42 protein-coding genes and 2 pseudogenes (2 of these 44 only partly in view) are annotated in these 57,671 nt (G+C 58.1%); 22 read left to right on the top strand and 22 right to left on the bottom strand.

The features are described from left to right. The 6 genes and pseudogenes from C7123_RS13375 to aroQ all read right to left on the bottom strand — a co-directional run. Positions 1-464 (bottom strand): annotated as a pseudogene (locus C7123_RS13375) (metal ABC transporter solute-binding protein, Zn/Mn family) (its annotated part extends 298 nt beyond the left edge of the window); the annotation flags it as partial. Positions 465-587: 123 nt separating this feature from the next. After that, positions 588-1,799, bottom strand: a pseudogene (locus tag C7123_RS13370) (FtsX-like permease family protein); the annotation flags it as partial. Between the two features lie 517 nt (positions 1,800-2,316). Further along, the gene (rbfA, locus tag C7123_RS10445; RefSeq protein WP_037979866.1) at positions 2,317-2,652 is read right to left on the bottom strand and encodes a 30S ribosome-binding factor RbfA; all 336 of its coding nucleotides are present in this window, start codon (positions 2,650-2,652) and stop codon (positions 2,317-2,319) included. 327 nt (positions 2,653-2,979) lie between these two features. After that, positions 2,980-3,642: an O-methyltransferase gene (locus C7123_RS10440; protein ID WP_037997979.1), complete on the bottom strand. Its 663-nt coding sequence runs from the start codon at positions 3,640-3,642 to the stop codon at positions 2,980-2,982. 22 nt (positions 3,643-3,664) lie between these two features. Then, the gene (gene pyk, locus C7123_RS10435; protein WP_069174986.1) at positions 3,665-5,107 is read right to left on the bottom strand and encodes a pyruvate kinase; all 1,443 of its coding nucleotides are present in this window, start codon (positions 5,105-5,107) and stop codon (positions 3,665-3,667) included. 92 nt (positions 5,108-5,199) lie between these two features. Next, the gene (gene aroQ, locus C7123_RS10430; protein ID WP_037986746.1) at positions 5,200-5,616 is read right to left on the bottom strand and encodes a type II 3-dehydroquinate dehydratase; all 417 of its coding nucleotides are present in this window, start codon (positions 5,614-5,616) and stop codon (positions 5,200-5,202) included. A 140-nt stretch (positions 5,617-5,756) separates the two neighbouring features. Here aroQ and xerD point away from each other — a divergent pair, with 140 nt between their 5' ends. Next, positions 5,757-6,689, top strand: a complete 933-nt coding sequence (xerD, locus tag C7123_RS10425; protein WP_069174985.1) for a site-specific tyrosine recombinase XerD — start codon at positions 5,757-5,759, stop codon at positions 6,687-6,689. Positions 6,690-6,710: 21 nt separating this feature from the next. On the opposite strand, the gene C7123_RS10420 is transcribed toward xerD, so the two are convergent. Genes C7123_RS10420 through C7123_RS10405 form a run of 4 tightly spaced genes read right to left on the bottom strand, consistent with a single transcriptional unit; the run spans position 6,711 to position 11,156 of the window. Further along, positions 6,711-8,105, bottom strand: coding sequence for an MATE family efflux transporter (locus tag C7123_RS10420; protein WP_069174984.1), 1,395 nt, complete (start codon positions 8,103-8,105; stop codon positions 6,711-6,713). Positions 8,106-8,146: 41 nt separating this feature from the next. Continuing rightward, a complete protein-coding gene (locus tag C7123_RS10415) occupies positions 8,147-9,418 on the bottom strand; it encodes a lipopolysaccharide biosynthesis protein (RefSeq protein ID WP_069174983.1) in 1,272 nt (423 codons plus the stop codon). Continuing rightward, the gene (ribF, locus tag C7123_RS10410) at positions 9,412-10,353 is read right to left on the bottom strand and encodes a riboflavin biosynthesis protein RibF (RefSeq protein ID WP_107490700.1); all 942 of its coding nucleotides are present in this window, start codon (positions 10,351-10,353) and stop codon (positions 9,412-9,414) included. The genes C7123_RS10415 and ribF overlap by 7 nt, the downstream gene beginning before the upstream one ends. A gap of 5 nt (positions 10,354-10,358) precedes the next feature. Next, positions 10,359-11,156: a DUF6261 family protein gene (locus tag C7123_RS10405; protein WP_069174981.1), complete on the bottom strand. Its 798-nt coding sequence runs from the start codon at positions 11,154-11,156 to the stop codon at positions 10,359-10,361. A gap of 790 nt (positions 11,157-11,946) precedes the next feature. Here C7123_RS10405 and C7123_RS10400 point away from each other — a divergent pair. Continuing rightward, positions 11,947-12,849 (top strand): hypothetical protein, encoded by a 903-nt coding sequence (locus C7123_RS10400; protein ID WP_216820855.1) that lies wholly within the window; start codon positions 11,947-11,949, stop codon positions 12,847-12,849. A gap of 64 nt (positions 12,850-12,913) precedes the next feature. Continuing rightward, positions 12,914-13,177, top strand: a complete 264-nt coding sequence (locus C7123_RS10395) for a tetratricopeptide repeat protein (protein ID WP_038010691.1) — start codon at positions 12,914-12,916, stop codon at positions 13,175-13,177. A gap of 64 nt (positions 13,178-13,241) precedes the next feature. Here C7123_RS10395 and C7123_RS10390 read toward each other — a convergent pair whose 3' ends face one another. Beyond that, complete coding sequence (locus C7123_RS10390) at positions 13,242-13,958, bottom strand: response regulator transcription factor (protein WP_069174980.1); 717 nt, start codon at positions 13,956-13,958, stop codon at positions 13,242-13,244. A 20-nt stretch (positions 13,959-13,978) separates the two neighbouring features. Continuing rightward, a complete protein-coding gene (locus C7123_RS10385) occupies positions 13,979-15,391 on the bottom strand; it encodes a sensor histidine kinase (protein ID WP_069174979.1) in 1,413 nt (470 codons plus the stop codon). A 718-nt stretch (positions 15,392-16,109) separates the two neighbouring features. Between C7123_RS10385 and C7123_RS10380 the strand changes: the two genes are divergently transcribed. Next, positions 16,110-18,425: an outer membrane beta-barrel protein gene (locus tag C7123_RS10380; RefSeq protein ID WP_069174978.1), complete on the top strand. Its 2,316-nt coding sequence runs from the start codon at positions 16,110-16,112 to the stop codon at positions 18,423-18,425. A 163-nt stretch (positions 18,426-18,588) separates the two neighbouring features. Here C7123_RS10380 and C7123_RS10375 read toward each other — a convergent pair whose 3' ends face one another. Continuing rightward, a complete protein-coding gene (locus tag C7123_RS10375) occupies positions 18,589-19,020 on the bottom strand; it encodes a PepSY-like domain-containing protein (RefSeq protein WP_037985353.1) in 432 nt (143 codons plus the stop codon). Positions 19,021-19,926: 906 nt separating this feature from the next. Between C7123_RS10375 and C7123_RS10370 the strand changes: the two genes are divergently transcribed. The 10 genes from C7123_RS10370 (at position 19,927) to der (ending at position 31,153) form a co-directional block, all read left to right on the top strand. Beyond that, positions 19,927-22,128: a sodium-translocating pyrophosphatase gene (locus tag C7123_RS10370; protein WP_038009648.1), complete on the top strand. Its 2,202-nt coding sequence runs from the start codon at positions 19,927-19,929 to the stop codon at positions 22,126-22,128. Positions 22,129-22,856: 728 nt separating this feature from the next. After that, the gene (locus C7123_RS10360) at positions 22,857-23,390 is read left to right on the top strand and encodes an RNA polymerase sigma factor (protein ID WP_037985328.1); all 534 of its coding nucleotides are present in this window, start codon (positions 22,857-22,859) and stop codon (positions 23,388-23,390) included. Then, positions 23,390-24,679, top strand: coding sequence for a porin family protein (locus C7123_RS10355; RefSeq protein ID WP_083206832.1), 1,290 nt, complete (start codon positions 23,390-23,392; stop codon positions 24,677-24,679). Before C7123_RS10360 ends, C7123_RS10355 begins: the two co-directional genes overlap by 1 nt. A 167-nt stretch (positions 24,680-24,846) precedes the next feature. Next, positions 24,847-25,638 carry a BFO_2992 family lipoprotein gene (locus C7123_RS10350; protein ID WP_107490651.1) on the top strand — a complete coding sequence of 264 codons (792 nt, stop codon included), beginning with the start codon at positions 24,847-24,849 and terminating at the stop codon, positions 25,636-25,638. A gap of 256 nt (positions 25,639-25,894) precedes the next feature. Then, positions 25,895-26,602 (top strand): ComF family protein, encoded by a 708-nt coding sequence (locus tag C7123_RS10345; protein WP_069174975.1) that lies wholly within the window; start codon positions 25,895-25,897, stop codon positions 26,600-26,602. 179 nt (positions 26,603-26,781) lie between these two features. After that, positions 26,782-27,354, top strand: a complete 573-nt coding sequence (locus tag C7123_RS10340) for a YceD family protein (protein ID WP_069174974.1) — start codon at positions 26,782-26,784, stop codon at positions 27,352-27,354. Positions 27,355-27,382: 28 nt separating this feature from the next. Continuing rightward, positions 27,383-27,568, top strand: coding sequence for a 50S ribosomal protein L32 (gene rpmF / locus C7123_RS10335; protein ID WP_083206831.1), 186 nt, complete (start codon positions 27,383-27,385; stop codon positions 27,566-27,568). Between the two features lie 156 nt (positions 27,569-27,724). Beyond that, positions 27,725-28,729: a beta-ketoacyl-ACP synthase III gene (locus tag C7123_RS10330; RefSeq protein ID WP_037998919.1), complete on the top strand. Its 1,005-nt coding sequence runs from the start codon at positions 27,725-27,727 to the stop codon at positions 28,727-28,729. After that, entirely contained in the window at positions 28,710-29,603 is an 894-nt protein-coding gene (gene era / locus C7123_RS10325) for a GTPase Era (protein WP_037985311.1), read from the top strand. Before C7123_RS10330 ends, era begins: the two co-directional genes overlap by 20 nt. A 236-nt stretch (positions 29,604-29,839) precedes the next feature. Beyond that, the gene (gene der / locus C7123_RS10320) at positions 29,840-31,153 is read left to right on the top strand and encodes a ribosome biogenesis GTPase Der (RefSeq protein WP_037985309.1); all 1,314 of its coding nucleotides are present in this window, start codon (positions 29,840-29,842) and stop codon (positions 31,151-31,153) included. Between the two features lie 977 nt (positions 31,154-32,130). On the opposite strand, the gene C7123_RS10310 is transcribed toward der, so the two are convergent. Further along, entirely contained in the window at positions 32,131-32,628 is a 498-nt protein-coding gene (locus tag C7123_RS10310) for a regulatory protein RecX (RefSeq protein ID WP_069174972.1), read from the bottom strand. Between the two features lie 215 nt (positions 32,629-32,843). Then, on the bottom strand, positions 32,844-33,701 hold the full coding sequence (gene prmC, locus C7123_RS10305) for a peptide chain release factor N(5)-glutamine methyltransferase (protein WP_069174971.1): 858 nt from the start codon (positions 33,699-33,701) through the stop codon (positions 32,844-32,846). Between the two features lie 471 nt (positions 33,702-34,172). On the opposite strand from prmC, the gene ribD reads away from it, so the two are divergent. Continuing rightward, positions 34,173-35,258 carry a bifunctional diaminohydroxyphosphoribosylaminopyrimidine deaminase/5-amino-6-(5-phosphoribosylamino)uracil reductase RibD gene (gene ribD, locus C7123_RS10300; RefSeq protein WP_069174970.1) on the top strand — a complete coding sequence of 362 codons (1,086 nt, stop codon included), beginning with the start codon at positions 34,173-34,175 and terminating at the stop codon, positions 35,256-35,258. Between the two features lie 156 nt (positions 35,259-35,414). On the opposite strand, the gene C7123_RS10295 is transcribed toward ribD, so the two are convergent. Continuing rightward, positions 35,415-38,075, bottom strand: coding sequence for a putative LPS assembly protein LptD (locus C7123_RS10295; RefSeq protein WP_216820854.1), 2,661 nt, complete (start codon positions 38,073-38,075; stop codon positions 35,415-35,417). A 410-nt stretch (positions 38,076-38,485) separates the two neighbouring features. Beyond that, positions 38,486-39,022, bottom strand: coding sequence for an HDIG domain-containing metalloprotein (locus tag C7123_RS10285; protein ID WP_038012589.1), 537 nt, complete (start codon positions 39,020-39,022; stop codon positions 38,486-38,488). Between the two features lie 215 nt (positions 39,023-39,237). Here C7123_RS10285 and C7123_RS10280 point away from each other — a divergent pair, with 215 nt between their 5' ends. Further along, positions 39,238-40,494 carry an exo-beta-N-acetylmuramidase NamZ family protein gene (locus tag C7123_RS10280; protein WP_083206830.1) on the top strand — a complete coding sequence of 419 codons (1,257 nt, stop codon included), beginning with the start codon at positions 39,238-39,240 and terminating at the stop codon, positions 40,492-40,494. Positions 40,495-40,877: 383 nt separating this feature from the next. Here the strand turns inward: C7123_RS10280 and C7123_RS10275 are convergent, their stop codons facing one another. From C7123_RS10275 to C7123_RS10260, 4 genes are read right to left on the bottom strand one after another with little or no spacing between them, the layout of a single operon-like run. Further along, positions 40,878-42,479: a PepSY domain-containing protein gene (locus tag C7123_RS10275; RefSeq protein ID WP_069174969.1), complete on the bottom strand. Its 1,602-nt coding sequence runs from the start codon at positions 42,477-42,479 to the stop codon at positions 40,878-40,880. A 14-nt stretch (positions 42,480-42,493) separates the two neighbouring features. Then, positions 42,494-43,165 (bottom strand): HmuY family protein, encoded by a 672-nt coding sequence (locus C7123_RS10270; RefSeq protein WP_069174968.1) that lies wholly within the window; start codon positions 43,163-43,165, stop codon positions 42,494-42,496. Between the two features lie 33 nt (positions 43,166-43,198). Next, entirely contained in the window at positions 43,199-43,981 is a 783-nt protein-coding gene (locus C7123_RS10265; RefSeq protein WP_069174967.1) for a class I SAM-dependent methyltransferase, read from the bottom strand. A gap of 43 nt (positions 43,982-44,024) precedes the next feature. Next, complete coding sequence (locus tag C7123_RS10260) at positions 44,025-46,055, bottom strand: TonB-dependent receptor plug domain-containing protein (RefSeq protein WP_069174966.1); 2,031 nt, start codon at positions 46,053-46,055, stop codon at positions 44,025-44,027. Between the two features lie 728 nt (positions 46,056-46,783). On the opposite strand from C7123_RS10260, the gene C7123_RS10255 reads away from it, so the two are divergent. The 5 genes from C7123_RS10255 to uvrA all read left to right on the top strand — a co-directional run bounded on the left by C7123_RS10255 (position 46,784) and on the right by uvrA (position 56,926). Then, positions 46,784-49,657 (top strand): M16 family metallopeptidase, encoded by a 2,874-nt coding sequence (locus C7123_RS10255; protein ID WP_069176338.1) that lies wholly within the window; start codon positions 46,784-46,786, stop codon positions 49,655-49,657. 195 nt (positions 49,658-49,852) lie between these two features. Then, complete coding sequence (brnQ, locus tag C7123_RS10250; protein ID WP_069174965.1) at positions 49,853-51,187, top strand: branched-chain amino acid transport system II carrier protein; 1,335 nt, start codon at positions 49,853-49,855, stop codon at positions 51,185-51,187. Positions 51,188-51,675: 488 nt separating this feature from the next. Then, positions 51,676-53,058 carry a T9SS type B sorting domain-containing protein gene (locus tag C7123_RS10240; RefSeq protein WP_069174963.1) on the top strand — a complete coding sequence of 461 codons (1,383 nt, stop codon included), beginning with the start codon at positions 51,676-51,678 and terminating at the stop codon, positions 53,056-53,058. A gap of 14 nt (positions 53,059-53,072) precedes the next feature. Next, complete coding sequence (locus C7123_RS10235) at positions 53,073-54,029, top strand: lytic transglycosylase domain-containing protein (protein WP_037998948.1); 957 nt, start codon at positions 53,073-53,075, stop codon at positions 54,027-54,029. Between the two features lie 11 nt (positions 54,030-54,040). Beyond that, positions 54,041-56,926: an excinuclease ABC subunit UvrA gene (uvrA, locus tag C7123_RS10230; RefSeq protein WP_083206827.1), complete on the top strand. Its 2,886-nt coding sequence runs from the start codon at positions 54,041-54,043 to the stop codon at positions 56,924-56,926. Positions 56,927-56,965: 39 nt separating this feature from the next. Here the strand turns inward: uvrA and C7123_RS10225 are convergent, their stop codons facing one another. Beyond that, positions 56,966-57,328, bottom strand: coding sequence for a hypothetical protein (locus tag C7123_RS10225; RefSeq protein WP_069174962.1), 363 nt, complete (start codon positions 57,326-57,328; stop codon positions 56,966-56,968). A gap of 216 nt (positions 57,329-57,544) precedes the next feature. Between C7123_RS10225 and C7123_RS10220 the strand changes: the two genes are divergently transcribed. Next, positions 57,545-57,671, top strand: partial view of a hypothetical protein gene (locus tag C7123_RS10220; RefSeq protein WP_037985282.1) — the 5' portion only. 92 nt of this gene lie beyond the right edge of the window; the window shows 127 of its 219 coding nt (coding positions 1-127); it begins with the start codon at positions 57,545-57,547; its stop codon lies off the right edge, out of view.

The following is a 57,671-nucleotide window of genomic DNA, read 5'->3' as shown; positions in this document are numbered from 1 at the left end:
AGTGTGTCCAGCATCGCGTGCAGGGCGGCGTCGGTGGAGTCGATTTCGGCCACGAGCGAGGCGTGGGCCGCTCGGTAGACAGCGGTGTGCGCCGTGTCGAGGAGGCAAAAGGCGCGGAGGGTGTTTTCGGCCATCTGACGTGCGGTGGCAGGCGCGTTCCAGATGTGCGGGTCGCCCCCGCCGTGTGCGTGCTGGTCGTGCGCGGAGGGATCGCTATCGATCCAACGAATGCCTTGGGAGAGGTCGAAGACTTGCAAATGCGGGTTTTGCTCCACAATGGTCGGCATCCAGACCTGCTCAAACCCGATGCGTCCGACACGCAGATAGGCGCGGCTACGGGCCACGGCCATCATTTCCTGAGGCGTGGGGTCGAACGTTTCCGGACTTTGCCCGGGCGGCACTACGGTGTGGATCGTGAAATGCGCGCCTCCGATGCGCTCGGCAAAGTAGCGCTGCGCCTCTATCGTTACGGACACGCGATGGCTATCGTCGGCCGACTGTCCTCCGCCGCCCGAGCAGCTCGCCGTAGCCAGCAGCCCGAACAACAGCAGACTCGCCGCGGCGGCCTTGGGCATGGTCACGGCCCACCGTCGAGCGGCCGAGCGAACGGGGTACCACGACGTGAGCCCACCGATCGCAACCACGGTGACGAAGATGGCCAGCAGATCCCAGGGCGACACGCGCACGGGATACTGGTCGCTGACAAAGGCCCCCGTCTCCCCGAGCCGGATGAGACCAAACGTCTGCTGCACAAGGCAAAGCGCGACGCCGATAGCTATGCCCACGACGGCGCCCAAGAGCGGAATCATGCATCCTTCGTAGAGGAAGATGCGGCGAATCAAACGCTGGCTGGCGCCCATACTGCGCAGCATCTGCACATCGTCTTCCTTCTCGATGATGAGCATGGAGAGCGAGCTGACTACGTTAAACAGAGCGATGGTAAGGATGAAGGCGAGGATGAGAAAGGTCATCCATTTCTCGATTTGCATCATGCGGAACGACGCTTCCTGCTGCTCGAAACGGTCTTCAATGCGGAAGCCTTGGCCCAGCCTCTGCTGGATCTGCTGCTTGAGGTCGCCGACCCGGGCCCCGGGTTTCAGCTTAAGTTCGAGAGCCGACACCTCGCCCGCATCGTAGTGCAACATGTTGCGCACTAAGTCGATAGGCAGGATCAGGTAATTCGCGTCGTACTCCGGACGGTCGATGCAGAAGACTCCGCTGACGTAGGCGTATTCGATCTGGAATGAGGTCGCAGCCTGGGACGCGCTGACGCGTCCTTCACGCTTGGGGGCATAGATCTCGATCGGATCGGTGAAGGACGCATTGACGCCCAGGGTGGACGCCAGTCCAATGCCGGGAATGGCATAGTCCGTCCCGCCCTCATTCAGCGCATAACGCCCGTCGATAAGCACCGATCCAAGGTCTACGGTGCGCTCGAAGGCGCTGTCTACGCCCTTGGCCACGGCTATCTGTTGACGACCGCCGTAGCGGAGGAGCACGTTCTCTTGCAACACCTCCGTGGCGGCTTCCACCTGGGGCAAGGCACGCACCGAGCGCATCGCGTCGGTGTTGGGAATGAACACCTTACCCTCTACGGCCGTAATCTTAAGATCAGGATCAAAGTGGCCAAACATGGAGGCCACGAGATCGTGAAATCCATTGAAGACGGACAGCACACAGACCAGCGCGACGGTGGCCACAGCCACGCTGCAAACAGAAATCATAGAAATGATGTTGATGGCGTTGTGCGACTTCTTAGCCAACAGATAGCGCCTGGCGATGAAGAGAGGTAGGTTCACGGGTTTCGAAAAACTAAAAATGAAAAGTAAGTCTGGGGGTAATGGTCACTAAAAATGAGTAAGGACAGGTCGCAAAAATATCCGCCTCTCGCTCTCCTCGCCAAGGGCGGGAAAGCCCAAGGATGGTTCTTTCTTCCTTCCAGCAAGGTAGGGGCGTATTGCATACGCCCCCTAATCCTCCCCACCAAGGACGGGAAAGCCCAAGGGTCGCTCTTTCCGATTCGTGTCGGCTAAGGGTTTGCGGGTACATTTTTGAATCCCATCCTTTTTGGGGATGAGAAAGCCAAAGAGGTGATCTTTCCGATTCGTGTCGGCTAAGGGTTAGGGGGTACATTTTTAAGTCCCATCCTTTTCGAGGACGGGAAAGCGGGGCGGATCGGCCGTCCATAAACCAGCGAGAATATCGAGGGGTAACCACACACGAAGGGCGAACCGATGGGTCCGCCCACTGCACGCCGATCCGCGATCGGTACACGCTGAGGGGTAGACGCATGGGTTCGCCCTTGTCTAATCAATGCTATTTGTTCAACAGTTGGTCGATGTTTTCGACATAGTCCAACGAGTCGTCGCGATAGAAGATCAGCTCGGGTATTCTCCTGAGCTGGAGGCGAACGCGTTGGCCGAGGTCGTATCGAATGGTCTTCTTGTTGGTTTCGATAGCGCCCATCAGCTCGTCCGCCTTTTCGGTGGGGAAAATACTGAGGTAGACCTTGGCCACACTCAAATCCGGACTGACGCGCACGGCACTCACCGAGACGAGTGTCCCAGGCAGCGCTTTGGTCTGTCGGAGGAAGAGGTCGCCTAACTCTTTCTGTAGCAGTCTTCCTATCTTATTCAATCGGGTTCCTTCCATCTTATCTAAAATCTAAAAGTGAGAAACTAAGGCGAGGACATTCTGGGTGGGGACGAGATTCATCATCACGAGAACTTCCTCCGCCTGATCTAAATTCTAAAAGTGAAACGCTAAGGCGAGGACATTCTGGGTGGGGATGGGATTTATCATCACGAGAACTTCCTCCGCCTGATCTAAAATCTAAAAGTGAAACGCTAAAACTGAGATGCACTGGGTGAGGACGTCAATCGTCCCCCCTCAGGGATAGCCCAACGGGACTACGAACGGATTCGCCGCCACAGGGACATCTTCTTTCTTGACAGATCTGCCCATCGTGGCACCTCCGCCCTACTTTTTCCAGATCACGGTCAGACCGTCGCGTAGGGGGAGCAACACTTTTTCGACACGGTTGTCATTCCGTATCAGCTCGTTAAAGGCCATAATACCACGCGTTTGAGTGTCCGTATGGGTGGCATCCTCCTTCACGACCTTTCCAGACCAGAGCGTGTTGTCGGCCAGGATCAACCCGCCGGGGCGGACAAGGGGGAAGACGAGGTCATAGTAGGCGCAGTAGTCGCGCTTATCCGCGTCGATGTAGACCAAGTCAAACGGCTCGGGCCCAAGCTGGGGGAGCACCCTCCGTATGTCGTCCCAATGGGGGTGGATCTTCATGCGGTCAGGGTGCTCCTGCCAATAGGTGCGGAAGAATGGCTCCATCTCGTCGTTAATCTCCACCGTGTGGATTTCGGCGTCCGGGTCCGTGCCCTCTGCCAAACAGAACGTGGCGTAGCCGGTATAGGTGCCGATCTCCAGCAAACGCTTCGGGCGCATCATGCGGCAGCACATCTTCAATGCCCGCCCTTGTAAGTGACCGGCAATCATGCGCGGCCGCAACAGTTTCACGTGCGCGTCTCGGTTGAGGCGAGCCAGCAGCGGAGGTTCTGCGTCCGAGTGATCGAGAGCGTAGGCCTCGATCTCTTCAGCAATGGGCACGTAGGTGTCGGTGAGCATGAAGGCGAATCCGCTCCGTGGCTCAGAAGGTGGGCAACTGGTACTCGTCTTTGGCGCGCAGGACACGTTTCACGTCGTTGATCTCGAGGAAGGTCGTGCCCCCGCCCTCGCCGAAACTGCCGCTGAGGTAGGCCACCTTGTCCTCCTCGGTGATCAGTTGGCGGTCGATGAGTTGCTTCAGCGCATCGTGATAGTATTCGCGGCGGCTGACCTGCCACGGCTGAAACACGGCCCAAATGCCAAACGAGAGGGAGAGCATTCTCATGACCTCGGGGCGATAGCAGATGGCGAAGACCGTGGCCTCCCCGCGGAAGGCGGCTAAGTAACGCGCCGTGCGGCCGGAATAGCTGTCGGAGATGATGGCACGTACGCCGAGCTTGGAGGACGACTTAACCGCTTGCTTGGCCAGGAAGGACGTCACGTCGAGATCGTCGCCCTTGATGGGAACGCGAATGTCGTTGGCTAAGAGCTTCGTCTGCTCGGTCTCGTAGGCTACGCGTGCCATCATCTGCACCGCCTCGAGGGGGTATTTGCCATAGGCCGTCTCACCGCTCAGCATTAACGCGTCGGTGCGGTAATAGATGGCGTTGGCGATATCGGTCACCTCGGCGCGGGTCGGGCGGGGATTGTTGATCATCGAGTGCAACATTTGTGTGGCTACGATGACCGGCTTCTTGGCTTCCACGCACTTGCGGATCAGCATACGCTGGATGCCGGGGATCTTCTCCGCCGGGACCTCGATACCGAGGTCGCCACGGGCCACCATCACGCCATAGGTGGCTTTGAGAATCTCGTCGATGTTGTCCACGCCCTCCTGGTTCTCGATCTTAGCAATGATCTTGATGGGACTCTTGTGCGCGTCGAGGATCTCTTGGACGTCCAGCACGTCCTCCTTGCTACGGACGAAGGAGTGAGCAATGAAGTCCAGCCGATTGGCAACGGCCCATTCGATGTTGCGCCGATCCTTTTCGGTTAGCGACGGCAGATTGATCCGTACGCCGGGCACGTTGACACTCTTGCGACTGCCGAGAGTGGCGTTGTTCTGCACCTCGCAAATCAATTGCTCGGCCTGTTTTTCGATCACCTTCAGCTCCAGATCGCCATCATCGATGAGAATGTCGCTGTCGGCCGAGAGATCTTTGACAAAATCGGGATAGGAGACACAGATGCACTCATGGGTGGTCTCTCCGTCGGGACGGCCCTGCATGATGACGCGATCGCCCGTCCGAAACTCGATCGGGGCGGCACAGGGGGTGGTACGTATTTCGGGGCCCTTGGTGTCGATGAGGATGCCGATGCGTCCGGACACCATGCGCACGTTCGATACGACGCGGTGCAGACCTTCCTCATTCATGTGCGCCGTGTTGAGACGCACGACATTCATACCCGCTTCGTAAAGCGAGCGGATAAAATCGACCTCGCAACGCTGGTCCGAGATCGTGGCTACTATTTTGGTATGCTTCATTGTTTGGGGAGTGTATTTAGGGGCAAACCGCAGAGTGTCCGCCCGATGGTGAATGATAATTGGAGAGGATTTGCGTATCCGTTTGAAGAGAACTATTTGAATGCTTCCAAGGCCAACCTGTACGACGCCAACCCGAATCCTGCAATCACCCCGCGACAGGCAGCGGCTATGCAGGAGTGATGGCGAAAGGCTTCTCGGGTGTATACATTAGATATATGCACTTCGATCACCGGTGTAGTGACGGCGCGGATGGCGTCGTGCAATGCGATCGAGGTGTGGGTATAGGCGCCGGCGTTGAGCACGATCCCGTCGCTCGAAAAGCCTGCCTCGTGGATCTTGTTGATCAGTTCGCCTTCGATGTTGCTTTGGTAGGAGGTGATTTCGTACTGCGGAAAATCTGCTCGGATTTGGTCGAGGTAAGCCTCAAACGAAGTATTTCCGTACACGTCTGGTTCGCGCCGCCCCAAGAGGTTTAGGTTTGGCCCGTTGATGATCAGTATCTTCTTCATTTCCTTCTAATATTTGTCGCTTTTTGGAGACGCGCAAAAGTAAGGAGACGTTGGAACATGGCGGCCGGGGCACCCCGTGTCGCTGACCACGCACGCCTTGCCACGTTTCCCAGTCATGGACTTATCGCAATACGTAAAATATGCAAGTAAAAGAGTGGCCGACAGACGATCCGGTCAAAATGTATGAGATCTATCTCCGCCTCGAGCGCGGACTGTCAAAAAATACCGTGGAGGCCTATGTCAGCGACCTGGACAAGCTCTTCCGCTTCGTGGCTGTCGAGGGGCGGTCGGTGCGGGAGGTTACTTACGCCGATTTGCAGCAGTTCGTTGCCCAACTCTACGACGCCGGTATCTCGGCACGCTCGCAGGCACGGATCATCTCTGGCATCCGGTCCTTTTATCGCTATCTCGTTCTCGAGGGCTATCTCCAAAACGATCCGACGCAGCTGCTCGAATCGCCCAAGATTGGTCGACGGCTGCCCGAAGTCTTGGCCGTCGGCGAGATCGATCGTATCCTCGCCACGATCGACGTGTCCACGCCCTCCGGCCGACGAAACCGTGCCATGATCGAGGTGCTCTATAGCTGCGGCCTACGTGTATCGGAATTGACCGGCTTGCGTTACCCGGACGTTCACTTCGACGAGGGCTATATCCGTGTCCTCGGCAAGGGCAACAAGGAGCGCTTGGTGCCGATCTCGCGGACGGCTCTCAATGAGATCCGCAACTACCTGCCCGACCGACTCGCCATCGCCTCGGCCAACGGTTTCGAGGACATTCTCTTTGTCAATCCGCACGGCCGATCGCTCTCACGCGTCATGGTCTTTAAGATCGTCAAGGAGTACGCCGCATTGGCCGGTATCACGAAGACCATCAGCCCCCACACCTTTCGCCATTCCTTCGCGACACACTTGCTCGAGGGCGGCGCCAACCTGCGCGGTATCCAGATGATGTTGGGCCACGAGACGATCACCGCCACCGAGATCTATACCCACCTTGACCGCGAGGCGCTCCGCCGTGAAATCATCGAGCATCACCCGCGCAACATTTCTTGGCGCCGCGAACACGGCGAATAAAGGACGGTGGAGATGTCGCTCTCATTCCTCCGGCAACGCGTCGACCGTCTTCGCCTCCGTGCCCTCAAGCAACTTCCAACGACTGATGATCAGCACTACCGCAACACCAACTGCGGCCATGTCACTGACAGGTAGGCTCCACCATACGCCGTCGAGGCCGAGGAAGCGCGGCAGGATCAGCAGCGCGGGGGCAAGGAAAATGAGCTGGCGCGTCAGGCTGAGGAAGATGGCCAACCGACTGAAGCCGATGCTTTGGAAGAGTTGCGTGGTAGTGATCTGGAATCCGATGAGCGAAACGCCCATGATACCGATGCGCAGGGCTGTCGTGCAGAGTGCGATCAAGGGTTCGCTGGTGGTGAAGAGGCTGACGATGGCCCGCGGATAGAGCATGGCTACGGCAAAGCCGACGAAGCTGAAGAAGAGGTTCGTGCCCGCACTGTAAGCGTAGGCCATGCGCACGCGGTGCATGTGGCGCGCACCGTAATTGAAGCCCACGATGGGCTGCATGCCCTGCGCCACACCAAGGATCAGCATGACGATCAGCATGGCATAACTACTGATGATGCCAAAGGCGCCGATGGCCAGATCGGACTCCTCGGGAGTCGTGCCATATGCCACGAACGAGCGATTCATGAGCACGTTCACCGCGCTACCCGTCAGCTGCATGGCGAAGGGGGCGATGCCGATGGCCGTGATGGCCCGCACGATGGCCCACGACGGACGGAAGGCTGCCCGACGAAACCGCACGACACTACCCGGCAGGAAGAAGTGCGCCAAGACGTAGACGGCACAGATCACCATTGCTATAGCTGTGGCGATGGCCGCGCCGCGGATGCCCATGCCCATCGGATAGATAAAGACATAGTCCAGCACCACATTGATCAGCGCGCTGAGGAGCATCGTTGTCATGGCTTTGCGCGGGTAGCCCGAGGCGCGCATGATGGCGTTGTAACCGAAGCTGAAGGCGGCGAAGAAGTTGGCCGGGATGACGATCCGCAGATACTCCACGGCGTAGGGCAACGTGCGGTCGCTGGCACCGAAGAGTCGCAGCAGCGGCTCCATATAGATGTAGCACGGGATGATGGTAAGGATCTGTGTGACGAGCGTGAGATAGACGGCGTTGGCGAGTGTCTGCTCTGCCCGAGGGGTATTGCGCTGCCCAAGCAGGATGGATACCCGCACCGATGCACCGGCGCCAACCAGCATACCGAAGGCTTGCAGGAAGAGGAGGATCGGGAACGTGATCGCCAGTCCCGAGAGCGCATATTCGCTCACGCCCTGACCGATGAAGATCCGATCCACGATGTTGTACAACGAGTTGACCACCGTTCCAACCACTGCGGGCAGGGCATAATTGAATAGCAGGCGAGGTATGCGCTCCTGCTCCAGCGCTTGAATTTGTTTGGCTTCAGCCATAAGCAATTGAATAACTAAAGATGAAAAACAGTCGGGCGAGGTTAGCCTTGGCGACGCGCTCGGATCCGCCGGACGATCGACACCGGATCGGGCAGCAACTCCATCACTTTCGTTCCCGTGATCCGAAGGAACACCACGATCGAAAACGTCAGCATACCGACATACGCTACACTCGACGCTACCGCCGCGCCCGTCACGCCCCACCGTGGCACCAGTACCGCAGCCGCCACGCACAGTAGCACCAATCCCACCAACGAGCACGCCGCGCTCACTCGCACCCGCCCCGTGCCGATGAAATAATGGCTCAGGATCCGGTTCCCCCCGAAGGCCACGATGCCCACCGACAGCCCCGTGATGACGTCGCGTATGCCCGCAAACTCCTGCGTGAACAGCACCTCGGTGTACACCCACTCCGGGATACACAACACCGCGCCCATCGCCACCGCCAGCACGGCCACCGTCGGTCCCAGCAGTCGCACGGCCGTCAGCCGACGGCGTTCTGCCTCTGTGGCCCGCGTGATCTCGCTGTAGGCAATGAAGCTCACCCCATGGCTGACGTGCCAGAGGCTCTCCGAGACGCGTGTCCCCACGTCCAGCAGGCCCACGCTGCCGTAGCCGCCGAAGTGTTGCAGAAAGAAGTAGTTCAGCCGCGCGGAAAGATTCTCTGCCAAATTGTCCACGCTACTCCACAGGCCGTAGCGGAACATCTCGCTCGTGTCGCGCAGCCACGCCTTGACGGATAGTCCGCCCTTCGGCCGCGTCACACCGCGTAGCAAGAGCACAAGACTCACCGCCCACGCGGCCAAGTTTGTCAGGAAAAGCCCCCGCATATATCCCCCCAGATTTTTCAGCCCTGCCACGTAATAGAGTCCGAGTAACACGAATAACAGTCCCGCGCCCTGAACGAGAAACACGGCATTGAAAGCTCGGATCCGATCCCAGCCGAGTAGTACGCGCAGATGGACATTGACCAACGAAAGCAGCACCGCCAGCCCGAAGACGACCCCGCCAAGCCCCGTCGGAAGCATCCCCACGGCCGCCATTGTGCCGCAGGCTACACCCGATCCCACCAGCGCCCACACGTAGGCCGCACTGACGACTACGCTGAGCCGTTTCGAACGCATGAAGTACACGATCGTGTTCCCACATAGCACACTGGCCAACATTACTGCCACATTGGCCGAGGCGAACACTACGCCCGCCACGCCCATGTCGTGACGCCCCAGCACGCGACTGTTGATGAGCATCAGCGCCAAGTTCAGCGCCGCGATCACGTACCGCGTGCCGACTGTTGCTAAGATCTTTCTCAGCACCTCTCGGCCTCCCCGACGCCGTCGATCGGCAGGCCGGCCACTGTTTCGCGGTCGCGCTCCAGCTGTTCGCGCAGTGCGTCTAAACTGTCAAAGCGGCGATTGTTCCGCAGGTGGCGGATGAACTCCACCTCGATCGTCTCGCCATACACGTCGCCCGAGAAACCGAGTAGGTGTACCTCCACTGCTGTCGGCCGGTTGCCGATCGTCGGCCGGTTGCCGATCGAGAGCATCCCCCGATAGGCCGTGCCACGCAGCCACGCCCGAACGGCATACACGCCATCGCCCGGAAGCACCTTCAGCGGTTCGTCGACTGACAGGTTGGCAGTCGGGAAGCCCATCGTTCGCCCGATCTGCTGCCCGCCGACCACATGCCCACGCAACCGATAGGGCACGGTCAGCATTCGCGCGGCCTCCTCCACCCGACATTCCGTGAGCAGCGCCCGAATCCGTGACGAACTGACCGCCGTCCTATCCTCGAGTAGATAAGGTACGCCTCGTACGACTTCCATACCCACCGTGCGCCCATGCGCCACATACGCCTCAAACCCCTCCGCGCGATCGCGCCCAAAGCGGTGATCGTAGCCCACGACCAGCGTGCTGACGCCCCACTCCGCCGCTAATCGTTCGATGAACTCGCGCGCCGTCAGCCGTGCCAGCACAGGCGTGAAGTCCAGCACAGCGCAATAATCCACGCCCGTCTCCCCGATCCGCGCCAGCTTTTCCTCGAAAGTATCTAGCAGCTGCGGCCGATAATCCGCCTGCAACACGCGCCGCGGATGCACCGGAAAGGTGAACACCGCCGACGCCAATCCGCGCTCCGCAGCCGCCTCCCGAAGCTGCGCGATGAGCGACCGATGGCCCGCGTGCACACCGTCAAAAAAGCCCACCGTGGCGGCCAACTTGCGCCCATCGACCCGCTCGGCCGCGTCGTAAATCGTCCTCACGCCTGCCCCTCCGTCGCTGTCTTTTGGCGCTCCAACCGGGCCTGCCGCCGCTTCGTCTGGCTCTCCCGGAATCCCGCACGGCGCTCAGACGTCACGCGATTCATCGTCATAACCAGCTGGTAGATTTTGGCCCGATCCGCATCCGTTTTCGCGAAGAGATAACTGGCTTCCACATACCGGCGCACCATAGCGAAGATCTCGTCCGTCAGCGGGCGCAGCTCAGTCATGGGCCGCCGTTTTTGTGCCAGCGCCTCGTCGGTTCGTTGCCTCGTCATCACCTGGTAACGCTCGTTCAACTCATGCAGTCGATCGGCCGTCTTCTTGAGCCCGAGCGTCTCCACGTCAGCCGCCAATTCGTTGAGGTGAAGCTCGATGCTTTCAATGTCTACCGACCGCAGCGGCCCTGACATCGACCGTCGTGTGCGCCTAAATCGCCCCAGTTTCAGGGTCAGCCGTTCGGACGCCTTCCGTTGCGCCTCGATCGGCGAATGGCGATTTCCACGGATCATGTCGAACAGGTTGACAAGCATTTTCACCCGCTCGCGATCCAGCTCCCTCAGCTGTTTTGTCAGTTCCGACCCCCGCCTGCCTTTCACATGCCCCATCTCCGCTTTGATGGCCGCCTCCCACCGTGCCATCAATTCCTTAGGCAGTAGCAACAATTCCTCCCCTGCCTTCGCCACCAGTATGAACAATTCGTCATTCATCCCGGCGTGCTCGTTCGAGCTGAAATGTGAGATGCCATCCACATCAATCTGTACGGCATCCGGCAAAAAGATTTTCTCATCGTCCATGAGTTACCTCCCAATAGTTTTACGGCGCAAAGATAGAACAAGGTATAGCCTTTCTCTCCTTCATAGGCCAGATATATACACTTTATGAGACAATAAGATCCGTCCAATTTCTCATATAGTCACCATGTATGCTTGTACAATCCTTTGCCTAACAGACTCCTACATTATGCAAGCTCATACATTCGTGCGTCATACTGGCTTATACACCCTGTCTAAGTTTTCCATCCGTCGTCGTTTTATCATACACATACTGTATGAGTGTATTTTCCGCCGTATTTTATACTCATACACCATGCCTAAGTATAATATCCGTCGTATATAATACATATCCACTGTGTATAAGTAAAGATGAGAGCATAATGTATACAAATACACACTGTCTATGAATAGATTCCTGCGTATTGTTTTCGTAGACACTTCGTATAAGCTAGATTTATATAAGGCGTATAGCCTATGCACTAAGCCTAAGAGACGATGATGTATAAAATAAGGGCCATACATCTTGCTGAAGAGGTTTTTCTATCGGCTACAAAACCTCACCATACCGTATAAGCGACACCGCTTCCGCCGTCTATAGCGATACCTTCATCCAAGCCGGCTCCGTTCGACTGATGACGGCCCTCCCTTCGTCGATGCCTTACCACTCGATCCGGCGACACCCCGCCGCTCGTCCATCCCCTAACAGCCGCCCCGCCGCGCCCCACCAGGCCACAGATGCCGTAACCGCAAAAAAAACCCAAACAGCTTCTGGCATATTCCTTTTCTTTGCGCCCGTTTTTATGGTAACGAAATGAATAGATGGATTACTGTCAGCGTGATCACTTGGATGATGATCATTACGACGCACTTCGCCGCAATGGCACAGTCCGACCCCTCCGGAATAGAAGAGGATGGCGTCTGGATGGATTGGCGGGAGCGCATGAAGCTCCTGAACTACACGCCTCGATATTTTGGCCCGAACGCTTTCCCTCTTTCAGAGCTCACTGACGGGCGTATCGGTAAGCGATGGGAGCTGGAGCTGCGCGGCGAGTATCACGAAGCAGCCGGCGATCGCACGGCCGATCTCTTTGCGCGTCTCTTTATCCCCATAGCCGACGGACGCGCAGGCGTAGAGATGAGCGGTGTCGTGGGTGAAACGTATCAGATGTCACGCACCACGCAGCTCCGTAGACATGCCGCCGAGCGTCGTCCGCCGGAGTATTGCATTGGCGACTTTATCCTCCGATCCTTCTATCAAGTGGTCCGTAGCGACCGCTGGCTCGATCTGATGCTCAGCGCCAATCTCAAGACGGCCAGCGGCAATCGGTTGGCCGACGCGAGATACACCGACGCGGCCTCGTACTGGTTCGATGCCACTGCCGGACGCGACCTCTTCCAACTCGACGGAGGCCGCATCGCACTCCGACTACAGGGCATGCTCGGCTTCTATTGCTGGATGACGAACGATGCGGTCTATCGCCAAAACGACGCGCTGCTTTTCGGCGCCGGGCTGAGCGGACGCCTCTACAACGTCTCTTTCGCCGCCGACTACTCCGGCTTTAGCGGCTACAAAAACACAGGCGACCATCCCGCTACCTACCGCTACAAGCTCGAGTATGAATACCGCAAAAACATTCTCTCTCTTCGTTTTCGCTACGGCGTTTATGACAACCTCTACGACAGTTTTTCCGTCGGCTATATCCGCTGCTTCTGACCCTCCCCTCCACCGCTATCCACCCACTTTTCACCTGTATTTTCTCATCATACACACCTATCACATGAATCAAATCAGACAATGGATTGACGAAGGTCGCATAACCGACGCCATCGAGCTTCTTAACGACTACTTAGCCACTCACCCCGACAGCGACGAGGCGCTTTACCTCCGCGGACGTGCTCACCGCAAGGCGGGGCGTATCCGTGAGGCCATCAACGACTATCTGGCATCCGCGGCCATCAATCCCGACGGCCCCGCAGCCCGCGCTTACCGCATGGAAATCGAAATCATGGACTTCTACGACCGCAATCTCTACAATCCGTAATCGCCCCCCCCCTGCTGACGCCGGGGAAGTTAGCCGGGCACATGAGGGCGGGTTCGTCAACGCACTACCCTTCGACGACGAGCTTATAGCCTAAGCTGCGGATGTTGAGGATGCGAATATGGGGGTCGGCGGAGAGGCGGCGGCGGAGCTTATGGATGAAGACGTGCAGGCTGTTGCGGTTGTAAGGGCTGTCGTCATGCCAGAGGTCGAGAAGGAGCGTGCGGAACTCGACGACGGTTTCACAGCCAATGATAAGCCTACGTAACAGCTCGCTTTCCATGTACGACAGTTCCTGGGCCACTCCGTCGGCGTCAATCAGACGTTGCGCGGCGGTCTGGAAGGTGTAGCGGCCGAAATGGAGAACCGGCGGCTCGGCGTCGGTCGGCAAAACGCGCTCGGCAGGTGTCGGACGACCGAGCAAGGCCCTAATCCGCACGATGAGTTCGAGCATCTTGAAGGGCTTCTTCAGATAATCGTTGGCGCCAAGGCCAAAGCCCTTGACCAGATCGTTCAACGACGAGCGCGCGGTAAGGAACAGGATGGGCGTGGTGGTGTCGACGCGGCGCATACGACGGACCATCTCGAAGCCGTCCATTCCGGGCATCATAATGTCAGCCACCACAAGGTCAGGTCGGCAACGCGCGAAACAATCCAGGCCATGCAACCCGTCGGAGGTGTGTATGACCTGAAATCCTTCGCCTTCCAGCGTGTCCTTGATGATCAATGCCAGCGCGGGTTCGTCTTCCACCAATAGGATGCTGGGATTTCTTTGATTTTCCATTGTCTGATAGGATCTATAATTTATCTCGGGATCTCGATTTTGAAGATTGAACCGCCACGCGGTCGAGGCGACACGGTGATTCGCCCTCCGTGGCGCTCAACGATCTGCCGAACGTGGTAAAGACCGAGTCCGTAGCCCTTCACATCGTGGCGATCACCGGCGGGAACACGATAGAACTTATCGAAGATCCGACCGACCGAAGCCGAGGGGATGCCACAGCCGCGATCGCTCACCGTGACCACGTAAAAAGCACCCTCACACCCGGCCCAGAGGGTTATTTCCGGCTCGCCGGGGGAATACTTGATGGCGTTGTCTATCAAATTGCCGATGGCATGACCCAGCTGCTCGGGGTCGGCCTGGAGAGACAGGTCGGGAGGCGCGACCTCCGTCAGGAAGTGCACGGGACGGCCGGCACGGAGGCTATACAGCCGGGTCAGCCGTTCAAATAGCGCGCGGATGGAGACAGGCTCGCGGTGCAGTTCCTGCTTACGCCGTCTTTCGAGGCTCATATCCAGAATTTGCTCCACCAATCCGCTCAAATGGGAGAGTTGATCGAGGCACAGCTGCAAATACTGCGCACGTTTGGAGGGATCCTCCCCTTGGCGATAGTTCAGGAGCGCGTCGACGGCGGAATACGCGGCTGCAATGGGCGTCTTCAGCTCGTGCGTCATATTATTCGTCAAGTCATCCTTCATCTCCTCGAGTGTGCGCTGCTGCATCACGGTGCGAATCAGGAAACGAAAAGACAGCGCCAGCAAGACCATAAGGAGCAGGGTCGAAAACAGGATCCCAGCCATCTGGCGAACGATGACGCCCGTAAGAGATGGGAGAAAGACACGGTACACGTAGTGCCGCTCCGGATTGAACGAGTAAACCGCCACATGCTTGAAGGTCGGGCGCTTCATGCTGTGCGGAAAGGAGGCTTGCAAGACGTGTCCGGTCCGTTCGTCCACGATTTCAGTACGAAACACACGGAGCGCCATGCCGCGGACGCGGAGTTCGGCGTCTATCAAGCTATCCAAGGCCTGAAGATCGACGGGATACGAAGCGTCCAACTGTTGATGGATAGACGTGCGCACCTCGCGAGCCAGTTGTTCAAGCTCGATGTAAGGCGATTCCGCAGGAACGACCGTCACCACCGTCGTCCGCCTCTCTCCGATCGAAGCATTACGCATCGTCACGATGGAGTCGTTGTCTTTTTTCTTTTCGATCAGGATCGCACTGTGCTTCACGCTCGGATCGGCGCGGCGTTTTTGCAGACGCAGTTGTAGCTCCTTGCTGTCGGCGCTCTCGATACAAGCCATCACGACGCGTGCGGCCTCGTCGTGCAGCGAATCAGCGAGTCCCTTGAGATAAAAGAGGTTGAAGACGAAGAGCGCAGTAATGCCCAAGAGGATGGCGGTCACGGCGCGTTTGAATTTTCGGATGTCCATCGTAGATAACGTGAGTTCGACAAAAGAATGAGATCCCCTTATCCGTAGAGAATGTCATTGATAGCATGTGGTAACGGCCAAAGTAGCTTTGGAAATGCTTGCGGGGTTCCCGCAAACGCCAAAAAGTTTTTCGAGGCACTTGCGGGGTTCCCGCAAACGCCAAAAAGTTTTTCGAGGCACTTGCGGGGTTCCCGCAAACGCCAAAAAGTTCTTTGAGACACTTGCGGGACTCCCGCAAACGCCAAAAAGTTTTTCGAGACACTTGCGGGACTCCCGCAAACGCCAAAAAGTTTTTCGAGACACTTGCGGGACTCCCGCAAACGCCAAAAAGTTCTTTGAGACGCTTGCGGAAGTTCCGCAAACGCCAAAAAGTTCTCCGCGACGCTTGCGGAAGTTCCGCAAACACCAAAAAGCTCTTTGAGACACTTGCGGAAGTTCCGCAAACACCAAAAAGCTCTTCGAGACGCTTGCGGAAGTTCCGCAAACGCCAAAAAGCTCTCCGAGACGCTTGCGGAAGTTCCGCAAACGCCAAAAAGTTCTCCGAAGCATTTGAAACACGTCCGACTGCCATCTCACCGACAAAAATAGGCCTCCCGGGCGCAGCAACTGGGGCCGATAAGACTAAGTAAGACTTCGTAAGCCGGTGATAAGCATCCAGCTCGAATAGCACGCCCACCTTTGCCGCGAAAAAAGATCCACACCCATCAAACGATTCATCATGAGAACGATTTTTACCCTCCTGACCCTCCTTGCGGCCCTGCTGATCACGCACGGAGCCAGTGCGCAAATGCGCCTTAGCGGTCGCGTCACCGACAGTGACGGCCGACCCGTGGCGCAAGCCGCCATCATCCTGCAAACGGCCGACTCCAGCTATGTAACCTCCGCCATCACGGACTCCATCGGGGCCTTTCACATCGATGCCACCCCGAACGACCGCGCCACGTACCGCCTCATCGTGCAGCATGTGGCTTACGAAACGCACGAGCAGACCGTCCACCGAGATCAAGCCAACGAAATCGCGGTCCGACTGACCGAGCGTGCGCAGGCGATGCCTGAAATCGTCGTCCGCGGGGAACGCCCCATCGCGAGGCTATCCGGCGGACGGATCATTTACGATCTGCCCCGCCTGATCGCGGGTCGCGTGGCCGCCAATGCCTATGAGGCGCTGCTGCTACTCCCCGGCGTGCGCGATGAGGGTGATGCCCTCACGTTGGCCGGCGCCCCCAGCCTGGCTATTTTGATCGATGGCCGCAAGACGTCCCTCTCCGGCGAGGCTCTTCGGACCGTGCTCCGTTCGATCCCTGCCCGTGACATCCGCTCGGCCGAGGTGATGTATAGTGCCCCTCCGCAATACCACGTTCGCGGGGCCGCCATCCTCCTTGTCACCCGCGACGCCGCCGGGAAAGACGGCGGATGGCAGGGCCAGATCAATGCCGACTATGCGCAGCGGCATTACGCCAACTATACCCTTGGCGCCGCACTCGTCCGCACCGCCCCGCGATGGATGCTGCGTCTCAACGCTTCGTCCGAAGCCAGCCACACCCGCGGCGGACTCGACATCGATGCCGATCATTTCTATCAAAATCACCATCAGGCCGTCACGCAGCAAGACAGAACGACCCATCGCGCCCAGACGCATCTCATTCGCATGGAAACAGACCTCCAGCTCTCCAAGCAAAGCCGTCTCGGACTGGTCTATACCGCCCGACTCGTCACCGGACGTCGCTCCGAGCGGATCGGAGAGGGCACACTCGGCCTTTCGCATAGTCGCACTTCGAACGAACGGCCCACGCAGCTCCATAACGCCCTCCTCGACCTCAGCACCGGGTTCGGCCTCAAGCTGGGCGCTGAATACACGCGCTACGAAGAGCGCCTGCAGCAACATTTTGCCTACGAAAACACGCTCAGTCATACCTCGACCGACTTGACGACCCGCAATGCTCAGCAAATCGACCGCCTGCGCGTATTTGCTGACCAGTCTCACCCGATCGGCAAGGCCTTGAAAGTGAATTATGGCGCCGAATACCTCTACGCAACCGACCACAGCGCACAGCGATATGCCTCCGACGACGTGGCCGGCCTTCCGGACATCGATAATCGCCTGACCGAACGCACCGCCCGCCTCTATCTGGGCACCGAGTTCGCACTCACATCCAACTTCTCCCTCTCGGCGTCCCTCACCGGCGAGGATTATCGGTTCGCCAACACGCACGACCGTACCCTCTTCCCTGAATTTAGCGTCACGTGGGCCTTGTCCCCCGGTCAAATCCTGCAAGCCTCCCTCACGTCAGACAAGGTATATCCCGCTTACTGGGAGAGTCACGGCGGGAGAACCTTCCTCAACGCCTACGCTGAGGTTCACGGCAATCCGCTCCTCCATCCCTATCGCTCTTACGCCAGTCGCCTGAGCTACATCATCAGTGGGAAGTTCATTTTCACGCTCTACACCACCCGTATGCCTGGTTATTCCGTGCAACTCCCCTACCAAAGCTCCAGCAGCCCCGCGCTGATCTATCAAAGCACAAACTTTGACTACAAGCGCACCTTGGGGGTCAATCTCGTCGTCCCCATACACCCCTTGCCCAACGTGCAGAGCCGTCTCGTCCTCAACGCATCGACCGATCACGTCCGGCATAGTCATTTTCACGACCTCACGTTCGATCGGCACCGCATGCTCCTCTATGCTCGCCTCGACAATACCTTCCATCTCGGCCATCACCTCACTCTTGAGCTGAACGCATCCACCATCACACCGAGCATGCAGGGTATAGCCGACATCAACGGCCTCTGGCGCATCGATACGGGTCTAAAATGGAGCCTCGCACGGGGCGCCGCAGAGCTACAACTCAAGGCCGACGACGTTTTTGCCACCTGGTCGCCCCGCTTGCGTACCGACTACGCCACGCAACAGCTCCGTATGTATGTCGTGCCCGACACGCGTGCGGTGACGCTGACCTTCATCTATCGTTTGCGGGGATATAAGCCCACGAAAGCCCCCCATCTCGACACCTCGCGCTTCGGAACTTCCGAATGACCCTCCCCCTGCGGACTACGATTAGGCTATGCCCGAACGCAAAAAAAGACCTCCCCCCTGACCTGTCATGCAGGTTCGGGAGAGGTCTTTAGCGTATTAAAAAGTATCAGGCGTTCCCTTTATCAGGGGGTAAAAGGGAGCTCCATCACATAGACATAGTGCCTCAATCGATCTTGCGGAAGCGACCGTTACGGTCGAACTTGAGCTCTAACCCGCTGGTGAGCTTGACTTCATAGCCGTGGCGATCGCGCTCGATCTTACGAATATACTGGCCGGCATAATGCTGGCGTACAAAGTCGAGGATGGCACGGGGCACGATAGCGTCGGGAACTCGTCCGTAACGGCAATCGACCTCCTTCCACTCGCCATCCCTCCGAAATTCTACCTTATTCCCATCAACAAACACGACCTCATAGCTCTTGTCGAAGCCTTCATCGTCTTGCTTGGCATACGAAACCTCTACACCGCGGAAATACTGGGTCAGGAACTGTTGTGCGTTGCGTGGCAACTGGTTCGTACGGATCGGCAGATCGTCGTCTGCACAGGCTGTCAGCGCGAAAAGCACTAAGCACGCCATAAACATCATTTTTTTCATCTGATTCTTCATTTTGCTGTTCATAAAAATCGGGGGCAAAGATGTAGGGGCAAATCTGAAATGAATTTGAAATGCTCGCCCACCCCTCTCCAGCATCAAAACGATTGGCCCCGGGGCGGCTGCGGGGCGGCTACGGCCGCCTGCGAAGTTTGCCGGGTACGGGCTTTTGAGATGTTCGGCCGGCGTCCCTGACGGCCTCTGCCGAGGCAAGGAAGTTTTCCTGGTACCCGGTCAGACTTGGCCGGCGTCCCTGACGGCCTCTGCCGAGGCAAGGAAGTTTTCCTGGTACCCGGCAAGACTTGGCCGGCGTCCCTGACGCCTTCCGAGGCCTCGGAAACCTTCAGCGGCGTGTTTTGGACCTTCCGAGGCCTCGGAAACGTTCAGCGGCGCGTTTTGATACTTTCCGAGGCCTCGGAAACGTTCAGCGGCGCGTTTTGGAGCTTTTCGAGCCCTCGGAAACGTTCAGCGGCGTGTTTTGGAGCTTTCCGAGGCCTCGGAAACGTTCAGCGGCGCGTTTTGGAGCTTCCGAGGCCTCGGAAACGTTCAGCGGCGCGTTTTGGAGCTTTCCGAGGCCTCGGAAACGTTCAGCGGCGTGTTTTGACGCTTTCCGAGGCCTCGGGGCGGCTGCGGCCGCCTGCGAAGTTTTCCTGGTACCCGGCCAGACTTGGCTGGCGTCCCTGACGGCCTCTGCCGAGGCAAGGAAGTTTTCCTAGTACCCGGCCAGACTTGGTCGGCATCCCTGATGCCTTTCACACCTCCGAGAGCGACCATTGCACAGCGATTTTTGAGATCTAAAAGAACCGATAATTTTAATCCGAAAACAATTTTGAAGCACAAAAGAAGAAGACGCTATTTTTGCGCAGTAAATTTTATACATACACATCACACCAAACTCATTACACTCCTATGGAAACACTATTCGTAATGGTCCCATTGGCTGCGGTGCTGGCGCTGGCGTTTGCCTACGTCTTCTACAGCCAAATGAGGAAAGAAAGTGAAGGTACCCCCACCATGCAAGAAATTGCAGAGCATGTGCGGAAGGGCGCGATGGCTTACCTGAAGCAACAGTACAAAGTTGTCGCTATTGTCTTTGTTATCTTGGCGTTGTTTTTCGCAGTACTAGCCTATGGCTTTCATGTGCAGAACCCTTGGGTTCCGTTTGCCTTCCTGACCGGTGGATTCTTCTCCGGATTAGCCGGGTTTATCGGGATGAAAACGGCCACCGCGGCCTCGGCTCGCACGGCAAACGCAGCGCGCAACTCGCTCAACTCTGGTCTGAAGATCGCTTTTCGATCTGGCGCAGTGATGGGGCTTACTGTGGTCGGTTTGGGGCTACTTGACATCTCGGTCTGGTACCTCGTCCTCAACGCCTTTGTAGACGCCACTGGGCCCCAGAAGCTCGTAGTGATCACGACGACCATGCTCACCTTTGGAATGGGCGCTTCGACGCAAGCACTCTTCGCCCGCGTGGGTGGCGGCATCTATACGAAGGCCGCAGACGTGGGCGCCGATCTGGTGGGGAAGGTCGAAGCCGGGATCCCGGAGGACGACCCCCGCAATCCGGCTACGATTGCGGACAACGTAGGCGACAATGTCGGCGATGTAGCCGGTATGGGCGCCGATCTTTACGAGTCGTACTGCGGATCCATCCTGGCCACGGCCGCACTCGGAGCCTCAGCCTTCTATAACGATGGCGACGTACAGGCCAAGGCTGTCTTTGCTCCCATGCTGATCGCTGCCGTCGGCATCATTCTCTCCATCGTCGGCATTTACACCGTTAAAACGAAGGAGGGAGCGGGCATGAGCCAGCTGCTCAAGTCGCTCGGCTTCGGCGTGAACCTCAGCTCCGCCCTGATTGCTGCCGCCTCTTTCGGCATACTCTATCTGCTCGAGATTCCAAACTGGGCCGGCCTCTCCTGCTCCGTAATCGTCGGGTTAGTGGCAGGTTTCATCATCGGCCAATCGACCGAATACTACACGTCGCATTCTCACAAGCCGACGCAAACGATCGCTCACAGCGCGGAGTCTGGTCCCGCCACGGTCATTATCTCCGGCCTCGGCATGGGTATGATCTCCACGGCCGTTCCGGTGATCACGATCGCCGTGGCCATCATCCTCGCCTTCCTCTTTGCCACTGGGTTCGACACAGCCAACCTACTTACGGCGCACAATCTGAGCCTTGGCCTCTATGGCATTGGCATCGCAGCCGTCGGCATGCTCTCCACACTCGGTATCACCCTCGCCACCGACGCCTACGGACCTATCGCTGACAATGCCGGTGGTAACGCAGAGATGAGTCGGCTCGAGCCACACGTCCGCCAACGCACCGACGTCCTTGACGCTCTGGGCAACACCACGGCAGCCACAGGCAAAGGCTTCGCCATCGGCTCAGCCGCCCTGACAGCCCTCGCCCTCTTGGCCTCCTACATCGAGGAAGTGAAGATCGGTCTGCAACACATCGGCACAACGACTATCGACATCGCGGGCCGTACCGTCGACGTGGCACAAGCCACCATCCCCGACTTTATGGCTTACTATCAAGTGGATTTGATGAACCCGAAGGTGTTGATCGGTGTCTTCGTTGGCTCCATGATGGCCTTCCTGTTCTGCGGACTAACCATGAACGCCGTGGGACGGGCAGCAGGCAAGATGGTCGAGGAGGTACGCCGACAATTCCGGGAGATCAAGGGGATCCTGACCGGCGATGCCACGCCGGATTATGCCCGCTGTGTGGCCATCTCCACGCAGGGCGCACAGCGCGAAATGCTCTTCCCGTCGCTGCTGGCGATCATCGTACCGGTGCTCGTCGGCATCTTCTTCGGAGTGTCCGGTGTACTGGGATTGCTGGTCGGCGGACTGGGTGCAGGCTTCGTCCTGGCCGTTTTCATGGCCAACTCGGGTGGCGCATGGGACAATGCGAAGAAGTACATCGAGGAAGGCAACATGGGAGGCAAGGGTTCCGAAGCGCATAAGGCCACCGTGGTGGGCGACACCGTCGGCGACCCGTTTAAGGACACCTCCGGCCCGTCGCTGAATATTCTCATCAAGCTCATGTCGATGGTATCGATCGTCATGGCCGGATTGACCGTAGCATTCTCGATCCTCTAATGAGAAGCTCTTTTGGCGGATCTTTCTCCTTTCTGTTTCGGACCTATCGGAGCCTGTTTCTGCCCTTTTGTTCCATCATCAATCCTCACACGAACCTGCTGTGATCGTCTAACGATGAATCAAAATCATCAGAAACATCTCCGAGGGTAGCCTCCGAAATAAATCGGATCCGGTGATCGCAGATACCCCCCGACAGCCCCATCGATACCTATCGGTGGGGCTGTCTACTGTATATCTGTGAGCCTATCGTGAGCATACGTCGGCCTGTTGCCCGGGGGCGTGCCGCTGAACATCCGGGGGCGAAGGGGCTGGCAGGCGGCCTTCCAAAGTGGCCGGAGTGTTCGGTGACTCTGGCAGGCCGCCTGCCGGGACTATCGAAGACTCCGGTAACGCTGGCAGGCCGCCTGCCGGGACTATCGGAGACTCCGGTAATAGTGGCAGGCCGCCTGCCAGGACTATCGAAGACTCCGGTAACGTTGGCAGGCCGCCTGCCAGAGTCACCGAACACTCCGACGATGTTCGCAGGCGGCCTGCCAGACATATGCGGAAGCCATATCACAGCAAGGAGGGCCTACAAACACGAGCAAATCGCACGACAGGTAACCCCGACAGCCCCCCCGAAAAGACGTGGTGCATATTTTTTTTCGACGAGGTGCCACATTTTTGCCACATCATGCGTCAAGGGGGACGTGTGACGGTTGCAAACGGTACGCAAGGAATCAGATTGAATGGATGAAAAGCAACTCATAGCCGATTGTCTCAAGGGTGAGCAAACAGCTTGGAAAGCGCTCTACGACGCGTATTCCGGCCGCATGCTGGGCATCTGCCTACGCTACGTGGCCGATCGTGAAGTAGCGCGTGACGTGTTGCAGGATGGCTTCGTCAAAGTGTTCTCGTCGCTCGACAAGTTCCGGGGCGAAGGGCCGCTGGGGGCATGGATCCGGAAGATTTTCGTGAATGAATCGCTCGAATATCTCCGGCGTACACAGACCCTCCGGCATGACACGGTCAGCTTGGACAGCGCCACCTTCAGTCCCTCGGAAGAAGCCACGGCCCTTTCGCAACTTTCGGCGGAAGATCTCCTATCCATGGTCCGCGAACTACCGCCTAGCCTACGCACCGTCTTTAATCTGCTTGCCGTCGAAGGGTACTCGCATAAAGAGATCGCAACCATGCTGCAAATAGAAGAGAGTACATCGCGAGCACACTATATGCGAGCCCGACGATGGCTGCAAAAGAGAATTAATGGGGAGAATATGTGATGAAAAAACAGGATGAATGGGAAAAGATCGTTCGATCAAAGCTCGAAGACTACGAAGTGCAGCCCGATCCAGCCGATTGGGATGCGATAGTCGGACGATTGACGCGCCGTCGGCTCTGGCCGCGGCGATGGATGTACGCAGCAGCGGCTGTAGCGCTGCTGATGCTCCTTTTTGAAGGCGGACGAAGGCTGTGGCGCCCAGACGAGCCGTCGGAACGGATGGCAGACGCTAACCCCGTACCGACGGCACCGATAGCTACGCCGTCAGTTGCCATGCCGAGCGTATCGTCGCTCCCCGCGACGGTTGCGACACCACCGCCCACCGCAGTCGCACAGGTAAGGACGCGAACGAAAGCGGCCCCACAAACGGTCGCACCGGCCATGACGCGTCTCCACGCAGCCACGCCGCACGAAGCATCGCTCCCGCCTACTGATCTGCCGACGGACGAGCCATCGGTGCCAGACAACGCCTGGCTGGCCGAAACGACGATAAGCACGGCCGACAGTCTGTCCCTCTATGCGGCAGAGATCCCGACGGCTGAGGAAATCGAAGAGGCGATCGAACATCCCTCCGATCGTATGGCGGTTGCGGCAACGCGACCCGCCCGACGCTGGGGCTTCGGCATGGGGGGCGGTGGCTACACAACAGGTCTGCAAGGTGGAGGCGGAGACTTCAATGCGACGTTTATCCGCGATGACAGCCGTGCCGATCTGCCACCGTACGACTACGGGGAAGGCACCGCGGACGACGCCCTCGCCTACCATCGGAACGAAACGAATCGCATCGATGTCAAGCACGCGCGCCCGCTCTCGTTCGGCCTCGGCGTGAGCTACCGGCTGAGCGATCGCTGGGCATTGCAAAGTGGCCTGACGTACACCTGCCTCACTTCGCGTTGGCGCACAGCCTCCATCTTCGATGGGCACATCCGACAGCGATTGCATTTCGTCGGTATCCCAGTCGGGGTGGCCTACCGAATAGCAGACTGGCGGCGTGTGCGATTCTATGCGGCTGCGGGCGGCGCAGTAGAGTGGAACGTGGCGGGTAGCCTCCGCACGGTTCACAGCTACGGAACCGGGCGACGCAGCACGGAGCAGTCGCAACGAATGAAAGAATGGCAATGGTCAACCTATGCCCGCACGGGCGCCACTTACCCCCTGTTGCCATTCCTAAGCCTCTACGCCGAGGTGGGCGCAAGCTATTACTTCGACAACGGGAGCTCCATTGAAACGATTCGATCGGCGAAACCCTTCTATCTATCTTTGCAGACGGGTTTGAGATTAGGTCTTTAGAGGCCGATGCGCCGCCCCCCCCATACATTACATTATATTATTGTATCAAGAACTACGGGAGAACCTATCGGCCCGCTCCCACTCATAATTACTAACGACTTATTACTACCGCGGCCCTTAAGCCGCACAATTCCCACTAATAGCTTATTCATAATGACATGAAAGGAATGAACAAGACAATGGCATGGATAGCAGCCGCGCTGCTGCTGGCATGCACCACCTCCTGCCTTGAAGGCGGAAGCAACAGCGTAGAATCAGACACCGTAGGCATCATACGGCGCGAATCGAAAGAAGGAAAAATGGTCATGGACAACCCCTTCCCCTATGGCCCATTCTACTCACCGACACTCTCCAAACTGAACGAAGGCGCATGCGTCCTCGTGCACTTTACCCTCAACCGTGATGCGGCGGAAAATTCCTCCACCGTAGTCCGATCGCGTGGCTATAGCACCGTGACGATCAGTGCGCAGGCGGAGGTCGAGAAGTACCGCATAGCTCGCTTCTCCGATCCCGGAGCCCCGGATACGGGGAAGGTGCTGAAGGACGAAGTGCCCATCAAGAATCCCGTCAACCTGGTGCGTGGTTATGTGCGCGGCTACCTCTTCGTCGAGCACGTCCTGAACCAACCCAGCGACCAGCGCAACGAATGGTACTTGACGTACAATCCAGACGCCAAGGCTCAGACGTATCTCGGGAAACACACCTACGACATCTATCTCCGTACCACCAAGCGCACGACCGGTACAAAGACCGCTGTCGACATGGCTGTCAACAGCGCCTATTTCATCAAGAGCTACTTCGAGGAGATCGCTCGCAAGGAAAAAAGCAGCGGCAACAACGAAGCCTTTTACGTACGCTTCAATTACGTCTCAGGTTTCCAAAACGGCAAGCCAGTCTGGTCAAGAATCGAACGAGCAATGCCGGTCCAGATTTCTGACATCCTTAGCAACAAAGGCTGACGACCGCTGATCGGCCATGCGACAAGAAGAAGCTGTCCGGGAGAGATGATCCCGGGTAGCTTCTTCTTATTGTCAAACGGCAAGGAGCAATCGTCAGCTGAAGTATAAAACACATCGAAGATGGGGCTTCAACTGACGTTTAGGCGACTCACAAGTCACGTTTGACGTCTAATGCTTGAAGCCTCAGACACGCCTCATTGGCCCCTCTACAATCATAGAATGCTCTGACAAGACATGCTCACCCTCCAGCAACACGATGAAGCGCTTCCTCCTCACCCTATGGAATGACCTGCTTGGGCTCTTCTACCCACGCATCTGCGGAGCTTGCGGCGCGCCCCTCATCGACGGCGAGGAGCTGCTCTGCCTCTATTGCCTCTGCGAACTGCCTCGCCTGTCCTATCACCGCTACCCCGACGATGAGAATCCTCTCCGGAACATCTTCGCAGGCTGTTCCTCCGTGCGTCAAGTGATCGCCTACCTACACTTCCAAAAGGAGAGCTACGTTCAGCATCTCATCCACGAATTCAAATACCACAAGAACGAACGCTTAGCCATCCACATCGGCCGATTAGCTGCCGAAGATCTGCAAAGAGATGGCTATCTCACCGACGTCGATCTATTCGTGCCCGTCCCTCTCCACCCATGGAAGATGCGGCAGCGCGGCTACAATCAATCCGAGCGCGTAGCCCGCGGTCTGGCCAGCGTCTACCACCACCCTATCGATACAACCTCACTTATCCGTCACACCTACACTAAGACGCAGACGCGGAAGTCAGCCTACGAACGGCGTCAGAATGTAAAAAACGTCTTCACCGTAGCTCAGCCCGAACGCCTCGCCGGACATCACATTCTGCTCATCGATGACGTCCTCACCACCGGCTCCACACTGCTCAACTGCATCGATGCCCTACGCGACGTCCCTGATCTGCTCATCAGCATCTTCGTAGTCTCCACGGTTATCTGAGGAACGCAAATTGAGATTGAACAGTCCCTCATCGGACAGACTCAGCGACATGGCCACCCCTCCCTCTGAGAATCCGCATTCCAAGCGCCTTCCTGCTCATTTCGCAAGCCATAAAACGCACTGCGCCAATTGGAAAAGATTTCTACATTTGCCGCCGTTTTTTCGGATACAATAAAGCCTTGGGAAAATTCAGAGCATATTGGGTTGATTTGAAGGATATAAATCCAGCGGAAGTTCGCACCTATGAATATCTGCTGGATGATCAATTTTTCACAGACATAGACGGCACGGAAGTTCGACAAGGACACGTCAACGTGCAACTCGAAGTCGAGCACAAAGCATCTGCTTTCCAGATGACTTTTCATCTGGAAGGCACTGTCATTCTGCCTTGCGATCGCTGCTTAGATCATATGAAGCAGCCGATCGAGACAAACAACCGATTGACAGTGAAGTTAGGCAAGGAGTATACGGAAGAGAGCGACGAAGTATTGGTGGTTTCCGAAGACGAAGGCGGTGTCAACCTCGCATGGTTCCTCTACGAGTTCGTGGCGCTGGCTGTACCGATGAAGCATGTCCACGCACCGGGCGAATGCAACCGTACGATGGCGGCCAAGCTGCGTAAACATGCAGCCTACAGCCCCGACGATGAGGACGAGCCCGACAACGCATCAGACGAAGCGGACTCCGACGCAGAAGACATCCCAACCGACCCACGCTGGGACGCTCTCAAGCAACTGAAAGACGAAGAATAGAAGTAAAACAATAATCGAAATTTGAATTATGGCACATCCTAAAAGAAGACAAGGCAGCGCAAGAACCGGCAAGAGAAGATCGCACGATCATGCAGCGGTTCCGACTTTGGCCCTCTGCCCCAATTGCGGTGCATGGCATGTATATCACACCGTTTGCAGCGAATGCGGTTACTACCGAGGCAAATTGGCGATCGACAAGGACGTGGCTGTCTAAAAAAGACAGACAGCCCGCTCTTGCATCAGTACATACACACACCGGACACACACCATCCAAGAATCAAATTCTACACTCATGCAATGCAAGCAGCCCCGATACACATTCTTGATCGAGGGCTGCTTCATTTTTTTCATCCTACATATCAAAAGAACAATGGACAAGATAAATGCAGTCATCACCGGTGTCGGAGGTTTCGTCCCGGACGACGTACTGACCAACGACGACCTATCTAAGATGGTGGATACCACCGATGAATGGATCATGACGCGCGTCGGTATCAAAGAGCGACGCATCCTCAAAGACCCCAACCTCAGCTCTGGCTACATGGGCACGCAAGCTGTCAACGACCTCGTGCAGAAGACCGGAATCGACCCCATGTCAGTAGAGGGCATCGTATGCTCTACCTCCACGAGCGACTATCACTTCCCCAGCACCGCGTCGATCATCGCCTATGAGTCCGGCTGCCGGAACGCCTACGCATTCGACATCCAAGCGGCCTGCGCCGGCTTCATCTTCGCCCTGGAGACGGCCGCCAATTACATCCGTTCGGGGCGCTACAAACGGCTCATCGTCGTATCGAGCGAAAAAATGTCCTCCATGACCGACTACACCGACCGCGCCACCTGTCCCCTCTTTGGCGACGCTGGAGCGGCCGTCTTGCTGGAGGCCACGACGGAGGACTACGGCGTGATCGACACCCTCCTTCGCACCGATGGATCAGGCAAATCGCATCTGATCATGAAAGCGGGCGGATCACTACGCATGCCGAGCCACGAGACGGTCGATCAGCGACTCCATTTCGTCTACCAAGAGGGGCAGGCCGTCTTCAAGCGGGCCGTCATCGACATGGCCGACGCGGCCGAGGAGATCGTGCGCCGCAACGGGCTGACCAAAGATCAGATCGACTGGATCGTGCCCCACCAGGCCAACCTCCGCATCATCGACGCTGCCGCACGGCGCCTCGGGGTGAACAAAGACAAGGTGATGATCAACATCCGCAAGTTCGGCAACACCAGCTCCACCACCATCCCCCTCTGCCTGTGGGAGTGGGAGGGCAAACTCCGCCGCGGCGATAACCTGATCCTGGCCGCTTTCGGTGCCGGATGGACCTGGGGAGCCACCTACCTGAAATGGGGTTATGACGGAGCGAAAGCATAAGTCCGGATTCGTCAACATCATCGGCAACCCCAACGTGGGCAAGTCCACGCTGATGAACCGATTGGTGGGCGAACGCATCTCCATCATCACCTCGAAGGCCCAGACCACACGCCACCGCATTCTGGGTATCGTCAATACGGACGATATGCAGATCGTCTATTCGGACACTCCCGGCGTGCTCCGCCCGAACTACAAGTTACAGGAGACCATGCGCGAAAGTTCCGAATCTGCGCTGGGGGACGCTGATATCTTGCTCTACGTGACCGACATGGTGGAGAAAACCGACAAGAATGACGACTTTCTGCAGCAAGTGCGGGGCATCGAATGTCCCGTCTTGCTGCTCATTAACAAGATCGACCTCACGGATCAGGCGGGGCTGACCCAGGCCGTCGAAGCCTGGCACACGCTCCTGCCCGCGGCCGAGATCATCCCCATCTCCGCGCTCTCGGGCTTCAATGTTGAGCCCGTCAAGCGTCGCATCGAGGCACTCCTCCCCGATTCGCCTCCCTACTTTGAGAAGGACGCCCTGACCGACCGCCCGGCGCGTTTCTTCGTGACGGAAATTATCCGGGAAAAAATTCTGCTCTACTATCAAAAAGAGATCCCCTACGCCACGGAAGTCGTTGTCGAGGAGTTCATTGAGGGCGCGGAGCAGATACACATTCGCGCGCTCATCATCGTGGAGCGCGACACGCAGAAGGGCATCATCATCGGTCACGGTGGGCAGGCGCTCAAGAAGGTCGGCACGACGGCCAGGCGCGACATGGAGCGATTCTTCGAGAAAAAAATCTTCCTCGAGCTCTACGTTAAGGTCGAGCCGGACTGGCGCAACCGCGACAACCTCCTCCGGCGATTCGGATACAAACTGGATTAGTTGCCGTTGTAAAAAGCGCGTCACAAGTGCCGGATACTTGTCTTTAGCAGGCGGACAACACCCTCCCGAGGACAAGTATCCGGCATTCTTTTACTGACAACTTGTCACATGCGGCCACTCCTCGTCGCGTGCAGCCTATACATTGAACCGCGGAGCCAACACTCCGCCACGCACAGCTCGCCAGCGCGGGCTTGCAACAAACCATTCGTAGCGTATAACATGTAAATTAGAAGAATATGGGAAATGTAGTAGCCATCGTAGGGCGTCCCAACGTGGGTAAATCAACGCTCTTCAACCGCCTTATTGGTTCGCGGCAGGCGATCGTAAATGATGAAGCCGGAACGACCCGTGACCGACAATATGGCAAGGTTGAATGGGCCGGACGGGAGTTTTCGGTGATCGATACCGGAGGTTGGGTGGTGCAATCAGATGATGTATTTGAAGAAGAAATCAACAAGCAGGTCAAGATAGCTGTCGAAGAAGCCGACGTGATCTTATTCGTGGTCGACGTTATGAACGGGGCGACCAGCTTAGACGACGAGGTGGCGCATATACTCCGTTGCAGCGGCAAACCCGTCATATTGGCGGCCAATAAAGCAGATACTTACGATCGCCACGCCGCAGCCGCAGAATTTTATAGCCTGGGATTGGGCGATCCCTACTGCCTCTCGGCCGTCAATGGATCGGGGACAGGCGAGGTGCTCGACCGTGTCGTGGAGCTGCTACCCTCGGCGGGCGAAGAAGCGCACGACGAGGAGCTGCCACGTATCGCCGTGGTCGGCCGACCCAACGCCGGCAAGTCGTCACTCATCAATGCCTTCATCGGAGAGGAACGCCACATCGTGACCGACATCGCGGGCACCACCCGCGACTCCATCTACACACGGTACGACAAGTTCGGCCTCAACTTTTACCTCGTCGACACGGCGGGCATCCGCAAAAAGGGCAAGGTGAACGAGGACCTCGAGTATTACTCCGTCATCCGTTCGATCCGCGCGATAGAAAACTCGGACGTTTGTTTGCTCATGCTCGACGCCACGCGGGGCATCGAAAGTCAGGACCTCAATATTTTCTCCATCATCCGGAAAAACAAGAAGGGGTTGATCGTCTGCGTCAACAAATGGGACTTGGTCGAAGATAAGTCCACCGCGGCGATCAAAACCTACGAACGCGCCATCCGGGAGCGTATGGCGCCGTTCACCGATTTCCCCATCCTCTTCATTTCGGCCCTCACGAAGCAGCGCATTTTCAAGGTCCTCGAGACGGCTAAGGCCGTCTATGAGAACCGTCGCCGACGCGTCACGACGGGACGTTTGAACGAGATCATGCTTCCGATCATCGAACAAACGCCGCCTCCCGCCTGGAAGGGAAAGTACATCAAGATCAAATATATCACCCAGCTACCGGCGGGCAGTGTGCCCTCGTTCGCCTTCTTCTGCAACCTGCCGCAGTGGGTCAAGGAACCGTACCGCCGATTCTTGGAGAATCAGCTGCGCGAGCACTGGGATTTCCACGGGACGCCCATCCAAGTTTTCATCCGCGAGAAGTAACCCGCGCGAGGCAGTTACCCGACGCATCTCAACAGACAGTCCTGCCGGTGGCAGAGGTTCCCAACGCCTCTCCGCCGGCAGGACTTTTTTTATGTCGACCACTAAAACGCGCCTCTTTTTACACACCTCCATCGTGGAGGACTTCAAAAAGAGCCTACGAAAGGGACTTCTCGCAACGGAGAAGACCAAAAAGAGCCTACGAAAGGGACTTCTCGCGACGGAAAGTACCAATCGGAGCCTACGGAAGGGGTCCCCCGCTCTGGAAAGTACCAATCGGAGCCTACGGAAGGGGGCCCACGCTCTGGAAAGCACCAATCGGAGCCTACGGAAGGGGTCCCCCGCTCTGGAAAGTATCAATCGGAGCCTACGGAGGGGGGCCTCCGCTCTGGAAAGTACCAATCGGAGCCTACGGAGGGGTCCTCCGCTCTGGAAAGTACCAATCGGAGCCTACGGAAGGGATCCCCCGCTCTGGAAAGTACCAATCGGAGCCTACGAAAGGGATTTTTTTCGCAAAGTACTTCAAAACGAGCCTCGGAAAGGGACTCTTTTCAGAAAGTACTCCAAAACGAGCCGCGGAAAGGGACTCTTTTCACGAAGTGTTTCAAAACGCGCTTCGGAAAGGGACTCTTTTCGCAAAGTGCTTCAAAACGAGCCTCAGAAAGGGACTCTTTTCGGAAAGCGCTCCAAAACGAGCCGCGGAAAGGGACTTTTTTCGGATAGAAACCTCAAAACGAGCCTCGAAAAGGAATACTTTTCGGAAAAAGTTCCCAAATGAGGCTCGGAAAGGAATACTTTTCGGAAAGAGTCCCCAAACGAGGCTCGGAAAGGGACTCTTTTCGGATAGCGCTTCCAAACGAGCCGCGTGAAGGGACTCTTTTTAGAAAGTACTCCAAAATAAGGCTCGGAAAGGGACTTTTTTCTCGAAGAGTGCTCTCAAGCGCACCTCGTTAGGTTACTCTTTTTTCAGTGGATGAGGATCAGTCGATGTCTTCTGGGACTTCTACGTTGTCGTCCTTCATGGCGCGGATACAGTCAAATACTGCGCTGCGCTCGAAGCCCTTACTATCGGCGTAGCGAAGGAGCTTCACGGCCCGATCGGTGCTCGACGTGGCGCGGATGGCTCTTAATTTTCGGCGGAGCAGCTCGTCGAGGACGGTGCGATAGTCCTCCTCGTCGATCAGTTCGCCAAGGGCCTCCTCGATCAGACTCTCCGGAAGGTCGCGTCGGCGCAACTCGAAGCGGATCTTGAACCGCCCCCAGCGGTTGAACCGCCATTTGTCCTCCACGAAACTCCGACAGTAGCGCGCTTCGTCGAGGAACCGTTCTGCGGTGAGTCGCGCAACGATGCGCTCCTCCACGTCGCTCGTGGCACCCATCGCTGCCAGTTTTTTGCGCACGTCCGACGGGCAACGCTCCGTCCTGGCGCAGTAAGCCGCCATCTTGTGCAGCATTTCGGTCTCTTCGATTGTATTCATGTCGTAAAATTAGGGTTTGTCGATCATTCCCCGGATAGGTTATTGGGGCAGCGTCCGAAGTAGGGGCGTATTGCATACGCCCCACATGTACCCGGCCCGCGGATCCATGTCTCGCGGACATCTCGAGGGGCGTATGCAATACGCCCCTACCCTACCGGCCGGAGGGGCTACTCCTAAGGATCGATTCGGATTCATTTTCATTCCTATCGTGTGTATCACCGACCCCTGGCATCGACTCTCCCCTCCGCAAACCTGTCTTTTCCCTCCATGTCACGACTGATCTGAATGTCGGAGTAGCCTTCGGCGACGAGCAACGCGGCCGTCTCAGCCGATAGTGCCGCGTTGATCTCGAAGTAGAGCCATCCGCCGGGTGTGAGCCACTCGTGGGCGCGTCGGGCGATCGCTCTGTAGAACAGCAGGGGGTCGTCGTCGGGGACGAAGAGGGCCGCGTGCGGCTCATAGTCGAGTACATGGGCGGCCATGTCTGACTTCTCGCTGTCGCATACATACGGCGGATTCGATACGATGAGGTCGAAGGGCCCGGGAAGCGTCAAATGTGGGTCGAAAAGGTCTGCGCAGACGAAGCGCACCTCCGCGCCGTTGCGCTCGGCGTTAGCCTGCGCCGTGCGGATGGCCTCGGCAGAGAGGTCGAGGGCCATCACCTGCGGGCGGAGTAGCCGTCGCGAGAGCGTGATGGCGATGCACCCGCTGCCGGTGCCGATGTCGAGCACCCGCAGGGAGGGCTCCACGCCGTGGCGTTGCACGATGCGCTCCACCAACTCGCCCGTCTCGGGGCGGGGGATGAGCACGGAGGGGTTGACGGAGAAGGTCAGGCCATGGAATGTGCATTCGCCGACGATGTATTGGATCGGCTCGTGCTGCTTTAACCGTCGCACGATCGTTCGGATGACTTCTCGCTGCTGTGGGTCGATCGGAGTATCTTTGGCCAGTATTTGTTGGGCCGGAGTGTAGCCCGTGACGTGCTCGATGACCCATCGGCTGATCGCGCGTGTCTCTTCGGGATCGTAAATGGCGGCTAATTGCTCGCGGAGGTAGGCTGTTGTTTCGATCATTGAGAATGTATTTGAAAGGGAGGAAATGATAGAGGCTAATTAAGTTCTTTTCCGATCTTCTTTTCTTGCCTTGACGCAAGAAAAGGCCCCTTCCGGGGCAGGGAAGTAGGCCGACGCCCTCGATTGACCGGATATCCGGAAGGAGGTGTTAGAAACGCCGACCAATTAAGTTCTTCTCTTATCTTCTTTTCTTGCCTTGACGCAAGAAAAGAAGCAAAAGAAAGTCAAGGCGTCAGGGACGCCGGCCAATTTTCTAAGTCTCAGAAAGGACTATCAAGGACGGCGGCCAAACTTCCCCGCCCCCGGAAGGGGGCCGTCAGGGACGCCGGCCAATTTTCTAAGTCTCGGAAGGGGGCCGTCAGGGACGCCGGCCAATTTTCCAAGTCTCGGAGAGGATTATCAGGGACGGCGGCCAATAATTGAACAAATAAACACCTCAACAGAGCTTTAGCTCTCAACAATTCAACATCTATGTATAGCAAAAGTACAAACGAAGACGAACGTTTTATGCGTCGATGCCTGGCGTTGGCGCGATGTGGCGCGGGATGGACTGCGCCGAACCCGATGGTGGGTGCCGTGGTCGTGCACGAGGGGCGGATCATTGGCGAAGGCTATCACCGGGCCTTTGGCGGACCTCATGCGGAGGTGCACGCTATCGCAGCCGTCCGCGATCGGGACTTGCTGCGCCGATCAACGCTCTACGTGACCCTCGAGCCTTGCTCGCACCACGGCAAGACGCCTCCCTGCGCCGACTTGATCCGTCGCTCGGGCATTCCACGTGTCGTCGTGGCCTGCGTAGACCCCTTCCCGAAGGTGGCAGGTCGTGGGATCGGCTTGTTGCGCGAGGCCGGCGTAGAGGTGGTGGTCGGCGTACTCGAGGCCGAGGCACGCCACATGAATCGGTTCTTCCTCACGGCCCAGACGGAGCAGCGCCCGTACGTGATCCTCAAGTGGGCCGAGAGCGCCGACGGCTTCATCGACGCGCGGAGGCTCCACGCCGACCGCCCTCCGGTACGCCTCTCCGACGAGCGTAGCACGCGGGCCGTCCACAGCCTACGCGCCGAGGTGGCGAGTATCCTCGTGGGCGCCCGCACGGCACGGCTCGACGATCCGAGTCTCACGGTGCGCCACTGGTCGGGACCGTCGCCCGTGCGCCTCCTGCTCGATCGACACGGACAGGTGCCCCCCACGGCGCACCTCTTCGATGGCCGCGTGCCCACGCTCCTCTTCACCTCGCCGAGTAACCCGACGACGCCGCCCAATGTCACGCGCATAGACGTAGACCCGGCGCAGCCCGTCCTGCAGCAACTCCTCCAGGCGCTCCATGAGCGACAGATCCAGTCGCTCTTAGTCGAGGGCGGCGCGGAGTTGCACAGCCACTTCATCCGGGAAGGTCTCTGGGACGAGGCTCATGTGGAGACGGCGCCGATCCTGCTCCGCGACGGCGTGCGTGCGGCGGATTTGCACAGCGAAGGGGATGCCGTCCGCTGGAGTGACCGCACAGACAACAAAAAGCACCTGCTGACGGTGTTTTTTCACCGTAGGCAGGTGCTTTAAGGGCATGTAAAACGGAAAGACCATCCTCCATAGGCTTCGGCGTATGCCCTACGGCTTACCGGAGAATGGGGAATGACTCATGACGATCATGCCCGGGAGGGGTATTTTTTTGATGGGGTAAAAAAGGGAACTCCCTGAAGAGGGAGCCTCCACGGCTTAGTACCATTTCGCCACGTCGCGTGGGCTGGCGCTCTGATTGTACTTCAGATCGCGGAGCAGCGACGAATTGACGGCCACAGAGAAGGCGTACGACTTCCACGGCCCGACGGGGATGATGCTGGCGGACATCGTGAAGCAGTGCAAATTGCGGGTGATGGTGCACGTCATGTGCGCGATCTTCTTGGCCTCAAAGTCATACGATCCGTTGAAGCTAATGTTCCAGTTCTTCGTCGGTTTGATGTTGCCACTGAAGCTCAGATTGTGACGGATCTGATAGTTGTACTCCAACTTTTGTGGGTTGAAGGAGCCGTAACCGAGGCTCATGTTGTAACTGAGGGAGAAGCTCCAAGGCACCGTGGCGTTGTAGTAGCCGTCGGCGTCGTATTCACCCGTATCGTCCTTCTTCGCCTGGCGCAGACGGGTGCCGCGAGCCGGTTTCTCGTCGGTAGAGTTGGTCTCGTCGGCATTTTCGTCGCTTCCACGCTCCTTCTGCTTGCTCTTTTCGTCGTCTTTATCGCCTTTCCGCGAGAAGAGCTTCTTAAACGTGTCGTTGGTGAACGTATAAGAGAAGGCGGTACCGGTCGAGCGGAGTCGCCCGAGACCTTTCCCCATCTGCCAGCGGGGTTTGTCGATGCGGTAAGGCACTCCCGTGGCGGCGTCGTAGCCATAGGTGTAGGTGTCGAAGACTCCCGAGAGCTGCAAGGGGAAACTTCCGAGCTTGAGACGAAGATCTACCGACAGATCGCTCCATCGGAAGGAGTCGGCGGCCGTATTGTAGTTGATCCGTAAGGTGAGGCGATCGATGAGGCTGACTTTTTTGATGCCGGATGAGTCGGCGTTGGATCGCACCTTCATTTCCACATTGTTGTCTACCGCTAACGAGATCCCGCCCTGCCTTCCGCGCCCCGGAACGCCGAACATTTGACCTTCGTAAGGGGAATAATAGCCCGAAACGGTGCGCCCCGAGCGGTCGGTGTAAGTATATGGCTCGTAGTAACCGTAGTTCGCGGCGCCGAAGTCGGGCGCCATGTTGTAAGAGGCCGAGAGCGCCATGCTGTGACGGATCATCTGCACCTTATCGCCGAAGATTTTCCACGGTTTGAAGAATCCGTAGATCGTAGTTGAGGCTGAGATGGCAGCGCGATAATCATAGACGCGATAGAAGCCGTAAGTCGTGTCGACGGGCTGGAGTCCGCCGCGCGCGGTGTCGAAGCGCTGATGGACTTTGTTTGTATACCAGCGCTCGGTGTAGCTTGCCGAGGGCGTGATGTTGAGAAATCCGAACTGATAAGTGGCGCTCACGGGGATGTTATGTTGTATCCCATGCTGCCAGTCGTGTAGGAAGTTCTTTTTGAGGAACGTATTTTCTTTCGCTGTGATCGAGTTGCGGAAGTAGCCAGAATACGAGATGGAGATCTTCTCATACCATCGCTCGCGGCCCACCGCATGTTTGCGCTTGAGCGGATAGATGCTACTCATGGAGACCGTCATGTCGGGGAGAGTCAAACTGACCGAGGAATCCTGTGATCGCTGGTTGATATTCATCGTAGCCGACACGGTAAGGGGATTGTTGGGGAAGCGTTGTGAGATACTGATGCTCGAACCCTTATTGTTGTTCGTTCCATCTGGTGTATAGAGCGTGTTGAGCTGATTGTAGTTGTAGCTACTTGTCGTAAAGTTCACGCCAGCCGAGAAGGTGCGATAGGGATTCGCTTTCGGATCCTGGGCATGGGTCCAGGCGATCTTGAAGTCCTTCGAGACGCTGTAATCAGGGAGTCCGCGGTCGCCGAGCTTGGTTACCAGATAGGATGCGTCGAAATTCCCGGAGTAGCGGTAGCGTTTTTTGTAGGCTGAACGTGCTGCCACGCCCCAGGAGCCCTTGGTGTAGATCTCTCCGGTAAGCGCCAGATCGAAATAGTCGCTCACCGCGAGGTAATAGCCACCATTCCGGAGGTTGAAGCCCCGCGCCATCTCGTCTCCGTAAGTTGGCGCAATGATGCCTGAGGAATATTTGTCGGTGAAGGGGAAAAACGCAAACGGAAGCCCGATGGGATAGAGCGGCACGTCTTCTATCACCAGGTAGGCAGGCCCGGTGACAATGTCTTTTCCGGGTCGCACCTTGGCGCGAGTCATGCGGATGTAAAAGTGAGGATGGTCGTACTCGTCGCAGGTGGTATATCTGCCGTCCGCGACATTCATCACATTGTCGGACATCTTTTTTGTGGCTTCCGCCATGAGGTATCCTTCGCCCTGCTTCGTGAGGACGTCGGCCGCGAAGGCCTTTCGCGTTCGGAAGTTGTATCGCATGGTCCGAGCCTCGATCTGCTGTTCGCCCTCTATGAAAAGGGGGTAGCCGAACTCCTTCCCCACGGTGTCGAGTGCATAAGTGGCGTACACGATGCTGCTGTCCATGCTCATTTCTATGCGCTCGGACTGCAATTCGATGTCACGATACTTGACGTTGCCCTCGCCGAAGAGGTAGGCCATGTTGTTCCCCGTCATAATGATCGAATCGGAGGCCTGATAGGTGACTGGCGCCTCGAGCATGCTCTTCCGGCGTCGCGCCGTGTCCTTCCGTGCCGTGTCGATGGCCGTAGCAAGACGCTGGGAAATCCTTTCCGCACTATCGATGGGCGCAGTGCCTCGCGGGGAGCTCATTTTTGAGCTATCGATGACCGAAGAGAGTCGCTGGGAAATCCTTCCCGTGCTATCGATGGGCGCAGCGCCTCGCGGGGAGGTCTTTTCCGTGCTATCGATGACCGCGGATAGTCGCTGGGAAATCCTTCCCGTGCTATCGATGGGCGCAGCGCCTCGCGGAGAGTTCATTTTTGAGCTATCGATGACCGCGGAGAGTCGCTGGGAAATCTTTTCCGAGCTATCGATGGGCGCAACCCTCCGCGGAGAGGGCATACCCGAGATATTCGTATGCACAACGAGACGCGGGGGGGGCATTGCTGAGGTTCCCGTGTTTGCGGCTGGGTGCCGCGAGGTCATCTGCGCCGCATGAAGGGGCAGACGGGCTCGTACGCCGCAACAAAACAGGAGGGCGCACAGGAGGCAGGCTGTCTTTAGAGGAAGAGTTCGCACCACGCATCAAATCGTTTCACGTCTTCCTGGCCATACGCGGCGAGCCCTTGCCTGATCTTCTCGATCGGCTTCTCTCGCTCGAGCTTCGTTTTACTGTAAAACTTATCGGCAAAGCAGATCAACTGCTCCTCAAGGCTTACGGGCAGCATGTCGTGGGGAGGGATGGGCAGGTTACGTGCCTCAATCATCGCGCGAGAGAGTCCTGCGCCGGTGTGACGCTCACAGACGAGCGCGTGACGGGGATAGCCCAAGGAGCGCATCAGTTCAGCACCCAGCCAACCGTGGCAGATGTAGGGCGAAGTGCCATGACAATCTATCTCAGGCGCATCGCAGAGGTAGATACCTATGTCGTGCAGCATGGCTGCCTCACTGACAAACGTGCGATCGAGCTCCAGCTCCGGGTGAGCCTCTGCCAGCGCCAGCGCCTTGTCGCGCACGCTGCGACTGTGGCTTACTAAGATCTGATAAGCCCGTGAGCCGGGTTGATAATAGGCTGAGAGGATGGCTAATGGGTTCATTGCGATGAGGTGGGTTGTTGGTGAATAATTCGTCTTCTGATGGGGCGCAAAAATAAGCCCAAATCGTTCATCGGAACTTTAGGCGGCGTTTCGTGAGGAAACGGTACGGCGCAGGGAGCTGTCGGAGGGGGCGGCTGGGGGTACTATCTGGCGAGCCTATTTTTGCCGCCCGATTCATTTTACGATTATCATTCATCCGTAATCCCCTACCCTTTATGATCAAACCCCTCCTCCCGCTGTTCATCAGCCTCTCGTGCCTCTTCGGACACTTCGCAGCCTCGGCCCAGACCGACCCGGACGACTCGCTGGCCATATATAATAGGTATAGTCCGCCCACGCTGGGCAACGAGCGACTCGACACCCTCCTCCCCCTCTTGCAAGGCCGACGCGTGGCACTGGCCGTCAATCAGACCTCCGTCGTGGGCCCAGGGCAGACACACCTCCTCGACACGCTCCTCGCGCTGGGGATCGATGTGCGCAAGGTCTTCACGCCAGAGCATGGCTTTCGTGGCGCCGAGGATGCTGGCGCACGGGTGACCGACAGTCGCCACCCCGAGCGCAACATCCCCATCGTGTCGCTCTTCGGCCGCACGCTCCGCCCGACCACTGCCCAGATGAGCGACATCGACGTGGTGGTCTTCGACATCCAAGACGTCGGCGCACGCTTCTACACCTACATCAGCACGATGCACTATCTGATGGAGGCTTGCGCCACGAGCCGCCGCACGTTTATCGTCCTCGATCGGCCCAACCCGAACGACTTCGTCGACGGCCCCGTCCGACGGCCGCGTTACCGATCGTTTGTCGGCATGCACCCCATCCCCATTCTCCACGGCCTGACGATCGGCGAGTTGGCCCTGATGATCAATGGCGAGGGGTGGCTGCAGGGCGGCGCACGCTGTCAGCTGACAGTCATCCCCATGACGGGTTGGCAGCACGGAGACTCGTTCCGTCTGATGGTCAAGCCGTCGCCCAACCTGCCCAACCAGCAGTCGGTGCGCCTCTATCCGTCGCTCTGTTTCTTCGAGGGCACGTGTATGAGTGTCGGCCGGGGCACACGGTTCCCCTTCCAAGTCGTGGGTTACCCCGCACAGCGGGCCGGGCGCTTCACCTTCACGCCGGAGCCTATCCGCGGCATGGACTCCGCGCCACTCTATCGCGGGCGCACCTGCTATGGCGACGACCTGCGGGAGCTCCCCTTCGAGGGCGGCCTCACGCTGCGGTTCCTCTTGGACTTCTACGCCCGCATGGGGCGTGATGCGAAGACCTTTTTCAACCGCTCCGCCATGTTCGACCTCATCGCAGGCACCGACGAGCTACGCCGCCAAATCACCTCCGGCCTCTCCGAAGACCGCATCCGCTCCTCCTGGCAGGCCGACCTGGATCGTTATCGCCTCATGCGACGCAAATACCTGCTCTACCCCGACACGCGGCCTGAGACGCACCTGTCCGAAGGGCGCAACGCGGAATAGACTCTATCGTCGCACAACTCCGTCGCTCGGAAATACTGTATTTCGAGGCCATGCAAACTTGCAACAGCCAGAAATAATGTATTTCGAGCATTGTAAAACCTGCGGCGGCCAGAAATAGTGTATTTCGGGCGCTGTAAAATCTGCGACGGCCAGAAATAGTGTATTTCGGGCGCTGTAAAACCTGCGGCAGCCAGAAATAGTGTATTTCGAGGCTATGCAAGCCTGCAACAACCAGAAATAATGTATTTCGGGCATTGTAAAATCTGCAACGGCCAGAAATAGTGTATTTCCAAGCCATACAACAACGAAACGTCCCGCCGACGAGTGAGGAGAAATAGGCTCCTTTTGCTCATCGGCGGGACGTTTTTCTGTTGCACGAGGTGCTATTCGCGCTTCTTCCGACGCGACTTCTTGCGGCGGTACTTCCGGCGGTAGACGATATAACCGGACAGCACCACAAGGAACATCAGCAATCCGCCGAGGAAGACGTAGAAGTCCGTGAAGGCGAAAAGGAACGAGCGGTAGAGTCGGCCGACGTGCAACTCAAGGCAGAAGTGCCAGAACGATATGCGACCGTCTCGCGCGAAGACCTCGGGCATGGACTCGAACGGCATATCGGGGTAGTTGGCAAGCCGTGCGCCGCGACCGTAATCGAAGACGACCGGCCCCTGCGCAAAGTCGGCCGAGAAGCCGCTCACGGGGTTCCCGAACGTGGGCCGTCCGCCGCCACCGCGCCGACCGTAGCCCCCCATCTCGTCGAGCGGAAGGCCCGTATCATAATCGGTCACACTGCCGTCGGATAGGTCCCAGCCATAGATCCCGCTGAACGAGCCCACGACCCACTGGTTGGGACCCGTCTGCTGCCAGACATTGAGGCCCATGACGCTCACCGGGGGCGTGTTGTCCAGTTTCTTGGGCTGCTCGCCAAACGCAGGGAAGGCGTAGATGCCAGACGAGGCCGCCAGCAGCCACCGACGCCCCTCCGCATCGTAGCGCAAGCGGCGCAGGCGGTCGTGCCACGGGTTGTCGCTCTGGAGCGTACTGCCCGGCACGGGCTTCACTTGCGTGCGCGCAATGGGGATGAGCAGCGGCGGACGGAGGAACATGCCCGTGACGACGATCAGCAGTAACAGGACGATAAAAAGGCTCCCCAGCCGGTTGTGCCACACGAAGGAGAACGTCCACGTGCGACGCAAGGGCAGCGCTGGGTCGCCGCGCTTCTTACGCAGGCGGATCGGGATTTCGAAGAGGGTCACGACGAGGCCCGTGAGGCAGAGCACAACGACGATGATCCCGACAATATCGATCAACAGTCGGCCGGGCAAACCGAACAAGTCACCGCTGTGCGTCACCCAGATCGTCTTGAAGAGCGAGACACGCGGATCGTAGTCGTCGGGCGTGGGTAACGGTTGAGCGGTGAAGCGGGTGTAGGGCGCTGCGGCGGCGTACACGTTCGAGCGGGTAACGACGTAGAGCTTATCGCCCACGGACAGCACGTCCGTCAGCGCCTCGTCGTCCGTCAGCGCACCCTCCACCTCGCGCCATTGGTAGGCGGTGCGGTCGAAGCGGTAGAGCCTATAGGTGGAGATGGCGAAGAGCTGACCGTCAGAGGTGGCAGCGACGGCGCGGATGTTCCGGTTGTCGGTGCCGAGACGCATACCGTCCATGCAGGGCCGGAGGCCGCGGCAGAAGGTGTCGGCCACCCAGATGCCATTGCTGCCGTAAAGCATGACGCTGTCCGGCCCCATGCGTAAGGTGCCGACCACGGCGCCGTTGTTCCAATTCTCGTACACGTACTGCTCGGGCAGCCATCGGCGCGGCAAGTCCCAACGCGTGATGGCGGTGCGATGGTTGAGGAAGACGCCCGAGAGCGCAAAGGCCAGAATAAAGAAGGTGAGGACAAGCCCCACCCACTTATGGAGACGCCGCCAGGTGCGCGCTTTCTCTTTGCGCCGTGGCCGCGTCTTACTATTTGGAAAAGACATCGATTCTCTGCAGGCTACTTCGATTCCGATTTCGACATCGACTTTGACTTCAGGTTACGGCTGCCATCCGGCTGATAGGCGTAGCGGAAGGTGATGTAACCACTCTTCTTCTCGGCGTTGTGGAAGCTCTCGAAAATCACCTTGACATACTTCCCGTCGGCCGTACGAACGACGAAGACGTGATCGTTGAGGGTGTACGTCGGGGGCGGGCCGGAGAAGCGGACGGCCTTATTGAGCGCCACGTTGCCAGACGTCTTGCTCGTCGTCACCTTACCATTGGCAAAGCCGTTCATGGTGATCTCCACATCCGTCACGTAGCCATCAGCGGGTGCTTCAGCCACGTCGGAGAAGTTCGCCTTGTCCGTCTCTACGGCGCCACCCTTGCCTTTGCCCGAAAGGCCACTGTTGGTGCGCATATAGAAGCGGTTGAAGGCGATGTCCCAGTCGGTACGCGTCGCACGATTCTCTTCCGTCACGCCTGACACTTCGGTGCCAGTGGCAAAGGAGAAGTAGACCCAGTCTTTGGGGTCACCAGCCGGAGACGTGGCGCGGCTCTGTGTGTGACGCTTCACGTCGAGGCCTTCGGTTTTCGGTTCGGGGTTGTCGCTGCCGCAGCTGGCCAGCGTAGCGGAGATGGCACAGACGACCAAGATGGCTCCGCAGGAAATTCTTTTGATACTGTTCATTGGAATGTTTGGTTATGGGTTAATGATTAGTGATTACTTCTTCACGGCCACGATGGCCACGGCATTAATGTTCTCCATGTGGCGACGGAAAGTGTCACGCATGGCCAGGATGCGTTCGCGCGCCTCAGCATGGGTGAGGATGTTGAACCAGATCTTGACGGCTCGCAGCAGTCCTTCGTCGTCGATGACGCGTTGCGCCTCTAGCAGGTGCATGGGGTTCGTCTCCACACGTACGATCTCAAAGCCTTCAGCCACGAGTAAATCGCTCCACTCCGCTGCGGTCAGCGGACGTGCATTGACGTTGATCACGGACGAGAGATCGCGCAAGATGCTGCGCTTCGTCTCGTCGCTGACGTCGTCAGGCGTGAGGCCCATCTCATGGATGCCGTAGAGTCCGCCCGGCTTGAGCAGCCGGTAAGCCTCGCTGACGATGGCCGACTTCTGACGCTCGTTTTGCATCGTAAGCATGGCCTCGCCGTAGACCTTATCGGCCGAGGCGTCGGGCAGGCCTGAATGGGCTGCATCGCCGATGATGATGCGGCGGTCGGGGCCGTCGATCGTCCGACGCAACTCTGCGGCTGCGGACTCGTCCATCTCGACGCCGATGTAAGAGTGTGGCTTGCGTTTCAGGGCCAGCTCAGCGGTGAAGCCCAGCCCAGGGGCAAACTCTACGATGTCGTCACTTGATGCGATGCTGAGGCTATCGATCAGCTTTTCGGTCAACTCTTTCCCGCCGGGGCGCAGGACACGCTTACCCATGGCGGCCAGTACCCAGTGACCTTGCTGGGTGCTTGTGGGGTTCTTCTTTTCGTTCATAGTGGTAGGATTAAATGATGTCGGAGACTTGCGATGTGTCCCCTCAAATTGAGAAATGCAGCGCCCCGAACACGCTTCGGCCGGGGCCTGTGTAGGTGTTGAAATTGATGATACCGGCGTGGTAATCGAAGAGGTTATCCACGCCGAGGGTGACGCGAAACTGTCGCATGGGGCGCCACGCAGCCGTAGCGTTCCAAAGGCTGTACGAGGGTGAGCGCGACTCATAATAAGACTCCACTTCCTTGCCGTTCACCTCTACGCGACCGAGCACATCGTAACGCTTGCCACCGAGGAGCGAGCCACTGAGGTTCAGCGTGAAATGCTGCCGACCGAGGGTGAAGGCGTACTCCGCGCGGACGTTGCCCGAGAGGCGACTGTAAGCCGTCAGCTGCACGCCGTCCGTACGCTTGGGGAAGAGGCAGTTGGCCGAGAGATGCAGGAAAAGGCCCGACACGCCGGGGTTGATGCGCACATTGGCGTAGGCGCCGGAGAGCGTGGCGGAGGAGACGTTGCGATAGTGCAGCTCCTTCTGATTGTTCGTCCAGAGGCCCTCGATCTTATCGGAAAAGAAGTTCACGTAGCCCGTGGCCATGGCGTAGACGTACTCCGAAACATACTCGGCGGAGAGCGAGAGATATTGGTTGCGCTCGGGGCGCAGGTTCTCGTTGCCGTAGATCATGAACATGCCGAGGTGATCCCAATTCATGTAAAGCTCCTTGAGGGTGGGCGAACGATAGCCAGCGGCATAATTGAAGCGGAGCGTGAGGGGGAAAAGGCGCCAGACCGCCGCCAACTTCGGCGCTACGTTGGCGCCATAGGCGTTGTGATAATCCAAGCGCAAACCCGCCACGAGCGAGAGGTGCGGCGTGACGGTCCAGTCGTCCTGTGCAAAGACCGAATAGGAGCGCTGGCTGCGCGTCTCGTAGCTGCCGGAGACGAACTTATCCGTGTAGAGGCTTTCGTAGAGCAACTCCGCGCCCATGTTGATTGTCTGGCGGTGCCAGCGGTCGAGGGTGAACATGAGGCGCGGCTGCGTCATGCGATTGCGGTAGATCAGGTCGCGCTGATCGAGTTGCTCGAGGGCGGTAAAGCGGTTGTAGGTGTCGGAATAGACCGAGGCCTGGAGGGCCGCGCGGGTGCTGAAGCGATAGTCGGCGGTGAGCGAACCGGAGAGATCCGTGTTGTGCTCATAGGCGTTGTCGGGCGTGAGGTCGTGCTTGTTCATCGTGTACCAAGTGCCTTTGGCGCCGATCGTAAGACGGTCGGAGGGCGTATAACCCAGCATTTGGGTCACCTGATGCGTGGTGTAACCCGAGACCTGCGTGGGCGTTTCCACGCGGCGCTCACGGACGGTGATGTCGTACTCCGGGAAGTACTTCACCACGCTGTCACGGTCAAAGAGGCGGTAGGCGTCGGCGCTCTTGTGCGCGTAGGAGGTCTGCGCCGTCCAGTGCTTCCAGCGCCCACCGATGCGCACGTCGGCGTTGAGATTGGGTCGGTCCACGCTGCGCTTGAAATAACGTTGGGCGTCGTCCGGGTCCACCTTCGTGTAGTTGCGTTCATAGAGCGGCGCCGCCTTGATGGAGGCCGAGACGGTGAACGGGGCTTTGGGTCGCTTGGTGATAATGTTGATCACGCCGCCCATGGCCTGCGATCCGTAGAGGGCCGACGAGGCGCCCTGCACGATCTCGATCCGCTCCACATTGTTCGGGTCCAGGCGGTGATAGTCCACATTGTTACCCGTCTCGCCCGCCATGCGTTCGCCGTCGATCAAAAAGAGGATGTGCTTACCGCCGAGGCCTTGTAGGTTGATGCTCGTGCCGAAGCCCACCTCATTGAAGGCCAGTCCGGGTATCTCCTGCGTCAGCAGGTTGCGGATGTCGGTCAGGCCACGATCTTCGATCTGCGCAGCGGTGATGACCTGCGTGATGACCGGTGTCTGCATGAGGCGCTTCGGGGTGCGGGTGGCGGTGACGACCACCTCGTCGAGGTTGAACTTCTTCACCCCCGCTGCGGCGTGCGTGGCCACTTCATCGTCTTTCGTAGAGTCCGCGGGAAGGATCTGCGCCTGCATGCCGTGTGCTGCAAAGACATATAATATAAGGTATAGGAGAGGCCATCTCCTGTGGGTTCGTTTTTGTGTGATGTTCATTGAATGACTTGTTCTGATTATCGGCGGCAAAAATAGAGGGACGATAACCTCGCAAAAATCCCAAAAAGAGGTTAGGACGGGGAGAGCGCCCCAGGCCATGCAAGTCGCGTGCGATCATCGCCATTTGGCAAACATCTCCTGCAATCTGTGGGAAACCTTCGTACCTCTACGAACCATCTCCTGCAACTTGCGGGAGACTATCATACCCCTACAAACATCTCCTGCAACTTGCGGGAGACCTTCGTACCCCTACAAACATCTCCTGCAACTTGCGGGAGACTATCGTACCCCTACAAACATCTCCTGCAACTTGCGGGAGACCTTCGTACCCCTACAAACATCTCCTGCAACTTGCGGGAGACTATCGTACCCCTACAAACATCTCCTGCAACTTGCGGGAGACTATCGTATCCCTACGAACATCTCCTGCAATCTGCGGGAGACTATCGTACCCCTACGAAAAAGTGCTTCAGCATTTTTTTCGCTTACGATTTGTGCTTCTTATCGAAAGCCCTACTTTTGTTTCATTAAAATACAATACCCAGAAGAGATAATCCGAAAGTATACACAGCTATCCCGCTAATCATTGTTGTTTATCTATGAAAGCAAAGCAGTTTTTTGTCACCACGCTGGCAGTCATCCTCACGGGGATGTTTACCGCCGCGAATTGCAAAGGTCCGAGCGCAAAATCGGACTATGAGACGGTCGACGGCGACCCGCTGAAGACCCGCATCTACACCCTCGACAACGGCCTGAAGGTCTACATGAGCGTCAACAAAGAGGCGCCCCGCATCCAGACTTATATCGCCGTTCGCGTAGGCGGAAAGAACGACCCAGCCGAGACCACCGGCCTGGCGCACTACTTTGAGCACCTCATGTTCAAGGGCACAACCCACTTTGGGACGTCGAACTATGAGGCCGAAAAGCCCCTCCTCGACGAGATCGAACGCCTCTTTGAAGTCTATCGCAAAACCACCGACGAGGCCGAACGCAAGGCACTCTATCGTCAGATCGATAGCATCAGCAACAAGGCTTCGCAGTATGCCATCCCCAACGAGTACGACAAGCTGATGGCCGCTATCGGCGCCACGGGCACGAACGCGTACACGAACTTCGACGTCACCTGCTACACCGAAGACATCCCCTCGAACCAGATCGAGAACTGGGCCAAAATCCAGGCCGATCGCTTCCAAAACAGCGTCATCCGCGGCTTTCATACCGAGCTTGAGGCCGTTTATGAGGAGTACAACATGGGGCTGGCCAGCGATGCACGAACCGTGATCGACACCCTCCGCTCGATGCTCTTCTTCAATCACCCCTACGGCACACAGTCCGTCATCGGCACCCAGCAGCACCTCAAGAACCCCTCGATCACGAACATCAAGCGCTATTACGAGACCTGGTATGTGCCCAACAACATGGCCATCTGTCTCTCGGGCGACTTCGATCCGGACGAGATGATCGCCATCATCAAGAAATACTTCGGCAACATGAAGCCGAACGACAGCCTGCCCAAACCTACCTTCAAAGAGGAGGCGCCAATCACCAGCCCGACGACGAAGGAGGTGCGCGGCGTGGAGGCAGCGAACGTCAACGTGGCGTGGCGCATCGGTGGCGAAGCCTCAGCGGACAACGACCTGGCCATCCTAGCTGCCTCCCTGCTCTACAATGATCAGGCAGGTCTCATAGACCTCGATCTCATCCACGCACAAAAGGTGCTCTCGTCCTATTGCTACCCCTACACCTTCGCGGATTACGGCATGTTCCTCCTCAACGCTCGGCCTAAGGACGGTCAGACGCTCGAACAGGCGCGCGACCTGCTGCTCGAGGAGGTGGCCAAACTGCGCAAGGGCGACTTCGACGAGTCGCTGCTGCGTGCCTGCGTGGCCAACTACAAGCTGGAGCTGATGAAGGAATATGACTCGAACGAGGGCCGCGCCAATGCCTACGTCGACGCCTTTGTCAACGGTGTCAGCTGGGCCGACATGGTGCATCAGATCGAACGAATGGAGAAGATCACGAAGGCCGACATCGTCAAGTTTGCCAACGAGAAGCTGGGCGAAAACGCCTACGCCGTAGTCTTCAAGCGCGAAGGCCAACCGGGATTCAAGAAGATCGACAAACCGGAGATCACGCCCATCGCTACGAATCGCGACACCGCCAGCGCCTTCCTCCGTGAGATTCAGCTGACCGAAGTGAAGCCCATCGAGCCCGTATTCTTAGACTTCAAAAAGGACATGAGCACCGCTTCGCTGAAGTCTGGCCTGCCTCTGCTCTACAAGAAGAACGAGACGACCGATGTGTTTGAACTCATGTACGTCTTCGATATGGGTCGCAACGACGACGCCACCCTTGGCACCGCCTTCGATTATCTCAGCTACCTCGGCACCAGCAAGAAGTCGCCCACGGAGATCAAGAAGGAGTTCTTTGACATCGCCTGCTCCTTCAGCGCCAATGTGACCGATGAGCGTTGCTACGTTTCCGTCAGCGGACTGAGCGAGAACATGCCCAAAGCCCTCGAGCTGATGGAGGAACTGATCGCTGACGCTAAGCCAGACGAGAACGTGCTCACGAACCTCAAAGCCGATCGGATCAAGGCCCGCGCCGATGCGAAACTGAATCAGGGACAGAACTTCGGAGCCCTGCGTCGCTACGTCATGTATGGGCCGGAGCATGTCAAAGCCACCACGCTGACGAACGACGCACTGAAGGCGCTCACCTCCGACACGCTTCTGGCTAAGGTGCGCGACCTCTTCACCAAGCAGCACTCCGTGCTCTACTATGGCCCCGGCGCCGAATCGGATGTACTCAAGAGCCTCGACCAGCTCCATCGCACGGCCGATAAACCCGCTCCGTTGGCCAAGAAGCCCGTCATGCTGGTGCAGACGCCAAGCAACACCGTCATGCTGGCCGAGTACAACGCCAAACAGATCTACTACCTCCAGTATTCTAACCGTGGCGAGCCCTTCGATGTGGCTAACGATCCCGGCGTAACGCTCTACAACGAGTATTTCGGCGGCAGCATGAACGCCATCGTCTTCCAAGAGATGCGTGAATCGCGCGGCCTGGCTTACTCAGCCAACGCCGTCCTGATCACGCCCTCCGACAAAACGCGCCCCTACGCCTTCCAAGCCTTCGTGGCCACGCAGAACGACAAGATGCCTCAGGCTATCGACGCCTTCATGGAGATCATCAACAACATGCCTGAGAGCGAAGCTGCCTTCAAGATCGCCAAAGACGCCATCCTGGCTCGCCTGCGCACCGAGCGCACGGTGAAGGGCGATGTGCTCTGGGCTTACCTGCATGCCAAAGACATGGGCGTGGACTACGACCGCAACAAGGCCATCTTCGAGAAGGTGCAGAGCATGACCCTGGCTGACGTCAAGGCCTTCCAAGAGAAATGGATCAAGGGCCGCACGTACCACTACGCTGTTCTGGGCAATTCGAAAGACATTGACATGAACAAGCTCCGCTCCTTAGGTGAGGTCAAGCTCCTCACCCCGCAAGACATCTTCGGCTACTGACCTTCCCCCTCTCCGGAGGGGGCAGGAACCCCCGATCCAACGAACGAGGCTCCTGCCCCCTAAAGAGCAAGAGGCCCTGTCGGACTATTCGACACATGGAATGGCCGACAGGGCCTCTCCTTTTTCTAATCCCGCTACTAACTATTCACTCTCCCCCTAACACTTTATCCCATGCCTAACCAAAATTCTACCCAAATGACACGGCGTGCTTTCCTCGCCGTCGGACTGATGTTGTTTGCCCTCTTCTTCGGAGCTGGCAACTTGATTTTCCCCGCCGCCTTAGGCCAACGTGCCGGAACGAATGTGTGGTGGGCCGTGATGGGCTTCGTATTGACCGGCGTCGGACTGCCCCTGGCGGGCGTCCTGGCCATGGGCTACTCTGGTTGCCGCAACGTGCAGGAGTTGGCCGGACGCGTACATCCCCTCTTCGGCATACTCTTTACGCTGGCCCTCTACCTCTCCATCGGCCCCGCCTTCGCCATTCCTCGTACGGGCACCGTCTCGTTCGAGATCGCCGTCCGCCCCTTCCTCGCAGCCGATGCACCGGAATGGGCGCAGACGGCTTTCCTCATCGTCTTCTTCCTCGTCACGCTTTGGCTTTCCATCAATCCCCAGAAGCTGGTCGGACGCATTGGCGGCATCCTGACCCCTATGCTACTGACGACGATCGTTGTCCTCATCGTCAAATCGCTGATCACACCGCCCGGTACGCCCAGCTCACCGACCGAAGCCTACGCCACGCCCGCCGTAGCCCTCCAGCAAGGCTTCATCGACGGCTACAATACACTCGACGCTCTGGCCTCGTTCGTCTTTGGCATCCTGGTCATTGAGTTCGTCACGCAACACGGCGCCACGACACGCCACGAGGTGATGGGCGCCACCATGCGCGCGGGCATGATTGCCATCGGTTGCTTAGGCGTGGTCTACGTCTTCATCGCAGGACTGGGCGCCGCCAGCGTCGAGCAGCTCGGCATCCTCGACACCGGTGCGCCTGTCTTGGCTGGATCTGCCCGACTGCTCTTCGGTGAACCGGGGGCGCTGATCCTGGCCGTGATCGTATTGCTGGCCTGCCTAACGACCAGCATCGGACTCGTCACCGCCTGCGCCAGCTACTTCCACTCGCAGTTTGGCGGCCTCTCGTACAAGGGCTACGCCGTGGCGTTCGTCATCATCTCCTTCGCCGTCGGCACCTTCGGGCTGAAGACCATCATCGCCGCCGCCGTGCCCGTGCTCATGTTCCTCTATCCGCTGGCCATTGTGCTCATCGCGCTCGCCTTTTTGGACAGCCGCTTCGGCAGTCGGCGCAGCGTCTACGCCTGGACCGTTGGCCTGACGCTCATCTCGGCGCTCATCTCCGGACTCGAGGCGGCCAACATCTCGCTCGGTGCTTTCGGTCGTTTCTACGGCGCCCATGTGCCGCTGCATGCTGACGGTCTGGACTGGATCTTCTTCGCCCTGGCTGGCTTCCTGATCGGGTGCCTAAATCGGCGCAAGAGCACCTCTTCGGAGCTCATCACTTCGGGGCTGTAAGTCTTAGAAGCACTTTCTACTTACTCATCGTTCCTCTCCCCCACAAGGGGATATGCAAAGGGGCGGCCACTCCGGTGGTCGCCCCTTTTGGGGCCTTTTTTGCTCCCTGCGCAACGCAGGGCCCGAAAAAGACCCACTTTTTGCTTCCTGCGCAACGCAGGGCCCGAAAAAGACCCTTTTTTGCTTCCTGCGTTACGCAGGGCTCGAAAGAGACCCCTTTTTGCTTCCTGCACAACGCAGGGCCCGAAAAAGACCCTTTTTTGCTTCCTGCACAACGCAGGGCCCGAAAGACGCCCTTTTTTGCTCCCTGCGTTGTGCAGGAAGCAAAAAAGGTCTCATTTCCCGCGGCGGGAAGGCGTTTCACGAAACCGGAGATTGGCTTTGTGATTTCCGCCGCAGATTCAGAGCGACACCTTACCCACGCGATAGCGCCCCCTCTGTCCATTCTCATTTCCACGCCTACTTTTGCCGCTCATTTGGATAAAGGTATGGGTAAGACGATTTTTCATGATGGAGCAAGCCGCCGCAGGGTGGCACCAAGCGTAGGCTCCATACTCCTTTTTCTGCTCGCGATCGGGTGGACGGGAGGCACGCTCCGGGCCCAGTATCAAGTCAGCGGCGGCGCCAAGACGCCCATCCGGGCAGCGGAGAATACGGCATACAAGCTGGAAGTTTACTTAGTCTACGGCACCGACGGCGTGACCCTCAGCCACACCGGCACAGGCACGCACCGCTGGTATCGCTACCGCACCAAGGCAGCCATAGAGGACGATTGGGAGGCGGTGGCCTCGACCCAAAGCGGATCTACCTCAACGGTCACAAACCCTGCGGAGGGCTACGGTTACTTCGTTGTCGACGGTAGCGGCGAGCTGCGACGCTACGTCTGGATCATCGATTACAGCCGCTACCGGACGCGCCTCACGAGCCTCAGTGTGTCCCCCTCGTCCGACGCCTGCTCGTCACTGCGACTGGCGGGCACGGCCGACCTGCCTGCACTCAACTACTACCTGCCCGACGGCAAGGCGATGGAGCTCAAGCGCGCATTCGAAGTCAGCTACCTAACGCAGACGTGGAGCGAACAGACCCGCACCTTCACCGAGCAGTTACTTATCGACACCCTCAGCGGCAATCCCTTCGACGTCTCGCTGAGCCGCCCGCCACTCACGGACACGAAGATCGACCTGACGGGCGACCTCTTCGCGCGTGCCTTTGGCGTCGAGCAGACAGCGACCATAGACCACTACCAAGCGGTGGCCTTAGAGGTGCACGCCGATACGACGCTCACGTCGGAGACTCGATCGAACCTCAAGCTCAAAACGGGCGAACTCTCGGCCCCGGCCGAGATCCGCTTCCGAGCGCAGGCCAACACCCCGGTGGCATCGCTCTTCGTCTGGCAAGTCACGCGGCGAGAGGCTACGGGCGATGTGCCCATCGTGCGCTTCACGGATCCGGAGATGACGTACACCTTCGACCGCGTGGGCAACTACACCGTCACGCTGGAGGTGAGCGACCGCTCGGGCCGATGCACCAACAAGGACAATAGCTACAAGATCAGCGTCACGGAGACCGTGCTGGAGGTGCCCAACGTCTTCTCGCCCGAGAGTTCGCCGGGCGTGAACGATGTGTTCAAGGTGGCCCATAAGTCGGTCGTGCGCTTCAGTGCGTCCGTCTTCAATCGGCAGGGCAGCCTGCTTTATCACTGGACCGACCCGAACGGCGGCTGGGATGGGCGCTATCGCGGACAGTACGTGCCCGCTGGCGCCTATTACTACGTCATCGAATACACCGGAACGGACGGCAAAACGCACCGTAAAAGCGGCGACATCAACGTCGTGCGCTCCAGTTCAAACAAGAATCACAGTAATCAATAAGCATAAGAGAGAGAATGAGAACGAAACAATTCACGGCCTGCTTCCTCGCGGCCGGACTGATCAGCCTGACGGCCTGCTTCCCCGTCCAATCGCAAAACTCCGAACAGCCCCGACAGGACGACGGCTGGATCACCTCGCCCGAGGTGCCGGAGAAGGTCACCTTCTGCGGTCAGACGATTGACCTGACCCGATATAACATGTACGAGTCCATGGACCGCGAGCTGAGCAGCCTGGCCTACTTCCACTCCACCACGATGCTGACCATCAAGCGCGCCAACCGCTACTTCCCCATCATCGTGCCTATCCTGAAGGCCAATGGAGTGCCAGAGGACTTCAAGTATCTGGCCGTCGTAGAGAGCCATCTCGACCCGCGCATCGTATCGCCAGCGCGCGCCGCAGGCATGTGGCAGTTCTTGGAATCAGCCGGACGGGAATATGGCCTGACGATCACGCCCAGCGTGGACGAGCGTTACAACGTGGCCCGCGCCACGGAGGCCGCCTGCCGCTACCTCAAGGACGCCTACAATAAATACGGTGACTGGGCCTCGGCCGCCGCATCGTACAACGCGGGCATGGGGCGCATCTCGGGCGCCTTCGCCTCACAACGCGAGACGTCCGTGCTGAACCTCTGGCTCGTCGAGGAGACGGCGCGCTACGTCTATCGCATCCTGGCCACGAAGCTCATCTTCGAGAACCCGCAGAAATACGGCTTCTCGCTCCGCCCACGCGACCTCTACGCGCCCATCTCCTGCGACGAGGTGACGGTCTCGGCCGGTATCCCCGATTTGGTAGCCTTCGCCAAGTCGCACGACATCACCTACGCCGACCTCAAGCGTTTCAACCCCTGGCTGCGCGACTCGAAGCTCATCTCCAATGGCCGCAGCTACACCATCCTCATTCCCCGCAAACAAGACCTCTATTACACCTCCCCCAACCGCACCGTCTACGACCAGCGCTGGGTGACGAAGTGAACGCAGCACGTATGGCTATCGATAAACAGAAAGAAGTCACAACAACGGACGACCGCGTCGAGCGGGGAGGCACCATCGGCGTATGGGGTGCGCGCGTGCACAACCTGAAGAATATCGACGTCGAGCTGCCCCGCAACCGCCTCACCGTCATCACGGGCATGAGCGGAAGCGGCAAGTCGTCGCTCGCCTTCGACACCATCTTCGCCGAAGGTCAGCGTCGCTACATCGACACCTTCTCGGCCTACGCCCGCAACTTCATGGGCAACGTGGAGCGGCCAGACGTGGACAAGATCACCGGTCTGAGCCCCGTCATCTCCATCGAGCAAAAGACGACGAACCGCAACCCACGCTCCACCGTCGGCACCACGACGGAGGTCTACGACTTCCTCCGCCTGCTCTACGCCCGCGCTGGCGAGGCCTACTCCTACCTCAGCGGCGAGAAGATGGTCAAGTACACCGAGGAGCAGATTCTGGAGCTGATCATGCAGGAGTATAACGGCCGGAAGATGTATCTGCTGGCGCCACTCATTCGCAACCGCAAGGGGCACTACAAGGAGCTCTTCGAGCAGGTGCGCAAGAAGGGCTACCTCAACGTGCGCGTCGATGGTAAGCTGATGGAGATCAGCCGCGGCATGAAGTTGGATCGATACAAGATGCACAGCATTGAGGTGGTCATCGACAAGCTCGTGGTCAGCATCAACGACGGGCCACGCCTCAAGGAGAGCCTCCGCGTGGCCATGAAGCAGGGCGACGGACTCATCCTGCTGCTCGACGCCACGACGGACGAGATGCGTTACTACAGCCGCCGACTGATGTGCCCCGTGACCGGACTAGCTTACAGCGAGCCGGCGCCACACAACTTCTCTTTCAACTCGCCCCACGGCGCCTGCCCACGCTGCAAGGGCCTCGGCGAGGTGAACGTGATCGACATGGAGAAGATCATCCCCGACCCCTCGCTCAGTATTTATAAGGGGGGCATTGTGGCCCTCGGGAAATACAAAGACACGCTCGTCTTCCGGCAGATCGAAGCCCTCTGCAAGCGACACGGCGCGACGCTCAAGACACCCATCAAGGACCTCCCCGAAGAGGCCATGGACGAGATCATCAACGGCACCGAGGAGCCGGTGGCCGTCTCGACAGCGTGGCTCGGCCACTCCAGCTTCTCGTACGCCTATGAGGGCGTGGCGAAATACATCGCCATGATGCAAGGCGAAAGCGACGACGAGGCCACGGCCACCGCGCGCAAAAAGCCCGCTCCATTCATCCGCACCGCCATCTGTCCCGAATGTCAGGGCCAGCGCCTGAACAAGGAAGCGTTGCATTACTTCATCGATGGCAAGAACATCGCCGAGCCGGCCTCGATGGACATCGCCGAGCTCTCCAAGTGGGTCAACGGCCTGGAGGAAAAGCTCTCGCCGGCGCAGCGCACCATCGCCGTGGAGATCCTCAAAGAGATCCGCTCGCGCCTTGACTTCATCCTCGAAGTCGGCCTCGACTACCTCTCCCTCAACCGCCCCTCGGCCACCCTCTCCGGCGGCGAAAGCCAACGCATCCGCCTGGCTACGCAGATCGGCAGCCGCCTCGTCAACGTGCTTTACATCCTCGACGAGCCCAGCATCGGCCTCCACCAACGCGACAACATCCGCCTCATCGACTCCCTCAAAGAGCTGCGCGACACGGGCAACTCAGTCATCGTCGTGGAGCACGACAAGGACATGATGCTGAGCGCCGATTACGTCGTCGACATGGGCCCCAAGGCGGGGCGGCTCGGCGGCGAAGTCGTCTTTGCCGGCACACCCGACGAGATGATCAAGACCGACACCCTCACCTCGTCTTACCTCAACGGCCGGCGCCAGATCGAGGTGCCCGCCACACGTCGCCCCGGCAACGGCCATCACCTCGTGCTTCGAGGCGCCACGGGCAACAACCTGAAGAAGGTCGACGTCAGCTTCCCGCTGGGCACCTTCATCTGCGTCTCCGGCGTCTCCGGAAGCGGCAAATCCACCCTCATTAACGCCACCCTCCAGCCCATCCTCAGCCAGCGATTCTATCGCTCGGAACAGGAGCCCCTGCCCTACCAGTCCATTGAGGGCATCGAGCACATCGACAAGGTCGTCAACGTCGACCAGTCGCCCATCGGCCGCACCCCACGCAGCAATCCGGCCACCTACACGGGCGTCTTTGCCGACATCCGCAACCTCTTCGTCAGCCTGCCCGAAGCCAAGATCCGCGGCTACAAGCCCGGGCGCTTCTCGTTCAACGTCTCCGGCGGACGCTGCGAAACGTGCAAAGGCAACGGCTACAAAACGATCGAAATGAACTTCCTGCCCGACGTGCTCGTGCCCTGCGAAGACTGCCACGGCCGCCGCTACAACCGCGAGACACTCGAGGTGCGCTATCGCGGCAAGTCCATCGCCGACGTCCTCGACATGACGATCAACATGGCCGTCGAATTCTTCGAAAACATCCCCGCCATCCTCAGCAAGATCAAGGTGTTGCAAGACGTCGGCCTGGGTTACATCAAGCTCGGCCAACCCTCCACCACCCTTTCAGGCGGCGAAAGCCAGCGCGTCAAGCTGGCCACCGAACTCGCCAAACGCGACACCGGCCGCACGCTCTACATCCTCGACGAACCCACCACCGGCCTGCACTTCGAAGACATCCACGTCCTGCTCGGCGTCCTCAACAAGCTCGTCGACAAGGGCAACACCATCATCGTCATCGAGCACAATCTCGACGTCATCAAGAGCGCCGACTACCTCATCGACATGGGCCCCGACGGTGGCCGTGGCGGCGGTCGCATCCTCTTCACCGGCACGCCCGAAGCCCTCGCCGCCGCCCCACGCACCCGCAGCCGCACCGCCCCCTTCCTCCGCAAAGAGCTTTCCGAGGGCTGACCCATACCTATTATATATGTGTATGGGCACCCCTCTCGTTCAGCGCCTCGCCACCTCCAAAACCATCATCGCCCCCCTCCTCCCCCTGTTTCTTCGCCTCTCGTCTGCCGTCGAAAGCGAATCTAACAGGTGCGTACTCCCATTGCCTGTAGGCAAAGGCATCCAATACATGTATTCCCTCTCATTGTCTATAGACAAAGGCATCCAATACATGTTTTTCATCTCATTGTCCATAGACAAAAGCATCCAATACATGTTTTTCACCTCATTGTCTATAGACAAAGGCATCCAAAACATGTTTTTCACCTCATTGTCCATAGACAAAAGCATCCAAAACATATATTTCATCCCATTGTCCGCAGATAAAAGCACCCAATACATATATTTCATCCCATTGTCCATAGACAAAAGCGCTCAATACATATATTCCCTCTCATTTTTCATAGACAAAAGCAGGCAAAACATATATTTCATCCCATTGTCCACAGACAAAGACACCCAAAACGCATTTTTCTCCCCATTTCCAAAGGACAGCGAGTCCGTTCATTGCAATTTTCACGCTTTGTCCACCACCAAACCCTTTATTCTCACCTATCACCAATTACCGACAAGAACAAAATGAAGAATCCCATCCAAATGATCAAGCAATGCCTCGAGGCCGACGAACCCTACTTCGTCCTCCGCGGCAAAGACCTCTGTGCCCTGCCCGCCATCGAGCGCTACTACGAAGCTGTCCGCGACAAAG

The sequence above is a fragment of the Tannerella serpentiformis genome, assembly GCF_003033925.1.
In the GTDB taxonomy this organism is placed as follows: domain Bacteria; phylum Bacteroidota; class Bacteroidia; order Bacteroidales; family Tannerellaceae; genus Tannerella; species Tannerella serpentiformis.
The sequence above is the reverse complement of the archived record's forward strand: the minus strand, read 5'-3'. Positions and strand labels throughout refer to the sequence as shown.

Coding starts and splice junctions, on each gene's coding strand:
- rbfA (WP_037979866.1), bottom strand. CDS start 2,652: ATGGAAGGAACCCGATTGAATAAGATAGGAAGACTGCTACAGAAAGAG.
- C7123_RS10440 (WP_037997979.1), bottom strand. CDS start 3,642: ATGCTCACCGACACCTACGTGCCCATTGCTGAAGAGATCGAGGCCTAC.
- pyk (WP_069174986.1), bottom strand. CDS start 5,107: ATGAAGCATACCAAAATAGTAGCCACGATCTCGGACCAGCGTTGCGAG.
- aroQ (WP_037986746.1), bottom strand. CDS start 5,616: ATGAAGAAGATACTGATCATCAACGGGCCAAACCTAAACCTCTTGGGG.
- xerD (WP_069174985.1), top strand. CDS start 5,757: ATGCAAGTAAAAGAGTGGCCGACAGACGATCCGGTCAAAATGTATGAG.
- C7123_RS10420 (WP_069174984.1), bottom strand. CDS start 8,105: ATGGCTGAAGCCAAACAAATTCAAGCGCTGGAGCAGGAGCGCATACCT.
- C7123_RS10405 (WP_069174981.1), bottom strand. CDS start 11,156: ATGGACGATGAGAAAATCTTTTTGCCGGATGCCGTACAGATTGATGTG.
- C7123_RS10400 (WP_216820855.1), top strand. CDS start 11,947: ATGAATAGATGGATTACTGTCAGCGTGATCACTTGGATGATGATCATT.
- C7123_RS10395 (WP_038010691.1), top strand. CDS start 12,914: ATGAATCAAATCAGACAATGGATTGACGAAGGTCGCATAACCGACGCC.
- C7123_RS10390 (WP_069174980.1), bottom strand. CDS start 13,958: ATGGAAAATCAAAGAAATCCCAGCATCCTATTGGTGGAAGACGAACCC.
- C7123_RS10385 (WP_069174979.1), bottom strand. CDS start 15,391: ATGGACATCCGAAAATTCAAACGCGCCGTGACCGCCATCCTCTTGGGC.
- C7123_RS10380 (WP_069174978.1), top strand. CDS start 16,110: ATGAGAACGATTTTTACCCTCCTGACCCTCCTTGCGGCCCTGCTGATC.
- C7123_RS10375 (WP_037985353.1), bottom strand. CDS start 19,020: ATGAAAAAAATGATGTTTATGGCGTGCTTAGTGCTTTTCGCGCTGACA.
- C7123_RS10370 (WP_038009648.1), top strand. CDS start 19,927: ATGGAAACACTATTCGTAATGGTCCCATTGGCTGCGGTGCTGGCGCTG.
- C7123_RS10360 (WP_037985328.1), top strand. CDS start 22,857: ATGGATGAAAAGCAACTCATAGCCGATTGTCTCAAGGGTGAGCAAACA.
- C7123_RS10355 (WP_083206832.1), top strand. CDS start 23,390: ATGAAAAAACAGGATGAATGGGAAAAGATCGTTCGATCAAAGCTCGAA.
- C7123_RS10350 (WP_107490651.1), top strand. CDS start 24,847: ATGAACAAGACAATGGCATGGATAGCAGCCGCGCTGCTGCTGGCATGC.
- C7123_RS10345 (WP_069174975.1), top strand. CDS start 25,895: ATGAAGCGCTTCCTCCTCACCCTATGGAATGACCTGCTTGGGCTCTTC.
- rpmF (WP_083206831.1), top strand. CDS start 27,383: ATGGCACATCCTAAAAGAAGACAAGGCAGCGCAAGAACCGGCAAGAGA.
- C7123_RS10330 (WP_037998919.1), top strand. CDS start 27,725: ATGGACAAGATAAATGCAGTCATCACCGGTGTCGGAGGTTTCGTCCCG.
- era (WP_037985311.1), top strand. CDS start 28,710: ATGACGGAGCGAAAGCATAAGTCCGGATTCGTCAACATCATCGGCAAC.
- der (WP_037985309.1), top strand. CDS start 29,840: ATGGGAAATGTAGTAGCCATCGTAGGGCGTCCCAACGTGGGTAAATCA.
- C7123_RS10310 (WP_069174972.1), bottom strand. CDS start 32,628: ATGAATACAATCGAAGAGACCGAAATGCTGCACAAGATGGCGGCTTAC.
- prmC (WP_069174971.1), bottom strand. CDS start 33,701: ATGATCGAAACAACAGCCTACCTCCGCGAGCAATTAGCCGCCATTTAC.
- ribD (WP_069174970.1), top strand. CDS start 34,173: ATGTATAGCAAAAGTACAAACGAAGACGAACGTTTTATGCGTCGATGC.
- C7123_RS10295 (WP_216820854.1), bottom strand. CDS start 38,075: ATGAGCTCCCCGCGAGGCACTGCGCCCATCGATAGTGCGGAAAGGATT.
- C7123_RS10285 (WP_038012589.1), bottom strand. CDS start 39,022: ATGAACCCATTAGCCATCCTCTCAGCCTATTATCAACCCGGCTCACGG.
- C7123_RS10280 (WP_083206830.1), top strand. CDS start 39,238: ATGATCAAACCCCTCCTCCCGCTGTTCATCAGCCTCTCGTGCCTCTTC.
- C7123_RS10275 (WP_069174969.1), bottom strand. CDS start 42,479: ATGTCTTTTCCAAATAGTAAGACGCGGCCACGGCGCAAAGAGAAAGCG.
- C7123_RS10270 (WP_069174968.1), bottom strand. CDS start 43,165: ATGAACAGTATCAAAAGAATTTCCTGCGGAGCCATCTTGGTCGTCTGT.
- C7123_RS10265 (WP_069174967.1), bottom strand. CDS start 43,981: ATGAACGAAAAGAAGAACCCCACAAGCACCCAGCAAGGTCACTGGGTA.
- C7123_RS10260 (WP_069174966.1), bottom strand. CDS start 46,055: ATGCAGGCGCAGATCCTTCCCGCGGACTCTACGAAAGACGATGAAGTG.
- C7123_RS10255 (WP_069176338.1), top strand. CDS start 46,784: ATGTTTACCGCCGCGAATTGCAAAGGTCCGAGCGCAAAATCGGACTAT.
- brnQ (WP_069174965.1), top strand. CDS start 49,853: ATGACACGGCGTGCTTTCCTCGCCGTCGGACTGATGTTGTTTGCCCTC.
- C7123_RS10240 (WP_069174963.1), top strand. CDS start 51,676: ATGGGTAAGACGATTTTTCATGATGGAGCAAGCCGCCGCAGGGTGGCA.
- C7123_RS10235 (WP_037998948.1), top strand. CDS start 53,073: ATGAGAACGAAACAATTCACGGCCTGCTTCCTCGCGGCCGGACTGATC.
- uvrA (WP_083206827.1), top strand. CDS start 54,041: ATGGCTATCGATAAACAGAAAGAAGTCACAACAACGGACGACCGCGTC.
- C7123_RS10225 (WP_069174962.1), bottom strand. CDS start 57,328: ATGGACAATGGGATGAAATATATGTATTGGGTGCTTTTATCTGCGGAC.